The sequence below is a fragment of the Bifidobacterium tibiigranuli genome (assembly GCF_022655035.1).
GTDB lineage: Bacteria > Actinomycetota > Actinomycetes > Actinomycetales > Bifidobacteriaceae > Bifidobacterium > Bifidobacterium tibiigranuli_A.
Window position 1 is genome coordinate 57,672 of record NZ_JALCUA010000007.1, and the last position, 57,671, is coordinate 115,342.

Consider the following 57,671-nt stretch of genomic DNA (forward strand, 5'->3'; position numbering starts at 1 on the left):
CAGCTTCTACCCCTCCGTCACCATCGACGGGTCGGATGACGTCGAGATCTGCCGCGATGCCGATATGGTTGTGATTACGGCCGGTGCGCGCCAGAAGCCGGGGCAGAGCAGGCTCGACCTGGCCGAGGCCACGGTGAACATCATGAAGTCGATTATCCCGAATGTGGTCAAGGTCGCGCCGAACGCCGTCTACATGCTCATCAGCAACCCGGTGGACATCGTCACCCGCGTGTCGATGCAGATTTCGGGCATGCCTGCCAACCAGATGTTCGGCTCGGGCACCAACCTCGATTCCGCTCGTCTTCGCTATCTCGTCGCTCAGCAGACCGGTGTGAACGTCAAAAACGTGCACGCCTACATCGCCGGCGAACATGGCGATTCCGAGGTTCCGCTGTGGGCCTCCGCGACCATTGGCGGCGTGCCGATGTGCGACTGGAAGGCACTGCCGGGCCGTGAGCAGCTTGATGCCGTGAAGCGTGAGGAAATTCATCAGGAGGTCAAGAACGCGGCCTACCGGATCATCAACGGCAAGGGCTCCACGAATTACGCGATCGCCATGTCCGGCGTCGATATCGTCGAGGCCATTCTGAACGACACCAATCGCGTGTTGCCGGTGTCGTCGTATCTTGACGACTTCCACGGCATTTCGGGCGTGTGCATGTCGGTGCCGACGCTGCTTAACCGCTTCGGCGTCAATTCCCGCCTCAACACTCCGGTTTCGGACAAGGAGCTGGCGGCGCTGAAGCGCTCCGCCGAAACGCTGCGCGAAACTGCCTCGAAGTTCGGTTTCTGAGGTTTCTGATTTTCTTTTTTGCCTATGCGTCATGCGCCGTGGCGGCTCCTTGTGCGGGGCCGCCACGGCGCATGATTGTTTTTCTGACGTCTATGCTTTTTGATTTTGGTGATTGGTTATGAGTCCTGACGACTCTCATAGTGCTGCGAATGCTGTGGATCCCACGGATGACAACGATGCGGCTGAGGCAGGCAGAAGCCATCAGCGCCGATTGACGATGACCTTGGCGCTGACGGGGACGGTGTTCATAGCCGAAATCATCGGCGCCATCGTCACTTCCTCGCTGGTGCTGCTTGTCGATGCTGGCCATATGCTGACCGACGTGCTGGTGCTGGTCGCCTCAAGCGTCACAGCCGCGCTGATGCGGCGCAAGCCTAATGCCCGCAGGACCTGGGGATGGGCCAGGCTCGAAGTGCTCACGGCTGCGGTGGGAGCGTTCGCCCTGCTCGGCGTGGGGCTGTATGCGTTGCTGGAAGCCGGCGTGCGGCTGTTCGGTGCGTCGCAGGCACAGGTGCATGACACTGGTCTGCTCCTTGGATTCGGGCTGCTTGGCCTTGCCGCCAATGCGGGTTCCATTCTCATCCTTGCTGCGCAATCCCATGACAATATGAATATGCGGGCGGCGTTCCTTGAGGTCATGAACGATGCGCTCGGTTCGGTGGTCGTCGTGATCTCCGCAATCGTCATGATGACCGTCGGCTGGCAGTGGTTCGACGCCGTGGCGGGTGCAATCGTCGCCGTACTGATGATTCCCCGGGCTGCCAAGCTGCTGCACAAGGCAGCCGTCGTATTGCTTGAGGAGACCCCGCGAGGCTTGGATCTGGAACTGGTTCGCGAGCATATGCAGCGTGTGCCGCATGTGCTCGCAGTGCATGACGTGCATGCGAGCACGGTTGCCACGGGCATGCCTATTCTTACCGCGCATGTGGTCGTGGAACGGGGCTTAAGCATGGAGCAGGCTGCAGCGGTGCTCGATCAGCTGCGCCATTGCCTCATCGAGCATTTCGAGGTTTCGATCCCTCATACGACCTTCCAGTTGGAGCCGGAGGGCTACGCGTCCCAGGAGGAGACCGCTTTGCACGAGTAGGCGGTGCGTGGTGACCGCTGTTCCCTGACATGTCCGATCTGTGTCATATCTGATTTATGTCATGTCGGATATACGCGACGCTGGGTATACCGCTAGCCGGTTTTTGGCTCTGTGCTAAGGCTTGTCCGCGTCTGTGTCAGAGCTTGCGCAGCACGGTGACGACTTTGCCCATGATGCTGGCGTGCGTGCCATCGATGGGGGAGTACGCGGGATTATGCGGAATGAGCCACAGGTGCCCGTGGTCGTTTCGGTAGGTTTTGACCGTGGCCTCATCGTCAAGCAGCGCTGCGACGATGTCGCCGTTCACTGCGGTGCGCTGCTCGCGGACTACGACGAAATCACCATCGCAGATCGCGGCGTCGATCATCGAATCGCCGTGGACTTCAAGCATGAACAGATTGCCGGTGCCGGTGAGCCGCTCGGGCAGTCGCATTACATCGTCGACATGCTGCTCGGCGGTGATCGGGGCTCCGGCGGCGATGCGGCCTACCAGCGGCACGTCGCGCGACTCGATGACCGCTGCGCTTTCCTCCGGATTCGGCCCGGTGAACGGCAGAATCGTCGCAGTGCCGCCCTCCTCCTCATTCGAGTCTTCGACCAGCTCGATGGCGCGGCCCTTGTTGGCATTCATGCGGATAAGACCCTTCTCTTCAAGCACCTGCAGCTGATGCTTGACGGAGGAAGAACTTTTCAGACCGGCGGATTGCCCGATCTCCCGGAATGATGGCGCGAATCCGCGCTGCGAGACATGAGTGCGTATGGCATCAAGAACCTTGCGCTGGCGGTCCGTCAGCGTGGCCGAGGTATCAGCGCCCTGCGCTCGCCTGGGGGCAAAGGGAATCGTGCTCATATCCGCTCCTTCATAGGTCATTTTCTCCATCATAACGTGTATATCGTGTGAAATCAAACAGATGTTCGAAAATGAGCTTGCATTAGTCGAACGTCTGTGCGAAAATCAAACATACGTTCGATAGAACAGATGTTCGCTTTTATGTACCGGAAGGTCTCAGACATGTGAAGAGCCGAAGGTGAATGCGAGCAGCAAGAGATTTGAGAAGCAGAGCTGTGAAAAGCGAAGTTGTTGGATACAGAGTTGAAGGAGAGTGGTGGAGATGACTGCAGCAACGTCGTATGGGCAGATGATTCGTATTCGTGGCCGCGTTCACGGTGATATTCGCGGCGATATACGGAAAGCACCCCGGAAGGCTTCAAGCGCTTCTGCAGTGGCAGCGCATAGAACCAAGCCGGTATTCACACGCATTGCCGCGGCGATGCTCATAGCTGCCATATCGTGGCTGGGGTGGAGCATCGTTATGCCGGCTACACAGGCGCAATCGGCGACGGGACCGGTGGCGGTCGTGAATTACACGGTGCGCCCGGGGGACACGCTTTGGTCGTTTGCCGATCGGGTCACGCCGAAGAACGGCAACGTCGCCGAAACCGTGCAGGAGCTCAAGGAGCTGAACAATCTCGACTCCGTGTCGCTTACTCCCGGGCAGAATCTGCTCGTTCCTGAACGCTGATCGGCTGCGTCGGGTTCGGGCGGCAATGATGGTCGGGGCAACGGTGCCGGGGGCGATGCGATGACATGGCGATGCGATGACGTAATGATCTCCGTAGTCGGCGGCGAACGACCCGCCTGGCAATGCGATGACATGGCGTAATGATGGTGAAACGATACAGATGAGTGCGGTGTCGAAGGGGACTACGCAAGGTAGTGATCTGATGCCCGGGCGTGTCGAATATGGGCAGATTGCGTTTCGGGAACCACCGGGGCCTTCCCATTATTCGCGTTATATGGCTATCCTTGTGTGCATGCACTGTCCGTTTTGCCAGAATCCCGATACCAAGGTCGTCGACACTCGACTCAACGAGGACGGCCATTCCATACGCCGCCGCAGGGAATGCCCCAAATGCGGCAAACGCTTCACGACTGTGGAGACTTCCATGCTTCTGGTGATGAAGCGCTCCGGCAACGTCGAGCCTTTCGACCGGGGCAAAGTCATCTCCGGCGTACGAAAAGCATGCCAAGGCAGGCCCATCAACGAAGATGACCTCAAGCTGCTTGGGCAGAAGGTCGAAGAGGATCTTCGCTCACGCGGTTTCGCCCAAGTCAAGTCCGACGAAGTAGGCAGGGCGATACTGCGGCCTTTGCGCGACTTGGACGAGGTGGCGTATCTGCGCTTCGCCAGCGTCTACCAGAACTTCGAAGGGCTTGCCGACTTCGAAAGCGCCATCAACGAGCTCAAGCAGGATAACCACACCGCCTGATAGGGAACCCGATCAGGCCTAGCTGTGTCGGCGGTGCCGCTGCATATATGTATGTAGCGCTGTCGTTCAGCGCTACAAGGAACAGTAGCAGGAGCATCGCTAACGGTGTGCGGCCGGAATGCAGGTCAGCTGATGACGCGCATGCGTATCGTGCCGTTGATGGTGCGCAGGGACTCAAGCGATGCGGCGTCGGGCTTGGTCGACACGTCGGTGACCACATAACCCAGCTGGCCTTCCGTGCCGAGCGACTGCGCGGTGACATTGATGTCTGCCTTGCGCAGCACCTGATTGACATCCGCCAGCACGCCGGGCAGATTGGCATGCAGATGCGTGATCCTCGCGCCGGATGCGCAGGCTTTCAGCGTTATCTGCGGCAGATTCACCGAAAGCATCGTCGATCCGTGGAACCAGTAGTCCTGGAGCCTCTGGGTGACGAAATGCCCGATATCCTCCTGGGCTTCGAGGGTCGAGCCGCCGATATGCGGGGTGAGAATCATATTGTCCTCGTCGGCAAGCGCAGTGACGAAAGGATCGCCGCTTTTCTTCGGCTCGATCGGGAAGACGTCGACGGCAGCCCCGGAGAGATGCCCGGAGTCCAAATGCTGCTTCAACGCGCCGAGGTCGGCCACGAATCCGCGTGAGATGTTGATGAAGATGGCATCCTGCTTCATCTGCGAGAACTGGTCTTCGCCGAAGAAACCAGTGTTGGACTTGCGTCCGTCGACGTGCAGCGTCACTGCATCGGATACTTCGAGCAGCGATTTGAGGTTGGGCATGCGTTGCGCGTTGCCCATCGCAAGCTTCTCCTCGATGTCGTAGAACACCACGCGCATGCCAAGCGCCTCGGCCAGCACGGAAAGCTGCGAGCCGATATGCCCGTAGCCGACGATGCCGAGCGTTTTGCCGCGCACCTCATGCGAGCCGGTGGCGGACTTGTCCCACAGACCGTGCCGCATATGATGCGTATGTGCGGGGATGCGACGCAGCAGGCAGATGATGTCGCAGATCACCAGTTCGACCACGGATCGCGTGTTGGAGTACGGGGCGTTGAACACGCCGATGCCGCGCGAGCCGGCATGCTCCAGATCGACCTGATTAGTGCCGATGCAGAAGCAGCCGACGGCGGTCAGCTGCGGTCGCGCGTCAATCACCTTGGCGCTGACCGTCGTCTTCGAGCGGATGCCGAGCAGATCCACGCCGTCAAGCGCCTCGATCAGCTCGTCCTCGCCAAGCGCCCCCGGCTTGGTCTCGACTTCGAAGCCGTGCTCGCGAAGGGATTGCGCGGCGAAGGGATGAATGTTTTCCAGTAGCAATGCTTTAGGCATGCGCCCCATCTTAGAGCGGGAGCTGGTCAGCGTCATCATGCGTCCGCACGATGACCAGCCGCTGCGTTGGGCGTGTCATCGCGACGTAGAGATCAGAGGCCGCCACGATGCGCGCGGGAGCCTCCTCCTCGATCTGCGCGGGCTGGACGACGACCACCGCATCGTATTCGAGTCCTTTCACCGTTTCCGTGTCGCATACGCTCACCTGCTCATCCCACGATTGCTGCGCCTGAAGTCGCGCGAACTCATCAAGATCGAGTCCTTCGCGCAGCCGTTCGCGTATCGACTCGCGCAGCGCAGGGATGCGACCTTGCGGGGCGATGACGGCGACACGGCCGGTTCCGTCCGCGGAGACGAATTGCGAGACGAGATCGAAGACGTGGTGCGCCACCGCCGTGGCCAGCAGCTCGGCATCGTCGATCTCGATGCGGGCGAGCGAATCGGGCAGCGTGCGCACCGCATTGATTGTCGAGATGTACAGTCCTTCCCGGGCGGCGAATTCACTGGCGGTGTTCGAGACCTCCTGGGGATTGCGGTAATTGATGGTCAGCTCGTCCAAGTCCCACCGGCCGGCGCCGAAGAGCGGATCCATGGTATCGCGCCAGCGGCGCGTGCCGCCCATCGCGGCGGTCTGCGCCACATCTCCCACGATGGTGAAGGAGCGCGAGGGGCAGCGGCGTATCAGCATGCGCCAATCCATAGCGGTAAGCTCCTGCGCCTCATCGACGACGATATGCCCATAGGTCCATTCCCGGTCGCTTCCGGCGCGCTGCGCGACGACCTCGCCATCCATGCCGTTCATCTCATCGAGCAGCATGCGTGACGAAACGATGCCGCTGCCCACGCCGGACTGGGCGAGGGCATCCTTGGCGAACTGCTCCTCCTGCCCGCGCCGGGCAGCCGCAGCCGCCTGACGGGCCATGGCCTTCGGGTCGGGACCAAGCAGCTCCATCGCCTCATCGAGCAGAGGGACGTCGGAGCGAGTCAGCACAGAGCCCTTCGGGCGCATCAGCGCGTCGACGTCCTCGTCGCTCAGCCACGGTGCAAAGCGGCGAAGCTGAGCCGGTTTACTGAACAGCTGGTCGATCAGCCACGGCCCGGTCATCGGCAGCCAGGCGATGTTCAGGGCATGGCGCACGTCGTCGTTCATCCGCAGCTGCAGCATCACATCGGAGAGCTCCGGCTGCTCGGGGGTGTAATCGAGCTGCTCGACGTAGCGGTTGCGCATGGCTATGAGCGCATTGTGCACGAAGGTCTCGCGCGCCTTGTTGTGCGGCTGGCGCGTGCGATGTGCATCGGTCTGCGCCTGCTCGATGTCGCCGCGCAGCATCCGCACATTGATGCCGTTGATGCGCGCAGTGGGCAGCTTCGCCGGCACGCGCTCGCGGAAGGCCACGGCATTCTCGATGACCGCACGCATGCGCCGGTCGCCCTTGAGCATCGCGCCGCGTGGAGTGTCCAGTGCCTCGCCGCGCACGCCGGGGATGAGATCGGCTATCGTGCGGCTGACTACGCCGGTTTCGCCCAGCGAGGGCAGCACCTGATCGATGTAGTGCAGGAACGCCGTGCTCGGCCCCACGACCAGCACTCCGGAGTTTCCAAGCCTGCGTCGGTGCGTGTACAGCAAGTATGCGGCGCGGTGCAGCGCGACGGCTGTCTTGCCGGTTCCCGGCCCGCCCTGAACTACGACCGGGCGTTCGAGCGGCGCTCTGATGATGCGGTCTTGCTCGGCCTGAATCGTGGCGACGATATCGGTCATCTTGCCGGTGCGCCGCGAACTGAGCGAGGCCAGCAGCGCGCCCTCGCCAGTGAGCGTGCCTGCGGAGGAAGCGCGGTCCACTTGCTCGGCATGCACATCGAGCACTTCGTCCTCGATACCTACCACGTCGCGGAAGTTAAGCGTGATATGCCGGCGCATCACGATGTCGCCGTGATTCGAGGGCGTGGCCTCATAGAAGGGCCGTGCCGCCTCGGCACGCCAGTCCGTCAGAATCGGCTCATGGCGCTCGCTGGACAGCCCGATACGCCCGATGTAGCGCCGTTCGCCCTGCACGTCGTCGAGGCGCCCAAAGACCAGCCGATCCTCGACGGCGCGCAGCTGTGTGAGCCGATCCTCGTACATCGTGGCGAAGGAGTCGCGCTCGGTGCGCTGGGTGGGGGAGCCGTGCGACCCGGCGGCACGCACCGTATCAAGCCTGTCGCGAGCCTGGCTGCGCAGGGCGTCCAGACGATGATATGCGCGGCTTACCGCCTCTTGTTCCTCGTGCAGCTGTGAGGAGTAACTCGACATGCTTGGCATCCTTTTCCTTCAAAACTTAGGCAATCAAATGTAGCGCACGCTCCCTACGAATCTGCATGTTCGCGAGGAATCGCGCAGCGGATGCTGCCGGGATGAGGCGAAGGAGGACGGAGCGGGGGCGGCGCGCGAAGTGAGGCACCGGGGTCGTTTCGATGAAACGCGGAAATCGGGTTGTGGGAATTATGAGGTCATATGGCGATTGTTTTGTCATGTTGTGGAGGAAAGTGGGGGAAAGTGGGGTAGAGTGGTGAATCAACTGAGCGAATCAGCCGAAATTGTCGCACCCGCAATCGCGAAGGAGGTGGAGGAATGCCCGAAGACCCAATGCTGCAGGGCCAGACCCTTCCCTCCGCCGACTCGGCCGATTCCGCTGCGCAAGGCGGTTCGCAGGACGGCGAGATTGGCGGCATGCCGATGCTGCCTTTGCTGCTGGGCACCTACACGCCGAAGATCGACGTCAAAGGGCGCATGGCGCTGCCGGCGAAGCTGCGCGCTCAGCTCGGACCGGGCATGGTCATGGCGCGTGGCCAGGAACGATGCGTGTATCTGCTGCCGCAGAGCGAATTCCGTCGCATCGCGATGCGCATCCAGCGCACCTCGATGGGTAACAAGGCTGCGCGAGACTATCTGCGCGTGTTCCTCTCCGGCGCGATCGACCAGGATCCGGATAAGCAGGGGCGCGTGCTGGTGCCGCCGATGCTGCGCGACTACGCGAAGCTCGGCTCCGACATCGTGGTGATCGGCGTGGGCACACGCGCCGAGATATGGAACCGCGAGGCCTGGGAACGCTACTTGGGCGAGCAGGAGCAAGGATATTCCGACATCTCCGATGATGTGCTGCCGGCGGTGGAGTTCTGATGACTGATTACTCGATGATTCATAAGCCCGTGCTTCTTGAGGAGTGCGTGGAACTGGTGACCCCGGCTATAAGCGGAGCCGGTGGCGTCGTCGTCGACTGCACGCTGGGATTGGCGGGCCACGCGACCGCGTTCCTTGCCGCAGCTCCCGCGGCGCACCTCATCGGCATCGACCGCGATGCCGAGGCGCTGGCGATGGCCACGCAGCGCATGCGCGACGCCGGCTTCGCCGACCGTTTCACGCCGGTGCACGCCGCCTTCGATGAGCTTTCCGACGTGCTGGACGGACTGCATATCCGTCGTGTGCACGCCGTGTTCATGGATCTGGGCCTGTCGAGCCTGCAGATCGATGAAAGCGAGCGCGGCTTCTCCTACGCGCATGACGCCCCGCTGGACATGCGCATGGACGCCTCGCAGGAGCTGACCGCCGAGCGCGTGCTGGCTGAGTACGGCGAACACGATCTTGAACGCATATTCCGCGCGTATGGCGAAGAACGGTTCTCGTGGCAGATAGCCCGCGAGGTTGTCCGGCGGCGCGAGCGCGAACCACTTGTGACTTCGCGCCAGCTCAATGCGCTGGTGGATGAAGTCGTGCCGCAGGCGCACCGTCCTGCGGGCAATCCGGCGAAGCGCGTGTTCCAGGCGTTGCGCATCGAAGTGAACGGCGAGCTGGACAAGCTTGCGCGCACGCTGCCGCAGGCCGCGCTGCATCTGGCTCCCCACGGGCGCATCGTGGTCGAGTCCTACCACTCGCTGGAGGACCGGACGGTGAAAACCTTCATGAACCAGGGATTGCATGCCGACGTGCCAGCGGGTCTGCCGGTCATCCCCGACGATGCTCAGCCCTTCTTCCGGGCGCTCACCCGAGGAGCGCGCAAGGCGAGCGCCGAGCAGATAGCCGCCAATCCGCGCTCCGCCTCCGTGCGGCTGCGCGGCGTGGAGCTCGTCCGCCCGATTCCTGCGCGGTTCAGACGGCGCTTTGACGATATGGCAGACGGCATGGCAAACGATACAGCACGAGGCAAGGCGCATGGGGCGCAGCAAGGCACGAGCGCGAACGGAAGGAATCGATGATGGCGACATCGGCACGAATGGTGCGATCGAACGCGGCGCCAGCAGGGCGTGAGAACGATTCGAGGGAGACGCCAAGGCGCCCCGAACTCACCGTGATCAAAGGACGCCGCGCGACCGGCAGTGCAGTAAGTGAAGGCTTCGAGCGGCTGCTGACGTGGACGAGGGCCCGCAGCATGCCGCTGCTGCAGGTCATCGTCGCCGTGGCATTCCTCGCCGTATGCCTGCTCGGCTCGCTCGCACTGCGCACGCAGATGGCGCAGAACTCCTTCGAACAGACGCGGGTGCAGGACAATATCTCCACGCTGACCCAGGACGTGCAGGACGATCAGGCGAAGCTCGACGCGCTTCAGGCGTCGCTGCCCCAGAAGGCGCAGGATATGGGCATGGTGCCGCAGCAGGGCTCCATATCGATCGATCTGAGCGGATACCAACCCAGCCAGCAAGCCAACCAACCCAGTAAGGGGGCCGGGCAATGAGCAACAGGCGCACATCGACGAAGGGATTCGTCTCGCGCTCGACGACGATATGCCTCATCATGACGCTGGTGGCGCTGCTGTGCATCGGCCAGCTGGCTTCCATTCAGCTGCTGCATGGCAGGTCCACGGCGCAGGCGGCGACCGCGAGCCGCACCCTGCCGGTCACGATAAGTGCGCAGCGCGGCAAGATCCTCGACACCAACGGCTCGGTGCTGGCGCAGAGCGTGGAGCGCTATACGATCGTCGCCGATCCGCAGGCCGCGCAAAGCTTCAAGCCGACTGCCTGCACGCCTGATACGAAGGACTACTGCCAGCAGGTCGATGGCAAGCCGATCGACACGATCGGGGCGGCTGCCGTGGCGCGGATTCTGGCGCCCACGCTCGGCATGGACCCTATGGAGCTGGGAGCCAAACTCAGCGTGCCCGGGCGCTACGCCGTGCTGAAGAAGGATGTCGACCCGGAAGTCAAGCGCGCCATCGACAAGCTCGGGCTTGGCGGCATCATCTACGGCGAGCTGAGCAATGAGCGGCTGTACTCCAACGGGACGATGATCGGCGCGCTGCTCGGCGGTGTGGACGCGCAAGGCAAGGGCGTCGCGGGCATCGAGCAGATGGAGAACGCAGCGCTGACCGGCAAGAACGGATACAAGGTGTACCAGCAGGGCAACGGCGGCGAAGAGATTCCCGGCACGTTGGCCGAATCGAAGGATGCGGTCAACGGCAGCGATGTGGCGTTGACCGTTGATTCCGACGTGGACTGGTATGTCAAGAAGGTGCTTGCGGAAGGCAAGCAGAAGTACCAGGCCGACTGGGCTCTCGCCGTCGTCCAGGATGTGCGCACCGGGCAGATTGTCGCGCTCGACGACACCGATCAGATCGAGGCCGGAGGCGACGATGCCAAGCTCAATGTCGCCAAAGTGGTCAACCAGACCTTCGAGCCCGGGTCCATCGGCAAGGTCGTCTCGATGGCGGGCATGCTGCAAAGCGGCGGCAGCCAGCTCACCGACAGGTTCACGGTCCCCGACCAGATCAACAAGAACGGACAGGTGTTCCACGACGCCGAAAACCACGCGGCTGATCATTGGACGCTGGCAGGCATCCTGCAGCAGTCCTCCAACGTCGGCATGGTGATGGCGTCGGGCAACTACAGCAACGAGCAGCGCTACGACTTCATGACCAAATTCGGCTTCGGGCAGAACAGCGGCATGGGGCTTCCCGGTGAATCCTCGGGCACGCTGGCAAGCCCGCAGCTGTGGGACGGGCGCACCAAGGACACCGTGCTGTTCGGGCAGGGCTACACGGTGAACGCGCTGCAGCTGACCAATGCCGTCGCCACCATTGCGAACAAGGGCGTGCGCCAGCAGCAGTCGATCATCAAATCGGTGACCGACGCGAACGGCCATGTCTCGACGCCGAGCGAACCGCAGCCCACGCGCGTGGTGGACGAGCAGGTGGCCTCCCAGATGAGCGATGCGATGGAGTCGGCGGCCGCGCAATATCAGGCTTTCTCCGGAGTGGATGGATATCGGATCGCGGCCAAGAGCGGCACCGCCGAGGTGGTGGGCGCCGACGGCAGGCTCTCCTCGATCGTCAGCGACTGGTCGGGCATCATCCCGGCCGACAACCCGCGCTTCGTCGTCACGGTCGTGATGAAGAACCCGCACGGCAGCTTCGGCGGCCTGACCTCCGGCCCGGTGTTCAAGCAGATCGGTGAATTCCTTATGCAGAAGTACGAAGTGCCGACCTCGGCGCCACGCAAGAATGCTATTCCGGTGACGTGGTGAAGTCGCAGCAGAACATCCAGGAAAGGTGCGTCCTATGAGCGCAGTGAGCGAATCCGTGGGCAGGCGGATGACTCTGGGCTACCTTGTGGACCATTACGGCTTCGATCTCGAACCTTCATTCGCCATGGACGTGACGATCACCTCCCTGGCCGATGATGTGGATTCGGTAGGCCCGGGAAGCCTGTACATCCCTTCGCACAGCGTCGATGCGGAGCGCCTCGAACGGGTCAGGGCGCGTGGCGCCTATGCCGCGCTGGTGCCGCATGCGATGCGGGAGATGGCCGATAATGCGCAGTTTCCGCTGCTGTTCGCCGAGCCTGACGCCAGGCAGATCGGCAAGCTCGCGAGCGACATTGCAGGCAAGCCCTCGGGAATGCTCGCCATGTTCGCCATTTGCGGCGAAGACGGTGACGAGGTGGAGGCCAATGTGGTGCGGCTGGCCGATTTCCTGCATATGCTCGGCAATCCGGTCGGCGTGATCAGCGCGTCCGGATCCAGTTCGCTCGAACGCAGACTCGACCTGCGCCACCCTGTCGGCATCCTTGACGTGCAGCACACGCTGGCGGTATGCGGCGAGGACGGAGCGGCGGCGGCCGTCATCGCGCTTAACGAGCGCACGCTGCGCCCCGATGCCTTGCAGTCGGTCGGCATTGATGTGCTGGGCAGTGTGGATGACGTCAGGCAGCAGTCGATCTCGTCGCTTCGAGCGGCCCAGGCCTATGGCTTCATTGCGGACAAGCAGCTCACCATGACCATGCGCACGGAGGAATCCGATGCGCTCGCCAGTCAGAGCGCGCTGGGCCAAGGGGACGATTCGGAGCGGCGGTTGTCGCTCGCCATTGCCATGACGCTGGCCGCAGGCGTGCGCCGAGGCAACATCAAAAGCGCCCTGCGTGTCTCGCGAGAATTGCGCTAGACATGCAGACGAACGGTTTTTCGAGAGGACGATCATGATACCAATGCCTGTAGTTGAGGTCGCGCACGCCGTGTCCGGCCGGATTGCAGCTGCACCGGACGCTACGGCTGGCACGGTTGTTTCAGCTGGCACAGTTATTACAGCTGGCACAGCTGCCACGGCTGGGCAAGATACAACGGTTGCCTCGCAGCCTGGCGACAGCATCGTTGCCGTCGTCACCGATTCGCGTCAGGCCACGCCAGGATCGCTGTTCGTGGCTATCCCCGGCGAGCGCGTTGACGGGCATGATTTCCTTGATGCGGCCGCGCGCAACGGTGCCCTTGCCGCAATCGTCGATCACGAAGTGCCCGGCGCGCCGCTTGCCCAGATCATCGTAGCCGACTGCGTCACGGCGCTGGGAGAACTGGCCCGATACAACCTCGAACGGCGGCGCGCGCTGCCCGGCGATTTCTCCATCGTGGCGATCACCGGTTCGGTGGGCAAGACCACGACCAAGGATCTGCTGCATGCCCTGCTGGGCTCGCTGGCTCCTACTATCGCTCCGATCGGTTCGTTCAACAACAATATAGGACTGCCGATCACCGCGCTCCAAGTGGGTGCGGACACGCGCTTTCTGATAGCGGAGATGGGTGCTAATCACGTCGGTGAGATCGCCAGGCTGACAACCATCGCTCCGCCGGACGTTTCGGTGGTGCTTAAGGTCGGCACGGCCCATCTGGGCGAGTTCGGCTCGGTCGAGCGCATCGCCCAGGCGAAAAGCGAAATCGTGCGCGGTCTGCTGCCTGGCGGCGTCACCGTGCTCAATGCCGATGATTCGCGCGTGTCGGCCATGTCCCGACTCGCCCCGGCTGATGTGCTGTGGTTCGGGCTCGGCGAGGAGCCGCACAATGTGCACCCCGGCATGCTCAGCGCCGTGGATATTGACGTCGACGAGTTCGACCATCCGCAGTTCACGCTGGTTCGCGTCGGCGGTGATGCCGAGCAGCCGCAATCGCAACAGCGGGCAGCAGTGCAGCTGGGGCTCGCTGGCAGCCATAACGTGATGAACGCCCTGGCCGCAGCCAGCGTCGCATCGTATTTCGGCATGTCGCTTGCGGATATCGCGCGCGGACTGCAGGACGTCAGTCGCATCAGCCCGCATCGCATGGCGCTGTCGCAGGTTGATGACGACGACGCTGCATTCACGCTGATCGACGACTCCTTCAACGCCAATCCCGACTCGATGAAGGCCGGCATCGAGGGCCTGCGCTCATGGAAGCGCGACGAGCCGGAAATCTATCGCGTCGCGGTGCTTGGCGCAATGCTGGAACTGGGCGACAACGAAACGGCGCTGCACGAATCAATCGGCGCCTATGCTGCGACGCATGGCGTCGATGCGGTCGTGGCAGTGGGTGGCGACACGCACCTCGACGCGCTGGCCGCAGCGCTTGCGCGCGGCGCTTCGCAGCCAGCCGCGCAGCCGACTGGTGCGCGCATCTCGGTAGACTTGGTGCATGACGCCGAACACGCCAGATCCGTGGTCAAGGATCTGGCTCGTGCCCATCCCGGCATGGTCGTGCTGCTCAAAGGCTCTCACGTCTCTGGGCTGAGCATCCTGGCGGAGCAGTGGGCCCCGCGCGCCGACGCCTGACAGAACTCAAGAAGCCTGACAGGACCCAAAAGAGAAGTAGGAACGCAGAAGAAGAAGTGGGGTTGCAACATTGATTTCGCTCATCCTGGGAATCGTGGTGTCGCTGATCGTCGTGATCGTCGGCACGCCGCTCCTGATACGCCTGGTGCACCGGCTGCACTATGGGCAGTACATCCGCCAGGACGGCCCGCAGTCCCATCTCGTCAAGCGCGGAACCCCCACTATGGGCGGCGTGGCGATTATCGCCGCCATCGTGCTGGGCTGGGGCAGCTCGGCGCTCTACCGCTACCTCAATAGCGGGCAGACGCCTTCGGGCTCGGCCCTGATTGTCATCTACGCCATGATCTCGATGGGTGCGCTGGGTTTCATCGATGATTTCGCCAAGGTGCGCAAAAAGCAGAACCTTGGGTTGTCTGTGGGCGCGAAATTCGTCGGGCAGTTCATCCTTGCCACGATCTACGCCGTGCTGGCGCTGGTTGTGCCTACCAAATCGGGCTTCCCCAGTGCGCAGGCGGGCATGAGCTTCATCGAGCGGCCGTTCTTCAGCTTCGCCTTCGCCGGCAACTTCCTTGCCATTGTGCTGTTCGTCATCTGGGCGAACTTCCTCATGACCGCATGGACCAACGCGGTCAATCTCACCGACGGCTTGGACGGCTTGGCTTCAGGATCTTCGATGATCGCCTTTGCCGGCTACTCGTTCATCGCCTTCTGGGAGAGCTACCATCTCAAAGGCGCCGGGCATGAGGGCTACGCCTACGCGGTCTCCGACCCGCTGGACCTGTCGATCATCGCGGCCTGTGCTGCGGTGGCCTGCTTCGGATTCCTGTGGTTCAATTCCAACCCGGCCACGATCTTCATGGGCGATACCGGCTCCCTGGCGCTCGGCGGACTGTTCGCGGCGATGTCCATCGCCACGCACACCGAGTTCCTCGCGGTGATCATCGGCGGCCTGTTCGTCATCGAGACCTGCTCCGACATCATTCAGGTCGGCTGCTTCAAGCTCACCCACAGGCGCGTGTTCAAGATGGCGCCGATTCACCATCATTTCGAAATGCTCGGGTGGAGCGAGACGAAGGTCGTCGTGCGCTTCTGGATGATCGAATTCATGTTCGTGCTCGTCGCGCTGATGTCGTTCTATGCAGACTGGGCCGGGCGCTCCGGCTTGCTGCTGTAGAGGCTGTACATCATTACAGGGTCGCAGACGCTGCTGTACATGCGCCGATTGTAAGGTGTTGGCTAGGCCAAGAGCAATCGTATGGAGAGGATGAATGATACGTATGGAAGATCTCAGCGAGAAAACCGTTCTGATAGCAGGTCTGGGTGTGTCCGGGCGCAGCGCTTTGGAGGTGCTGCAGGGCCGGGCCGGGCGCATCGTGACGGTGGATGAGCGCAAGCCGGAGGCCGACCTGCATTCCTTCGACGATGTGGACTGGACGCAGATTGATATCGTGGTCACCTCGCCCGGCTTCAACCCGCGCACGCCGTTCATCTTGGAAGCCCAGCGGTACGGCGTGGCCATCTACAGCGAAGTGGAGCTGTCCTGGCGGCTGCGGGCCGCGAACCAATGCTCGGGCGTGGAAGCGCCGTGGATCGGTATTACCGGCACCAACGGCAAGACGACCACCACACAGATGGTTTCGACGATACTCGAGGCGTGTGGGCAGGAAGCCCCGGCGGTCGGCAACATCGGCAAGGCGCTTTCCCATGCTGCCGTTGACCCGGGCAACGACATCCTGTGTGTCGAGCTGAGCTCCTTCCAGCTGCATTTCACCGAGTCCTTGGCGCTGGATTGCGCCGTCATCACGAATATCGCCGACGATCATCTCGACTGGCATGGCGGCATCGAGAACTATGCGGCCGACAAGGCGAAGGTGTTCCGAGGCGTCAAGCGCACGCTGGTCTTCAACGCGGACGATGAGCGGGTTTCCAAGCTCGCCGATGAGGCCGTCACTGCTCCCGGCTGTCGTAAGGTGGGCTTCACCCTGCATGAGCCGGCAGCGGGCCAGCTGGGCATCCGCGAGGGCTGGATTGTCGATAGGAGCGGGCTGAGCGGTGTTGGTGGGAACGGCGCTGATGCGGCCAGCGCCAGCGAGACCAACGCTGATGAGACAAACTCTGACGAGATCAAGATCGCGCCGGTTGCGCAGTTCACTCATCTGTGTGAACCGGATGGCTCCCCGTATCCGCATCTGCTTGCCGACGCGCTCGCCGCGCTGGCGCTGGCGCTCGGCATCGACGCCGACTTGGCGACTGCCGTGGAGGCGCTGCAGGCGTTCTCGCCGGGAGGGCATCGAATCGAGACGGTTGCTGTGGCGAAATCCCCGGCCGGCACGATTCGCTTCGTCGACGATTCGAAGGCGACCAACGCCCATGCCGCCGAAGCCTCGCTCGCCGCATTCGCCCCGGGAAGCGTCATATGGATCGCAGGCGGCCTAGCCAAGGGCTCGCGCTTCGAAGGGCTGATCCGCGACCGGCGCGAGAAGATCAAGGCGGCGGTCGTCATCGGCGTCGATCAGCAGCCCATGCTCGACGCGCTGCGCTCGCAGGCGCCGGACATCCCGGTGAGCGTGATTGACCCGCAGGACAAGGCCACGGTTATGGACCGGGCGGTGGGCGCGGCCGGTGCCTTCGCACAGCCGGGCGACGTGGTGCTTATGGCTCCGGCCTGCGCCTCGATGGACCAGTTCGTATCGTATGCCGATCGTGGCGAGCGTTTTGCGGCTCAGGCGCGTCGTTGGGTGGGGGCTCATGGCGAACAGTAAGCGCCCCGCCCGCAGAGCCGCATCTTCGCGTAAGTCCAATCAGGCCAATCAGGTCGGCAGCAAGGCGCCTGCGCGCGGCAACGGCGCAGCGCAGCGGAACAGTGCGGCGTCGCGGCGGTCTGAGAACGGCAAACGCCCGGCTGCTGGCTCCCGCGCTGGCCGTGGTTCAGGCCATGCCGGCTACGACGTGCATGGCGGCCATGATTTTAACCATGACGGCCATGACGACCGTGGCAGCCGCGGCATTCGCGCGCTGAGCAACCCGCTGTGGTGCTATCACGGCTTCCGCATCGCCGTCGTCGCCCTGACCTGCTTCGGCGTGATCATGGTCTTTTCGAGCTCCTCGGTCACGATGATCTCGCTTGGCGTTTCCCCGTGGAAACAGGCGATATCGCAGGGCATCTACTGTGTGATGGGCTTCGTGCTCGGCATCATCGCCGCGCATGTACCGCTCAAGACGTATCGCCGATTCAGTTTCCCGCTTATCTGCTGCGCGATTGTCCTGCAGCTGGTCACCTTGACGCCGCTGGGCGTATCGGTCAATGGCAATGCGGGGTGGATTGGCATACCCGGCGTGTTCACCATGCAGCCGGCCGAAGTGGTGAAGCTGTCGCTGTGCATCTGGATGCCTGCCGCCGTGGAGCGTTCGACGAGCCGCTACGAGGCGGACGGCATCAAAGTCTATGCGAAGCCTGCCGGTGTGTTCGCGCTGTGCCTACTCTCGGTCATGGCCGGGCAGGATCTCGGCACGGCCATGATTCTCGTGTTTATCGGAGCGGTCGCGATGCTTATTGGCGGGTTCCCGCTGCGCTGGTTCTTCGGCATCGTTGTGCTCCTCGTGGTGTTCATCGTCGCCTTCGTCGTCACCAGCCCCAACCGCATGAAGCGTATCCTGGCGGCCTACCAGCCGTGCACGAGCGACGATGTGGCAGGCGTGTGCTACCAGGCCATCCATGCGAAATACGCGATGGGCTCCGGCGGGCTGCTCGGCGTGGGCATCGGCAATTCGCGCGAGAAATGGAACTACCTGCCTGAGGCCCACAACGACTTCATCTTCGCGATTATCGGCGAGGAGACCGGATTCATCGGCGCGGTCATGGTGATCGTGCTGTTCGCCATCCTGGGATGGTGCCTGGTCTGCGTGGCGCTGCAGATGAAGAACCGCTACGTTGCGATGGTGCTTGTGTGTATCGCGATGTGGCTGGTGGGGCAGGCGCTCGTCAACATCATGGTGGTGATCGGCTTCCTGCCGGTGATGGGCGTCCCCTTGCCCTTCGTCTCCGCCGGCGGCTCGTCGCTTATCATGTGCCTCATCGCCGCAGGAGTAGGTGTGAGCATGATGCGAGTCCATCCCCAGATCAACGCGGGCACCTCCACGCTGAACTCGTGACCAGACTCGTGAATGACTAGACTCAGAAACTATGAATAGCGCACAACGACATATCGTTCTGGCCGGCGGCGGCACCGCAGGCCATGTCAATCCTTTGCTGGCCGTGGCCGACGCCATCAGGGCCATCGACCCGCAGGCCGCAATCAGCGTGGTCGGCACCGCCGTCGGCTTGGAGCACGATCTCGTGCCGCAGGCCGGCTACGAGCTTGACACCATCGAAAAAGTGCCGTTCCCGCGCCGACCGAACCGCGCCGCTGTGCAATTCCCCGGCCGCTGGCGCAATGAACGTCGCCGGGTGCGCGAGATTCTCGAACATCGCCAAGCTCAGGTGGTCGCAGGCTTCGGCGGCTACGCTTCGGCGCCGGTCTATGCTGCGGCGCATCGCATGGGCATCACGATTGCCATTCACGAGCAGAACGCCCGGGCCGGCATGGCCAACAAGCTCGGCGCGCGCTGGGCCGATTTCATCGGCACGGCGTATGACGGCACTGGTCTTAAGGCGCGGCGTGGCTCGGCGCTGCAGCGCGTTGGACTGCCGCTGCGCCCTGCCATTGCAGACCTGTGTCAGCGCATCGAAGCCGATCCGCAAGCCACCCGAATCGAGTCGGCGCAGCAGCTCGGCGTCGATCCAAGCCGGCCGCTGATCGTCGTGACCGGCGGCTCGCTGGGCGCAGCCAGTCTCAACCGTGCCGTGGCTGCCTCAGCCGATGTGCTGCTCGCCCATGCGCAGATCATCCACCTGACGGGCAAGGACAAAATGGATTCGACGCGCCAGTTGGCCGTCTCTTGCGTGGGCGAAGGCCCGATTAATGACCTCGACCCGGCTCATGCCGGGCAGGGCGACTATCATATGGCCGCATACCTGGAACGTATCGATTTGGCCTTCGCCTGCGCCGACTTGGTGCTCTGCCGTTCCGGTGCCGGCTCCGTTTCCGAGCTTGCCGCCATCGGATTGCCTGCGGTGTATGTGCCCCTGCCGATTGGCAACGGCGAGCAGCGCTTCAACGCGCAGCCGGTGGTCGAAGCGGGCGGTGGCCTTATGGTCGCCGACAACGAATTCACCCCCGAATGGGTGGGCTCGCAGCTGCCATCGCTGCTGGCTGACGCAACGCGCCTGCATGAGATGGGTCGGGCGGCCTGGTCATACGGCATCCGGGACGCCGCCGAGGTCATGGCGCATCGGGTGCTCGAACTGGTTGACCGGCAGCGGTGAGCTATGCAATGAGCGTGCGATGGGTGCGAGGCGAACGTGCAGTGAATATGCGGTGATGCGCGATATTACATAGCATTCAGCCGCTGGCACCTTGGCCCTTGGCATATGGGCACTGCTGCGGGCATAATAGGGTAGGTTTTTCAACAGGCAAGGCGAGGAGCATATGATGCCGGAAAGCATGACGAACGGCGGAGCCATCGATTTGGATCCGACCCTTCCAGCCTTCGGGCCTGACGATGATGTGCAGCAGCTGGGCCGCACGCATTTCATCGGCATCGGCGGGGCGGGCATGAGCGTGCTCGCTGAGATGCTGCACGAGCGCGGCGTGGAGGTAGACGGTTCGGACCGCGAGGCTAATGCGAAAACGCAGCGGCTCGAATCGCTGGGCATACCGGTGACCATCGGGCAGGCTGCGGCTAATGTCGAAGGCGCGCGCACTGTGGTGTATTCCAGCGCGATTCGCGGCGATAATCCGGAGATTGTCGCGGCGCGCGAACAAAACTCACGTATTGTGCATCGCAGCGATATTCTCGCGCTGCTCATGCATGGCACGCGCGCGGTGACGGTGGCCGGGGCGCACGGCAAGACCACGACTAGCTCGCTGCTGGCGCATATTCTCGTCACTGCCGGATCTGGCGCGCTGGCTGACCCGAGCTACGCGATTGGCGGCTCGATTCAGCGGCCGGATGGCACTTCTTCGGATGGCGGCCACGCAGGATCCGGCGATGTGCTAGTGGCGGAGGCTGACGAATCCGACGGCAGCTTCCTCAAGTACCATCCCGATATCGCGATCGTCACGCATGCCGAAGCCGACCATCTCGATCATTACCATGACGAAGAGCATTATCAGGCCGCGTTCGTCGAGTATGCGGGCCACGCGCACGACCGCGTGATCATCAGCATCGACGACGACGGCGCACTGGGCATTTTGCAGGCGCTGGACCCGTCAGTGGCTGCGCGCGCCATCGCCTACGGCACGCGCGAGCTGGCTGCAGCGGAACTCAACGGGGCCGCCTTCGCTCGCATCGAAGAGGAGCGCGAAGAGGCTGGCAGCGGCGAGGAGCGTTTCACGCTGCAGATTCCAAGCGGTGCATTCGAAGGCGTCGAGGACGACGTGCGCGTGCCGGTGGCGCTGCGCATTCCCGGTGCGCATAACGCCCGCAATGCGGCAGCGGCCATCTTGGCTGCGATGCAGTTGGGTATGGAGCCGCATGCGGCTGCGGCTGCGGTGCATGACTTCGCCGGAGCAGCACGACGCTTCCAGCTTCGCGGCTGTGAAAAGGGCGTCAGCGTCATTGACGATTACGCGCATCACCCCACTGAGATCAGGGCGCTGCTTGAGGCGGCGCGTCGGCGCTACCCGCAGGCCGGCATCCATGTGCTCTTCCAGCCGCACCTGTTCTCGCGCACCAAATACTTTGCACACGAGTTCGCTGAGGCGCTCAGCTTGGCCGACGACGTGATTGTGAGCGGCGTCTACCCGGCCCGCGAACGGCAGGAGGATTTCCCCGGTATCGGGGCATCCAGCATTGTCAGCGCGGCGGCCGAGCTGCCGCACGAGCCGCCAACCGGTTGGATCCGCGCGGTCGAAGATATGCATACGGCGGCGCAGATGATCGTGATGCGCGCGCATCACGACGATGTGATTTTCACCGTTGGCGCTGGCGACATCACCGATACGGACCCGGTGCTGCTGCATGCGCTGCAGGCGCATCGCGAGGCGTGTGAGGCCTGATGAGCAGGCGGGTCACCAGTTCCTCGCATGGGCGCGACGGCAATACGTCTGAGCGCATCAGCGATGCCGCGGCGCACGGGCAGGGGAGAGGCCGTGTCGTATCCGGTTCGGCTGCAGGGCATGGTGCCTCTGGGGACCGTGATTCCGCCCAATCTGGAAGGTCGACCCATGCCGATCGTGGGCATAGGCGCGAAACGGCGAAAGGTCATGCCGCAGCCCGCAGCGTCGTTTCTGAGGCTGGCGCGAGCATAGGCGTCGGCGAGCCTGACGGCTTCGTGGATGCGCGGGCATTGCCTAGCGAGGATCTGGTGGCCAAGACCTTGGAGGAGACGACCGGCACGCTCGGCATCGCTTCGCGGCCCAAAGTCGTCGATTTCAGCGCGCGGCTCCGGGAGCGGCGGCGCGCCAGCATGCGCACCATCGCCGTGCGCGTGAGTGCCATCGTCGGCAGCGTTGTCGTAGTCTGCGGCCTGGTGTGGCTGCTCCTGTTTTCCAGCGTCTTCCGCTTGGATGCCGCGCAGATTACGGTGTCCGGTGGAAACGAGTGGGTCAGCGAGCAGCGCATCCGCGACATCGCCGACCGTCAGATCGGCAAATCGCTGTTCCTAGTCTCGGCGAACGAAGTGACCTCGCAGCTCAAGGACATTCCCGGCGTCACCGACGCCACGGCGGGCAAGCGCTTCCCAAGGGGCATGGCGGTTGCGGTGAAGGCGCAGAAGCCCGCGGCCATGCTCAAAACCAGCGCAGGCATGACTGCAGTCGATGGCCAAGGCCGCGTACTCAACTCGGTCAACGGCGCTTCCGCCGATGGCATCCCGGTTATCGAAGTCAGTGACGTCGACAAGGGGCTGAGCAGCCGCGCGGTGCGAGAGTCACTGAAAATCCTCAGTTCCCTGCCCGAGAACATGCGCAAAAGCATCACCAAGGTCAGCGCCCAGACCCAGGACTCGATCACCACGGAATTGAACGGCGGCGACCGCGTCATCATCTGGGGCGACGCCTCGCAGCTGGATTTGAAGAAAGCCGTCGTCGACAAGATCATCAACGATCCCACCAAGATCGGCGACAAGCACCAGGTCGACGTCTCCGCCCCCCTGCGCCCGATCATTAAGTAGGGACGGGAAGCTGACTTTCTGCGTTTTCGACGCGATTATCAGGGTCGGCTACCAAGTGAGCAGCACGTAGCTCGGCAGTAAGATACCAAGCTAACGTTCGTAATCCCAATCTTATTAGTGCTTAGCTTCGTATTGATGTACGCATGCGGCGACGCAGTCAACGCTTTGCCAGTACCCAGCCGCCGAGGCCTACGAGCACGCTTCCGGTAACCAATCCGAGCGTTTGGTTGAATGCTGGCTTGCGAAGGAGCTGCTCGATGCGGCTGAGAATGGTGAGGACTATCACGTACCATGCTGCGGCCAAGAGGCAGAAACATCCGGCCAACACGACGTGCTGAATGAGCGGGCTTAAGGGATTCAGGTTGAATTGCGGGAAAAGGGATAGGTAGAATATCGCGACTTTGGGATTGAGCAGGTTCGAAAGCAGCCCTTCGCGAAAACCGTGATGCGTTGCCGTGACTTTTCGGACTTCCTGGCGTCCTTGGGGCGGGTCGTTTTCGGCAGCCGCGCTATGCCGTTGCATCCACACGGAACGAATCGACTGCACTCCCAGCCGTGCCAGATACAGGCCGCCCGCGATACGCACGACGTGGTAGAGCGTCGTGGAGGCCATCAGAAGAATCGTCAGACCAAAAGCCGCCGCCGTGCCTAATATGACGTTCCCCGTCATAATGCCAGCGACCGTATGGCGCGCCACTCGTCGCCCTCCGCGGGCAGCGTTCCTCAGCAGCAGTGCCATATCCGGCCCCGGCACGATGATGATGAGCAGGGATGCCAGTGTGAAGGCAATGAGTTGCTGAAGCATTGCGGCCCTCTCTGTGCGCGTGTATTTCTGGGGGATGATGAGTCCCCGGGATGGCGAATATCCCCTGTGCTAGGGCCAGACTACACAGGGCTTGCGAACACAAGGCATTCGAGAAGCGGCTACTGGAACGAATGCGCCACTGATGTACGAGAGGTGCGGCCGATTCGTTCCAGTAGTCTCATGTAACTGGCAGGAATACGCCGCTGACCGCAACTCAGCGTCTCTTTCGTGTCATTAATCTTATGCTCACGTGCAACCCGCACGGTGGTCATGCAAAAAGTGCTTCGAAAATGAATCTCGAAGCACTTTTTATATGGATTGAGGGGTTCCCAGATCAATCCCAATGCCTACTGGCGCTCAGTCGTCCTCTTCATCCTCGAAGTCTTCCAAGACTGGGCGTCCGTGCCTGCGATGATGCCGCAGCAATCTGCCTGCCAGCTCCTTGTCATGCTCTTTGAGAGCCGCCTTCACGCCGGATTTGACGATGGCGCGGTAGAAGAGGAACACCGCGAACAGCAGCACCGAAGCAACGCCGAACGCGACCAGCGTGTCGCCAGTGGTCTTTTTCTCCTGCTCGGACAGCGGGAACGGGTTCTTGGCTTGCGCCGTCTGCGCGGCATCGCGCAGCATGGATTTGAGATTCTCCGTCTGGGCGCTGAACTGGTTGCCGAGTTGGTCTCTGAGTTGACTGCCGAGCTGATCGCTGATGACGCCGATGTCCAGATCGTTGAGCTTTTGCAATGTCATGACTGCCTCCTTGTATGTCGTATATGTCGGATGCCGGCATCGCGGCCGCCGCTGATGCCCCTGTGCCGAATCCTGTATGTATCATCCTATAATGCGATTGCCGTTGCTCGCGATACGCGAAACGAGCATGCGGCGGTTTGACCCAGGTATCGCGAGTTTCCGGTGTTTTGCGCCTCGGCGGAACGTGTGCGACCTATGCTCGCAGCGTAGGATACATGCGTGAGACAGCATAGGGTCAGTTTGCATACGAGTAATTGCGCAGTCTTATAGTCTTATAGTCTTATAGTCTTATAGTCTTATAGTCTTATAGTCTTACAGTCTCATAGTCTCATATGGAATTCGGCTCATCGTGATGGTGCCAAGAAGGCTATAGGGCTATAGGCTAGGGATTATGCCAGAGCTACCAGAAGTCGAAACCGTGCGTCGCGGTCTGACGTCCCACATCACGGGTGCGACCTGCACAGACGTTGACGTGATCGACGAACGCATCCTGAGGCGGCATGGGGCTCCTGCAGCGCCGCACCCTTCGGGCAATGCATTTGCGCGCAGTCTCGAAGGACGCCGGATTACTGCTGTGGAGCGACGCGGAAAGTTCCTGTGGATGCCGCTCGACGTGCTCGGCGATGGCGTGCAACCTGCGCGGTCATTGAACGTGCAGTCCGCGCGACCATCGCAGTCGCAGCATCCATTCGAAGCGTTGACGGCGCATCTGGGCATGGGCGGCCAACTGCTGCTGCGCGAACCTGAGGCAGCGCTGCAAATTCCGGTGTTTTCTGCGCCTTCTTCGGCCCCTGCTTCTTCTGCATCATCTTCTGTATCGCATGACAAACAGCAAGCATCCGCAGCATCCCATGACGATAAGCGCTCGCGCGTGGCGCTGGCCCTTGCCGGCCCTCATGTACGCGCTCGGCTGCAGCTTGTACGAGTGGATGGGCGGCCTGTCGAGCTGTCGTTCGTTGACCAGCGCATCTTCGGCCGGCTCGCAGTCGAACCGCTCGCGGACGATGGCCGTGGCCGGTCGGTGCCCAGCAGCGTCGCCGACATCGCGCCGGACCCGTTGGAGCCCGCATTCGACGAGGAAACGGTCATCGCCCGTATGCGAGCATCGCGGGCGAGCGTCAAAGCGTTGCTGCTCGACCAGCGGCTGATTTCCGGAGTGGGAAACATCTATGCCGATGAGGCCCTGTGGCGCTCGCGCATATACTGGGCGCGAGCCGGACGCGGCATTGCGGCGCGCACGCTACGTCGGCTGCTGGCATCCGTGCGCGAGGTGTTCGCCGAGTCGCTCGCCCAAGGTGGCACCTCGTTCGATTCGCTGTACGTCAATGTCAATGGCGAGTCCGGCTACTTCTCGCGCAGCCTCAACGTGTACGGCCGCGCAGGCAAGCCATGCCCGCGATGCGGCACTCCAATCCGGCGCGAACGCTTCGGGTCGCGGTCGTCGTACTATTGCCCACGCTGCCAGCGGCGGCGCTGAGTGCCGGTGGGTGGCAAGGAGCTATAGCACCAGCTTGGCAGGGCGGGAGATACTATAATTTCCTTAGCTACTTCGCATTCCTTTTGCCGCATCCAGCGCCACCCTCGGAAGCTGCGAACGCATCCTTCATCGACGGCTACGAGGTGCCAGAATGACCCAAGTGGAATGAAGCGTAGGCGGCACCTACGGTCGGGCAGAGCTACTTGCGCGACCTATAATGTATATACTAAGATATACATACTATCGATTGTAGGAGGTGGTGGATATGGCTACGCTGACACTCAGCAAATGGGGCAACGCCCAGGCCGTGCGTTTGCCGAAGGACATGCGCGAACAAGTGGGCATGGCCGATGGCTCCCGTGTCGAGGCGACCGTCAAGGACGGTGTTATCGTGCTACGCCCAATTCGCACTAACGTCAGGATCGTCCGGGTTCCGCGCCTTGCCGACGTGTTTCGCAATCGCACCGAGGAGTACAAGGCCGCTGAGGAACTCGCAGGACCGGCCGTAGACAGGGAAGCCCTATGACCTCATGGGAATACGGAGATGTCCTCCTGGTCGATCTCGACCCGTCAAAGGGGCACGAGCAGAAGAAGCACCGCCCTGTAGTCGTCGTAAGCAACGACGACTACAACCGCAATTGCAGCATGACAGTTGTCATTGCGATCTCGCACGGACGCAGCGACTTCGAACTGCATCTGCCCATCGCGGCCGTCCAACGAGAGGACGGCAATGGCTGGATCGATGGCTACGCGCAGGTCGAGCAGATTCGGGCCTTGGACCTCGAAGAGCGTAACCCCGTCAGAATCGGCCGTCTCAAAGACGATGACATGGACCAGATTACCGGAGCCCTTATCAGCTGCTACATCCAGCCCGAGATGATGATCATCCCGAATTACGCGTAGTGAGTTAAGGGAGTCAGCAATTACTTGGCCGCGTTGGGTCGTAGACGTGGTCAATCCGCTGCTTGCCGTTGCCGATTGAATCGTTGCGCCGGATAGGTGATCTCTGTGCTGGCTGGTTTTTATAACGATTCTTCGTGTTGGCGGCGATGAAAACGTGAAGCAGCGATCGTGAGCGCAAAGGTGAGCAGCAGCGCTGCGATTGCTGTGACAAGGAAAACTACCGTGTAGCGGTTCGCCGCGATGGCGGGTGCGGCGAGGCTGGTGAGGACGCCGGCGCCGAGGAACACCGAGCAGGCGAAGAAGGCGACGGTGGTGGAGCGCGCTGCCGGAGCAACCTCGGTCGCCCACGATTGCAGGCCGGAATGGAGCAGGGCGTTGGACAGCCCGACCAGAACCGATGCGATGATCACGGTGGGAACCGACAGGCGCAGACCGGCGATGAAGTAGGCGACTGCCAGAATGAGCGCCCCCGCAATCATGATGGGCAGGCGTGGCAGCTGGCGCATGAGCGTCTTGTTGAGCTGGGACCCGGCGATCACCGCGATACCATAACCTGCGGTAAGGCTGCCGGCGAGCTGCGGGGCGACGCCAAGCGTCTCGATGGCGGGTGCCAGATAGGTCAACGTGCCCAGCAGCAGTCCGCCCTCGACGAATCCGAGGGCGTAGAGAGCGAGGGGGCGCGGCGCGAGTGCGATGCGGAAGGAGGCAAGGAAGGGGAGGGGCTGGACGTTTTGATTTGTGATATGAGACGATTCGGCAGGTCTCTGGCGATGCAGTACAAGGAAGAAGCCTGCCGCTGCTAGGCAGGTGAATGCGACGACGACGCGCCAGTTGGTGGCTGTGGCGATTGCACCGGCAACCAGCGTGGCGACGGTCGTTCCCAGTGCGGATGAGGCCTGCAGATCGGAGATCGCCTGACCGCGTTGGGCTGTGGGCGTGGTGTCGGCGATGAGCGTGAGGAGCAGCGGGTACAGGCCTCCGACGCACAGCCCCATCGCGGTTCGCGCCGCGACCATCATGGGCAGAGTCGGGGCAAGGATGGTCGCTAGACCGGTCAGCGTGGTTCCGGACAAGGCGACGAGCAGCGCGCGTCGGCGGCCCTGGCGCTCGCCCAATATTCCCCAGATTGGCTGGCCTAAGCCGTAGGCGATGCCGTAAGCGGCGATCATGGTCGCGATCGCGGAGAGGGATGTGCCTTCCTGAACGCTCATGAGGACCAGCATGGGGGAGGCTGCGAACCGGTCGAAGAAGGACAGAAAAGCGATTCCATAGAGCAAGCTGCGGCGGGCGGGACGTGCAGTATCGGGCTGCTGCTGGCTGGAATGCGATTGCTGGGCATGTGAGTGTTGCTCAGGGTGTGAAGATTGCAAAGGCCCCGATTTTCGAGGCATGGGTTTCAATGTCATAGTGCCATCGTTGCCGCTCAGGTTCTATGTGTCAAAGACCTAGAAGTATCCTCTGCTATGCTTATAAGGTATGGATATACGTGTGCTTGGCTATTTTCTTGCGGTAGACGAGGAACAATCGTTCAGCGCGGCTGCCGTGCGATGCCGGGTGGCGCAGCCCTCATTGAGCAGGCAGATCGCCGGATTGGAACGCGAGCTGGGCGAACGCCTGTTCGTCCGAGGTCGAGATGGTGCCGCGTTGACGGAGGCGGGGGAGACGCTCGTCCCCTATGCGCGCGCGGCGCTTTCCGCGATTGCCCAAGCCCATGACGCATTCGCCGAACGAACCGGATTGCTGACGGGAACCTTGCGCATCGGCGTCGTCAATGGCACCGCTAATACTCGGATTCCGGCCTGCGCGGCGGCGCTGCATCGTGCCCATCCCGGAGTGCGCATCACGATGGTCGATGGAACCAGCCGCACGCTGATCGAGGCCGTGCATGCTCGGGAGCTCGATCTGGCAGTCGCCGTGAGCGAAGTGGTGCCATTGCCCGAAGAACTTGACAGCACCACCGTGATGATGGATGAGGTGGTGGCAGTGGCTATTTCAAGCGGTTTTCCCCATGCGTCCGGAGTATCATGGCCGGACCTCGCAGGGCGTCCCATCATCAGCTACACGCACGAATCAGCATTGGCCGAACTCATCGACGCGGCGCGCGCAGACCATCAGATTGACCTGATGTGCGCGACCAACGACCCGCTCCTGCACGTGGCCATGGCCCGGCAGGGTGCGGGAATCGCGCTGACGGCGGCCTCCATGCTCCCTGCTACTGCTCCCGCCGCTTCCGACAAAGACGACCGACCTGACGGGTGCAGGGACCCTGACGAACTTGACGTCAGACACTTCAACCCGCCCCTGACCCTGCGCAAACGCCTGATATGGAGACGCGATGCCGCCTCTAGCCCAGCGGTACGTGCCTTCCTCAATCAGGTGTCCAAGTCTGACGCCTGAGACACGTGCATAGAAACATCCAACTGCTCACATAACTGGCAGAATTCGGCCGCTTACCGCGAGTCAGTGGCGTATTTCTGCCAGTAAGCCTTGTGGACGGGGATAGACCAAAGCGTAATGACAACGAAAAACGCCACCCAAGCTGCCTTGGATGGCGTTGTGTTGGTGGAGCTGCGGGGAATTGAACCCCGGTCCGATGACCGTACCCTCAGTCTTCTACGTGCGTAGTCTGCCGGCCGTGTGGCAATTTTTCTGCTCCCATCGTGTCGCAGACGACCGATGGCGGGCATAGCTGCAGAAAAAGTCCCTGAAACGCCCTGCGGCGCAGCGCTTCAAGCAAGTCCTCTTATAACGCCCAACATCCCCCCGAAGACACGAGGGAGTGGACGGAGCAGCTGCTCACTGGTTAATCCTGACTAAAAATCAGGCAGCGAGAGCGAACTCAGTGCGATTAGATTTAGCACTTAATTGTTTGCAGGGGTCATCCACGAGCGGACCCTGCGTTCTCGGCACGCTTCCCTGCGACGAACAGGTCACCGTCGAAACCGATCAGCCCCATATTGAATTATCAAACCCGGCTTTCGACCGGACATTTCACTATATACCGAATTGAACGAATATGCCAAATGATTGCTGCGACTATGCTGTGAGAGTATGAAAGTCATCTTGCAGCGCGTCAGCCAAGCCAGCGTCGATATCGAAGGTGCCGAGATGGCCGATATGGCAGGCACCAACGTCAACGCCGAAGACCTGCCTGACGTGCAGCCCTACCATGCCGCCATCGGTGCCGGATATGTGCTGCTAGTAGGGGTCGCCGATAGCGACGGCGAGCGCGAGGTGGCGTGGCTCGCGCATAAGATCTCGCATCTGCGCGTGTTCGAGGACGAGCAAGGCAAAATGAACCGCTCCATCCATGACGTAAACGGGCAGGTGCTCTCAATCTCGCAATTCACGCTTTTCGCCGACGTCAAGCGCGGTAATCGCCCTAGTTTTGTGACAGCGGGAAAGCCTGAGCATGCGAAAACAGTATGGTTGGCGTTCAACGAAGCACTGCGCGCCGAAGGGCTCACGGTGCAGGAGGGCCGTTTCGGCGCACATATGCAGATTGCCCTCGTCAACGACGGCCCCGTGACCATCGTCTTCGACACCGAGGAGATAGGGCTGTAAGACTGTTTCCTAAAACAGCCATATCATCGTTCTGGCGCGCTGTTAATTTGCCTGCCATATCGGCATCATCGTATGACGCTGACAGACAGTCATCGGCAGCCGTGTCCGCCAGCCGCACATGCCACAGCCCTATTGCAAATCGCGCGACAGCTCTTCGCCGGCGAGTTTCAGCCGGTTGCGCAGTGCGTCGAGTCGCTCGGCGCTCAGCGCATTGCTGACGAAGGTCAAGGCCAGGCCGGCGATGGGGTAGCCGTTGTAGTCGCGGATGGCCACTGCATAGGAATCGAATCCGGGAGTCACATCGCCATGCTCTTCGGCGAAGCCTGTCAGCTGTATCGCGTTGAGCAGTGCACGCAGCTCTTTTGGAGATTTGGGGCCGATGCCGGTACGGTCGACGAATGCGGCGCGATTGGGGTAGAGCGCATCGACTTGGGCGCGGGGCAATCCTGCGAGCATGGCTCTGCCGCTGGCGGTCAGGTGACTCGGCAGGCGCACGCCGACGCCGGAGACCAGCGGCGGGCGACCTGCGGCTCGCTCCTCAAGCACGTAGACGATCTGCGAGCCGTGCAACACTGCAAGATGGCCGTTCTCGCCCGTGTCGTCCACGAGTCGGGCCAACACCGGATGGGCGATGCGCGAGACGCGATGCTGGCGTGAATAGGCCGATCCCATTTCAAAAGTCTTCAATCCGATGCCATAGGTGTGCCGGTCCTTGAGACAGGTCACGAAGCCGTGCCGTTCCAGCACATCAAGCAACTGGTAGACGCTCGAACGCGGGATGCCAAGCTCCCGCGCGAGCATCGCCGCACGCGTCTCGCCGTGGGTGGCGATGAATTCCAGAATATCGAGCGTGCGCTCGGCCGCCGGCGTGACGCCATGCGCATGCGGGCTTTCGCTCGGGCGCTGCTCTGCTCGCTGCTCAAGCGCGGCGTGAGATAGCTCGTCGCTGGGCATAGCGGTCACATCATTCGTAAGAGTCATAGTCTGTACAGATTAACTGTCTGATATTTCGGACACAAAATCATGTCGCACCGGAATTCCTCGATGCATGAACGACGACAATAGCGCACAGAGACAATAGCGCACAGCAAGCATGGCGCGGCGGGCTGGCATACAGCCGTCCGCCGGCCCATACAGCGAAACGAGGAACTATGAGTATTGGACAGTCGCAGCAGCAGGCTTCGGTCAGCGTCGGCATCGGCGCCTTGAGCGTGGATGAGGTTATCGCGGTGGCGCGGCGCAACGCCAAGGTCGTCATAGACAAGCAGTCCCAACGCGAAATGGCCCTCAGCCGCGCGATCATCGAGGACCTGGCCGGCGACACGGTGCCGCATTACGGCATCTCCACCGGTTTTGGCGCGCTCGCCTCCACATCGATACCGCGCGAGCAGCGCTCGCAACTGCAGAAAAGCCTGATTCGCTCGCATGCCGCCGGCGCTGGTCCTGAGGTCGAACGCGAAGTGGTGCGTGCGCTGCTTGCGCTGCGCCTGTCCACGCTGTGCACTGGACGCACCGGCGTGCGCCCCGAAACCGCACAGGTCTACGCCGATATGCTCAACGCCGGCATCACGCCCGTGGTCTACGAATACGGTTCGCTGGGCTGCTCCGGAGATCTCGCGCCGCTTGCTGCCTGCGCGCTCGTAGCCATGGGCGAAGGCGAGGCCTATGACGCTTCCGGGCGCAAGGTGTCTGGCGGCAAGGCCTTGGCCGACGCGGGTATTACGCCCGTGGACTTCAAGGAGAAGGAAGGGCTGGCGCTGGTCAACGGCACCGACGGCATGCTTGGCATGCTGTGCATGGCCATCACCGATCTGCGGCTGCTGCTCAAGACCGCCGACATCGCCGCTGCGATGAGCGTGGAGGGCATGCTGGGCAACGACCGCGTGTTCGCCGCCGACTTGCAGGCGCTGCGCCCGCATCAGGGACAGGCCGATTCCGCTGCGAATATCGCCGCCATGCTGCGCGGCTCCGGGCTGATCGAAGCGGGCCGTCCCGGCGCGACTGTGCGCGTGCAGGATGCGTATTCGCTGCGCTGCACCCCGCAGGTGCATGGCGCGGCCCGCGACACGGTGGAATACGCCGCATCAGTCGCCAATATCGAGCTCGGCTCGGCCATCGACAACCCTTGCGTAACCCTTGACGGTCGCGTGGAGTCGAATGGCAACTTCCACGGCGCGCCGCTGGCCTATGTGCTCGACTTCCTGGCGATTCCCACGGCCGATGCTGCGTCGATCAGCGAGCGGCGCACCGACCGCTTCCTCGATACCTCGCGCAACCGCGGCCTGCCGGCGTTCCTGGCAGGCGATCCGGGCGTGGATTCCGGGCTGATGATCGCCCAGTACACCGCTGCCGGCATGGTTTCCGAGATGAAGCGCAATGCAGTGCCGGCCTCCGTGGACTCGATTCCCAGCTCGGCCATGCAGGAGGATCATGTTTCGATGGGTTGGGCCGCTGCGCGCAAGCTGCGCCGGTCGATTCCGGCTTTCGCCCGCGTGCTGGCCATCGAGCTCATCTGTTCCGCGCGGTCCTACGACTTCCGCAAGCCATACCAGCCGGGTGCCGCCGGCGCTGCCGTGTATCAGGTGGTGCGCAAATCCGCAGGCGCGGTCGGCCCGGAAATGCGCGATATCTGGACTACTCCGCAGATCGAAGGCGTCGCGGCCTCGATTATGAACGGTGATGTGCTTGCCGCCGCGCAATCGGCTGTCGGGGCGCTGCTCTGAGTAAGCACTGCGCTGAGTAAGCACTGCGCTGAGTAGGAAACTGCGCTGACCGAGGCTTGCGGCGAACAGGTGCATTCGGTTGCGTGCAGCCGAATGCCGCGTGTCCCGTCGTGTCCGTGCTCGGTCTACTATGGTCGGGAACTGTTGTTAGCACCCGCGCGTGGGCGTGAGTGGCGAGGAAGGCGTGGCATGACCGAAGCGAATGACGATAATGATGCAGCGATGCGCAGCGATAATCGTGCAGCGAGCTGTTTCGCATCATGTTCTGCCGAGCCCACATCCATCGCCGATGCGGCGGACAACATCGAGCTGAGCTTCGCTGACACACGCGATCTGGACGCGGCGCAGCTGGTGGAGCTCATGCGCGAGCGGGTGCGCGTCTTCGTGGTCGAGCAGACCTGCCCATACCAAGAGATCGATGACAAGGATTTCGCTGCGCGGCACGTCATGCTCAGGCGCGACGGACGGCTTGTCGCCTACGCGCGAATCGTCCCGCACGACGACGGCGTGCATATGAGCCTTGGCCGAGTAATCGTCGTCAAGGAGTTTCGAGGGCAGGGTCTTGCACGCCGGCTACTGCGTGCAGGTATCGATGAGATATGGCGGCTCTACCCGGGCACAGGCATTAAAATCGCGGCGCAGCACCGGCTCAAGGACTTCTATGGCTCCTTCGGCTTCGTCGCCGTTTCGCCGGTCTATCTGGAAGACGACATTCCTCATATCGATATGGTGCTTGAATCCGAAGCCGTCCAGTAGCGAACAGCGAGTAGCAAATAGTGCGTAGCGAGTAACGGACAGCGTAGGGGAGCCCCGAGCGTCAAGTCACCAAGCCAGCCGTAAGACGCAGAAAATCCTAGGATGCGATGCAATCAATGCACCATATCCTAGGATTTCCCTAGCTCGTATGTCAGCTAAGCGGGAATGTTCCCATGCCCAGCAGCCAAATTCAAGCAGTCAGACGCTAACTAGTCAACACTAGGCAGCCAGACGCTCAGCAGTCACACTCGTGCCGCCTTGCGCGTTTCCAGCAGACCGTACATCAGTCCGACGATCATGACATAGACCACAGCAACGGCCACGATGATGATCGAGCCGATCTCGCCCATCGCATCGGCTGCGACACCCATGATGGGCGGGAACACAGCGCCGCCGATCAGGCCCATGATCATCAGGCCCGAGACCTCGTTCTGACGCTTGGGCTGGTTGAGCAGCGCCTGCGAGAGGAAGAGCGAGAACACGTTGGAATTGCCGAAGCCGACGAGCGCCACCGCGACGTAGAACAGCCATTGCGGCGGGTTGCTCGTAACCGTGGAGAAGATGCCGAAGCAGATCACCGAAAGCACCAGAATGCCGCCGCAGATGCGCAGCGCCAGCTTGGTGCTCATGCGCTGCAGCACGATGCTGCCAGTGAGGCAGCCCAGCGTGCGGAAGGCGAAGTACACGGAGGTTGCACCGCCTGCGATGGCCAGCGGGACGCTGGTGTGCTCCATCAGGATGCGCGGTGCCTGCGCGTTAATGCCGACGTCGATGCCGACATGGCACACAATGCCGATGAAGCACAGCAGCACGACGCGGTTGCCGAGCAGCTTGAGGCAGCCGATGATCGTGGGGTTCGTGACTTCTTCGGCCGGTTCTTCGATCTGGTCGAACCACAGCGCGACGCACACGACGACGCCGATGACCAGGTAGATGACGTAGAGAATCCACCATGCGTGATTGAGCTGCGAGAAGCCCCAGCCGGCGATGATCGGGGCGAAGAAGGAAGCGAAGCCCTTGACGAACTGCCCGGTGGTCAGCGTGGAAGCGAGCTTGTCTCCCTTGACAAACAGCGTCATCAGCGGGTTGAGCGCGACCTGCATGATCGTGTTGCCCACGCCTAGAAGGATGAAGGAAACGATCATCGTCCACAGGCGTGCGGTTCCCGACATCGCCAGATACGCGAGAATCGGCAGCAGCATGGCGAATAGCGTGACGACAATCGAGAGGACTGCGGTCTTGCGCTTGCCGATCCGGTGCATCATTACGCCGGTGGGCACGGAGAAGATGAAGAACCAGAAGAACACCATCGTGGTGAACAGGTTCGTTTGGGAATTGGAGAGATTGAATTCGGGCTTGATGTAGTTGGTGGCTGTGCCGACGAGGTCGACGAAGCCCATGACGAAGAATGCCGACATAACAGGTACCAGGGCTTTGAAGCCCTTGGACTTGCCAGCTGGTTGGGCGGTGGTGGTGCTCATGGCTTTCTCTTTCTTTTCTCTGGGTATATGCGGTCGGTAGAGTTGGGCGAGTTCGCTGCCGAGCTGCCGGGGCTACCGGGGCTGCCGGGCAGCTATCGGTTGCAAGTCACTGCGGCGGTCCCAAGGCCGTCACGAACGTCAATGCTCATTCGCGACGGCCTCAAGAAGAAAGGGCGCGCCCGCTCAGGCCTTCTGCTCGGCCAGGTAATCGGGCATCTGCTCGGGGTACTTGGGCCACGCGCCGTCCTTGGTGCACACGAAGGCCGAGGTGTTCACGGCCGTGCGATGCGCCTCTTCCAGCGTGGAGCCGGTCAGGATCTTCGCGGTGAAGGTGCCGGAGAACGAGTCGCCAGCGCCGACGGTGTCGACCACTTCGACGTGCGGCGTCGCCAGCGTGGAGCTCTCGTTGGTCTTCGAGATGATCGTGCTGAAGGTCGAGCCACCGGTCAGCACCACGTAGTCGAGGTTATACTGGGAGAGGAACCAGCGGCAGGCCTCGTCGTCCGAAGCGCCGCGGATGTCGAACATGTCGCGCAGCAGCAGCAGTTCGGCGTCATTGAGCTTGAAGACGGTGGCGCTCTCGAGCAGCTCTTCGATGAGCTGCTTCGAGTAGTGGTCGCCGCGCAGGTTGATGTCGAAGAACTTCAGCGCGTTCGGCTTGGTGTGCTTGAGCAGCTCGATGATGGTGTCATGCGATTCCTGCGAACGCAGGGCGAGGGTGCCGAAGCATACGGCGTCCGCCTTCTTCACCAGGTCGATGAGCTCGCGCGTCAGCAGAATGTGATCCCAAGCGACGTTCTTGACGATCGTGTACTCGGGGATGCCGTTCTTGAGCGCGACCTGCACGGTGCCGGTCGGCCAGGCGTTGCGCTGGATGATGGACTTCACGCCCGACTTCTCGGTTTCGAGCAGCAGCTCGTCGCCGAGATCGTCCTGGCCGAGGGCGCTGATCGCGTAGCCCTCGACGCCGTTCATCGCTGCATGATAGGCGAAGTTGACGGGGGCGCCGCCAGCGCGCTTGCCGCTGGGGAGCATATCCCACAGCAATTCTCCTAAGGAGAGAACGATTGGCTTGGTCATTGGTTTCCCTTTCCTATGGTTGTGTTACCGTTTCGGAGCATTCGACGACATGGATGCCGTAGCGACATCGAAAAACATCGAGGGATGATCCAAAAAATAGATGATCGCCACTGCTGCAGCGCCGCATATCACGGCATCGCTGGGCAGGGCGGATAATGTGATCGTCGTGGAGTCGCGCAGCTCGGGAATCACGTGCTCGTCGACGACCTCGCGGATGGCGCTCAGCAGCCGCTGGCCGCCCTGTGCCACGATATCGCCGATGACGATGCGCTCGGGATTGTAGCCGTTGATGATGGTCACGCAGCCGAATCCGGCATACTGCCCCACCTCTTCGACCAGCAGCCGTGCGCGTGCGTCGCCGGCGTCGGCCAGCTGGAATAGGGCGTTGCACGCCTCGGCATGCCCAAGTTCCTTAGCGTGCGGCACCAGATCGCGGCTGATGATGGTCTCGTGGATCACCACGGCCGAGCAGTAGCGTTCGAGGCATCCGACGTTGCCACATTCGCAAGGCCGGCCGTGCATATCGATGCTGATATGGCCCAGCTCAGTGGCGGCGCCGAGCGTGCCGTTGATGAGTGTGCCGCTGTCGATGATGCCCAGTCCCACGCCCTCGCCGATCAGATAATACGCGAGATTCGAGCAGGAGCTGCTGCGGTCGAACAGATAGTTGGCGAGCGCGCCGGCCCTGGCATCCTGCTCGATGAAGACGGGAACGCGGAAAGCGCCTTTGAATTCACGCAAGAAATTGACCGCGCGCCAGGCACGCATCGAGGAAACGAGCACGGTGCGCCCGACAGTGCGCAGATAAGGCCCGGGAACCGCCATCCCCACGGCGATGATGCGCGGGTCGGTGCCGAGCAGCGCATCCACGCTGGTATGCACGAGCTGTATGGTCTGCGGAATCGTATCGTTGGTGACGGTGGGCAGATCGCGCAGCGAAAGACATAATCCGGCGAGATTGAAGACCCCGATCTGCACGATGCTGCGCGCGAACTTGACGCCGATGAAATGGAAGAGGTTCTCGTCGAGCCGCAAGCCGATGGAGCGCCGGTTCTTATCGCCTTCGATGTCGCCGGTCTCTTCGATGATGCCGGCGTCAAGCAGGCGGGCGGTGATCTTGGTGATGGCGGCAGGGGTGAGCCCCAAGGCCTTGGATATCTGCGCACGTGAGCATATGCCATTGCGGAACAGGTGGTGCAGGATGCGCGACCTATTGGATTCGGAAACCTTCGCTTGGGATGTGACGGTCTGTACCGTGCGCATGACACCCCCTTAGAGCTTTGGCATCGAATTCGTTCCTCGTTGAATCAGAACTCACAGTATAGGTTAATCGAGTTAATTCTCTGACGCAAGTCGCGTGTGTCACTTGCAAGTCGCGTGTCGTCGCGCCACGCCTGTGGCGAAACTTGCGGGTAATAACACGTCATTTATACTCAGTGGGATGCCGGCCCCGACACGTGGCCATGTGATCCGGCCGTGATTTGGCTCGATCCGATACACACAGCAGATAGCTCACCGATAGAGAGGAAAGCAGTGAAATACAAGAAGACTCTGGCAGCGCTCGCAGCGATCGCGACGCTTGCCTCGCTTGCCGCATGCGGCGGCGTGAAGGACAGCGGTTCCGCAGGCAGCGGCTCCGCCATCACCATCGGCACCACCGACAAGGTCGTTAGCCTCGACCCGGCCGGCTCCTATGACAACGGCTCCTACGCCGTGCAGATTCAGGTGTTCCCGTTCCTGTACGCGCAGAACTACAACACGGCGAAGCTCAGCCCTGACATCGCCGCGGACAACGGCACGTGGAGCGCCGACGGCACCAAGTTCACCGTCAAGCTCAAGAAGGACCTGAAATTCGCCAACGGCCATGACCTGACCTCCTCCGATGTGAAGTTCTCCATCGACCGCATCAAGAAGATCAACGACGAGAACGGCCCCAGCTCGCTGCTGGCCAACATCTCCTCGGTCGAGGCGCCCGATCCCACGACCGTGGTCTTCAATGATGCAGTGCCTCATGATGTGACGCTGACGCAGGTGCTGTCCAGCCCGGCAGGCCCTATTGTCGACGAGCAGGTCTTCTCCGCCGACAAGCTCACGCCTGCAGACGCCATCGTCAAGGCCGATGCCTTCGCCGGGCCGTACAAGCTCAATTCGTTCAAGCTCAACGAGACGGCATCCTACGCCAAGAACGACTCCTACCAGGGCCTGACCCCGGCCAAGAACAGCGCCGTGCAGGTGCAGTACTTCGCCGACGCTTCGAACCTGAAGATGGCGGTGCAGCAGGGCCAGGTCGACATCGCCTATCGCTCGCTCACGCCTACGGATATCAGCGACCTGTCCAAGGACAAGAAGATCGACATCGTCAAAGGCCCAGGCGGCGAGGCGCGCATGCTGACCTTCAACTTCAAGATCCAGCCCTTCGGCGCGTCCCAGCCTGACGCCGACCCGGCCAAGGCATCCGCCGTGCGCCAGGCTGTCGCCGACCTCATCGATCGCCAGGAGCTGGCCACCAAGGTCTACAAGAACACCTATACGCCGATGTTCTCCTACATTCCTGACGGGCTGGCCGGCCACGAGGACACACTCAAGGCCGCCTACGGCGATGGCAGTGGCAAGCCGAGCCTGGACAAGGCGAAGCAGACGCTCGCCGCCGCGGGCATCACCTCGCCGGTGGACCTCAAGCTGCAGTACAACAGCGACCACTACGGCTCCTCCTCATCCGACGAGTACGCGGCAGTCAAGTCGCAGCTTGAAACCGGCGGTCTGTTCAAGGTCGACCTGCAGCAGACCGAGTGGACGCAGTACAGCAAGGAGCGCGTCGTCACTAAGGATTCCGACGGCAGCTATCCGGTCTATCAGCTCGGCTGGTTCCCGGACTACTCGGACCCTGACAACTACCTCTCCCCGTTCTTCCGCGACGGCAACTTCGTCAACAACGGCTACGCGAACAAGGAGGTCAACGACCTGATTGCGAAGCAGGCCGGCCAGACCGACGCCACCGCCCGCGAGCAGACGCTCAAGCAGATTCAGGCCCTCGTGACCAAGGATCTGCCGACGCTGCCGCTGCTGCAGGGCAACCAGGTCGCCGCCACCAGCACGAAGATCAAAGGCGTAGTGCTTGATGCGTCCTTCCGCTTCCGCTATGCCTCGGTGACCAAGTCCTGAACTCATGCTGCCTGAGGGCGTTCGCGGTCCCCATGACCGTGCCGCCCCTAGGCGTCGCAGGGGCGAAGTCCTGACCAGCAGGGCAACCAGCAATGATGCCGGGGTCTGTCGCTTGTAGCGCGCAGGCCCCGGCATTGCTGCATTGGCTGCGCTTGTGGTTGTGGTTGCGGTTGTGATTGTGATTACGCCTGTGCCTATATCGTGTTTATGCCATGGTATGAACTGACTGGGTGATTACCTGACGAAGTCATTACCTGACTAGTCAACTGATTGTTTGATTATTGATTTTGATTATTCCTTGATTGAAGGAGCTGCTCCAAGTGTCGCAGAGCGCCATGCAGTCCGCAGCCGTGCCCGAGCCGTCGGCCAGACACGAGGCGGAGAAGAAACCGCCCGAGAATCCGGTCGCAGGGCCACCGGAACAACCATCCGGAGTGCCGGACAACGCTGCCGAAAAACCTAAGAAGAACAGGATCTCAGGCGGATTCTTCCGCTTCGTCGTCACCAGATTCCTGCTGATCATCCCGACCGTGTTCATACTCGTTACCGTCGTGTTCTTCGTCATGCGCGCTACGGGCGACCCGATCTCCGCGGCCCAGGGCGGCCGTCTGAGCCCGCAGGAGCTGCAGCGGCGCATCCATGACGCAGGGTACGACCGTCCGCTTATCGTGCAATATTTTCAATATCTGGGCAATCTGCTGCACGGCGACCTGGGCACCACGCTCACGGACAATCAGCCGGTCAGCTCGATTCTGGTGCACTACGGCGCGGCCACGCTCGAACTGGCGATGCTGTCATTGATTGTGGCGCTTGTCGTAGGCATCGGCCTGGGGCGCATCGCAGCCAAGCACCGAGACCACGGCGCGGATGCGGGCATCAGGGTCTTCGCGATCCTGTGCTACGCCACGCCGGTGTTCTTCCTGGGGCTGGTGCTCAAGCTGGTGTTCTCCACCTGGCTCACCGTGCTGCCGAGCTCCGGGCGCTCCTCGTTGTCTACGGATATGCAGTTCAACCGGCTGGTCTCGCCGACCGGGCTCTACATCATCGACGCATTGCAGCTGGGCGATATGCATGTCCTGCTGGATGTGCTCGCGCATGCCGTGCTGCCCTCGCTGGCGCTGGGGCTGCTGACCGCAGGCGTATTCATCCGACTGGTGCGCACGAATGTCATCTCCACATATAATTCCGACTACATCGAGGCCGCCCGCTCGCGTGGCGTCTCGGAGAAGCGGCTGCTGTCCAAGCATTCGTGGAAGCCGGCGCTCATCCCGATCATCACCGTCATGGGCATGCAAATAGCCATGCTGCTCGCCGGTGCGGTGCTGACCGAGACGACCTTCGAATGGAAGGGCCTGGGCTTCATGCTGTCCAACTATCTCAAGGCCCGTGACTTCGTCGCCGTGCAGGGCATCGTGATTCTCATCGCGATCATCGTGTCCGTGGTGAACTTCATCGTGGACGTGATCAGCGCCCTCATCGACCCGAGAGTGAGGTACTGACGATGAGCGACAATACAGCGAATACCGTCACGGTCCCCGGCGACGAACGGCTCGACAACCTCAAGGTGCGCAAGCCCGTGCCGTGGCTGTCCCGGCTGCCGCTTGCGAAGGACCTCTCCATCGCCGTCGGCTGGCAGAAGGGCATGCTGGTGGCCGGGCTGGTCATCACCGCGTTCTTCCTGCTGGTCGCCATCTTCGCTCCGGTGATCGCGCCATACGGCTTCTCGCAGATCAAGGATGCGAACGGCGTGGCCTTCCCGACGCAAAGCGCGCCAGGCGCTGGGCACATCTGGGGCACCACGGTCGGCGGCTTCGACGTGTTCAGCCGTACGGTCTGGGGCACGCGCACCGCAGTGATCGCCATCGTCATAGCCGTGCTGCTCTCCATATTCGCCGGCGTGCTGCTGGGTCTGGTCTCCGGCTACTTCGGCGGCTGGGTGGATCGCGTGCTCGTGGTGATCGCGGACGCCATCTACTCCTTCCCCTCGCTGCTGCTGGCGATTCTCATGGCCATCGTTATCTCTGGCGGCCAGTCGAGCCTGTGGGGGGGCATTCTCGCCTCCGGGTTGTCAATTACGGTCGTCTATATTCCGCAGTACTTCCGCACGATTCGCGCCGAGGTCATCCGCATCAAGGAATCGGCCTACGTGGAATCGGCCAAGGTGGTCGGAGCCTCGACTTGGCGCATCATGACCAAGCATTTGCTCAGGAACTCGACGCGCACCCTGCCGGTCATCCTGACGCTCAACTCCTCCGAGGCGATTCTGACGCTGGCGGGGCTGGGCTTCCTTGGCTTCGGTATCGAGCCGACCGCTGCAGCCGAATGGGGCTACGACCTCAATCGCTCGGTGGCCGATGTGACCGCCGGCATCTGGTGGACCGCCATCTTCCCGGGCCTGGCCATCGTGCTCATCGTGCTTGGCATCACGCTGGTCGGCGAATCGCTTAACGATCTGGCCGATCCGCGGCTGCGCACGCGCAAGTCCGCAGGCGAAGTCGTCGGATCCATCGAAGACACGTCGGTCGACCCGAACGAGAAGCCCGGCGAAGCCAACGAGGTGGCGGCGGAGCTGGAATCCCTGCGTATTGCGGCGACTGCGGGCGAGGAGCCTGACAGCGCTGACAGCGCAGACGCAACAACTGAAAAGGAGGCGCGCGATGAGTGAAACCGCAACAGCGGCAACAGCGGCCACGTCGACGCCGGTCACGGCGGCAACAGCGGCCACGGCGACGCCGCATCTAGGCAAGGATGAGCTGGCTCGCATCGACGATCTGAGCGTGTCATTCATGACTGACGCCGGCTCCATCAAGGCCATTGACGGCGTCGACTTCACGATTCCGAAGGGCAAGGTCGTCGGCGTGGTCGGCGAGTCCGGCTCCGGCAAATCCGTCACGGCGCGCTCGATCATCAAGCTGCTGCCGGTGACAGCCGCCACTTCGGGCGCGGTCTATCTCGCGCGTCGTGACGGCACCGGCGAGCTGGATGCCTTGGCGCTGTCCGGCGAGCAGCTGCGCCGTATGCGGGGCGACGAGGCTGCGATGGTGTTCCAGGAGCCGGGCTCCGTGCTCAATCCTGTGTTCACTATTGGCTGGCAGATCGAAGAAGGCCTGCGCGCGCATGGCCTGAAAGACAAGAAAGAGCTGCGCGCCAAAGCCGTCGATATTCTCAAGAAGGTCGGCATCCCTGACGCTGAGACCCGTGTGGACTACTATCCGCACCAGTTCTCCGGCGGGCAGAAGCAGCGCATCGTCATCGCGATGGCGCTTGTGCTCAATCCCGGGCTGATCCTCGCGGACGAGCCGACTACCGCGCTCGACGTGACCGTGCAGGCCGAGATACTCGACCTGCTGCGCCTGGCTCGTGACGAGTTCGGTGCCAGCGTGCTCATCATCACGCACAATATGGGCGTGGTCGCCGACATCGCCGATCAGGTCGTGGTCATGTACCGCGGGCATGTGGTCGAGCAGGGCGATGTGGAGCAGATCTTCTACCATCCGCAGGCCGAGTACACGCAGCGCTTGCTGGCGGCGGTGCCGCGCATCGGGCAGCAGCTCACGGTGCACGACGACGAAGGCAAGGCGCTTGAGCGCTCGTCCGACTGGCGTCAGGAGCCGGTCGCCGTCGAGGCCAAGGGCCTGACCATCACCTACCCCGGGCGTCTCATGCAGCCTGATTTCGTGGCGGTCGACGGCGTCGACTTCACGATTCACCGCTCCGAAGTGCTTGGCCTGGTGGGGGAGTCCGGCTCCGGCAAATCCACGACCGGGCGGGCGATCGCCGGCCTGCAGAAGGTTTCCGGCGGCTCGCTGAACGTGCTCGGCGTCGAGATGAACGGCGTCAAGGAACGCGACTTCAAGCCCAAGCGCGCCGATATCGGATTCGTGTTCCAGGATCCGGGCAGCTCCTTCGACCCGCTGATGACCATAGCCGAGAACGTTGCCGAGCCGCTGCTCGTGCATCATAAGTACTCGTCGGTGGCCGATGCGAAGGACTATGTGGGCGATCTGCTCGAAATGGTCCAGCTGCCGAGAGCGTATATGAACCGCTTCCCGCACGAGCTGTCCGGCGGCCAGCGCCAGCGCGCCTCGCTGGCCCGGGCGCTCGCGCTGAAGCCGTCATTGCTTATCGCTGACGAGCCGACTTCGGCGCTCGATGTGTCGGTGCAGGCCAAGGTGCTTGAGCTGTTCAAGAAGCTGCAGATTGAAATCGGCTTCGCCTGCCTGTTCATCACCCACGATCTCGCGGTTGTCGATATGCTCGCCGACCGCATCATGGTGATGCATCAGGGCCGCATCGTCGAGCACGGCGACGCCGACCAGGTCATCGAACGCCCGGAGAATCCCTACACGCGCAAGCTCCTCGCCTCGCTGCCGGTGCCTGATCCGCGCGAGCAGCGGGCGCATCGCGAGCATTTGCACGCGCTGGCCGCCGAGGCGGTGTAGGCGCAATCGGGTTGCGCGGGTTGCGGTAGGCATTGGGCATGGGCACTGGGTGGGTGTCTGTGCGCTGATTATCCGCCGCAGCCCGGTACGTCAGCGTACGTTTTCTGTCATGGGAACGATATGCGTATCGGAAAACGTACACTTAGTCGATGTCAGTGTACGTTTTCCGATACGGAGTCAGCAAACGTGCCGGAAAACGTACGCTGCCAACGCGAGGTAACGCGCAAAGACGGCCGATCAGACGGCCTGTCCGTTGAATGTGAACAAGGCGCGGGGGTTGCCCTGCGCGAGCCGGCGGCGATACTCCTCGACATACGCCATGCGCTCCACGGTGCTGGCGGCGAGCGGCTGGGGCAGCTCGCCGGGCGCGAACCAGCCCACTTGCAGGCTTTCCTCATCACCGACGAAGGGGTCCGTGTTGCCTTGCAGGTTGGGCTTGCACAGGAACAGATGATCCATATACATCGTCCGGTCGCCGTTGGCGTAGGTCACCACCTGCGTTGAGGATTTCACCGACACCAGGTCGGTGACGATCGCATCGACCCCGGTCTCCTCCTTGATCTCGCGCACCACCGTGTCGGCAGGCTCCTCGCCCGGCTCGTTGATGCCGTACACCAGTGCCCACTCGCCGGTGTCGGCGCGTCGGCCGAGCAGCACCCGGCCATCAGCGTCCTCGACATAGGCGGTCACGCCGATCATCCAGAGGAGCTGGTGACCGATCTTCTTGCGCAGATCGAGTACGAATTGCGGTGTTGGCATGGGGATTCCTTGCAGTCGTTAGCGTGTGCGTGCAGAAGACTGCTGATGGATCCACTGCTCGACATCCTCGATCTGCTTGGGGATTCCGGCGGAAAGCCATTCGGGGCCGTGCTCGGTCATGAGGACGTCATCTTCGATGCGAATGCCGATGCCGCGCAGCTCGGGCGGCAGCAGCAGATCGTTCTGCGCGAAATAGAGGCCCGGCTCGATGGTGAAAATCATGCCCGGCGTGATTTTCGCGCCCTGATACGACTCGTAGCGGGCCTGCGCGCAGTCGTGCACGTCGAGGCCGAGATGGTGAGCCACCCCGCAGGCGATCCAGCGGCGATGCTGCTGGCCTTCGGGGGAGAGCGACTCCTCCACATCGACCGGCAGAATGCCCCAGTCATGCAGTCGCTCAGCGATTACGCGCATGCAGGCATGGTGGATATCCGAATAGGTGGCACCGGGCTGCGCGGCCTCGAAGCCGGCCTGCTGGGAGTCCAGCACCGTCTGGTAGAGCTTGCGCTGCAGCGGCGTGAACGTGCCGTTCACCGGGAAGGTGCGGCTGATATCGGCCGTGTACAGGCTTTCCACCTCCACGCCGGCGTCGATGAGCAGCAGCTCGCCGTCGCCCACCACGCCCGTGTTGCGCATCCAATGCAGAATCGGCGCATCCTTGCCCGAGGCGATGATGGTGTCGTAGCCCACTGTGTTGCCCTCCTCGCGGGCCACGGAGTTGAACGCGCCTTCGAGCATGCGCTCCGAACGCGGCTTGCCGACAGCCTCGGGCAGACGGGATAGAATCCGGTCGAAGCCCTTCTTGGTGGCGGCGATGGCCCTGCGCATCTCGTTGATTTCGAAGGAATCCTTGACGAGCCGGGCCTCGGAGGCGTATTCGAGCAGCTTGTCGTCTTCGGCGGCGTTATCGCCAGGGTCGGCGAATCCGTTGGCCTGCCGCGCCGCTTCGACCATGCCGGTGACCTCCGGGTCGGCCTGGCGAATCGCGCGCACCCGCACGGCTCCGGCCTCAGCGCCGACATCCTTGCCGATCGCGTCAGCCAGCTGCGCGATGTCATGCGTCTCCAAGCCGGTCATCGCATGCAATTCCTTGAGCCCGGCGCGCGGGCCCACCCAGTACTCGCCGTAATGCGCGTTCGCGTAGTAGTCCTCGGTGCTGTTGTCGGCGCGAGGCGGCACGAAGAGCTCCACATGATGCGTCGCGCCGGACTTGGCCTCCGGATCGGCGGAATCGATAGGATTGAGCACCAGCACGGCTCCGGCCTCGTAATCCTGGCCGAGACCCGTGTAATACGAGAAGACGGAATCGGGGCGGAAAGCATAGTCGTCGTCATTGTTGCGCACCTTGGGCTGGCCGGCCGGAATGACCAGCCGCTCGCCGGGGAACTGCCTGCCGAGTGCTTCGAGCCGGGCGGGAATGTAGGTGCTGGATTCCAACGGCTTGATGTCGGGCTCCTGATTGTCCCAGCCGGTCGTCATGAAATCACGGAAGGCGTCGCTGCGAGGGCGCAGCGTGCGGTTATTCGTCCGATCGTGCATTGGCTGGTCGGCACCCGGTGCCTGCGAAGCCTCCTGCGCCTCGTATTCCTTGTCCTTGTCGGTCACGACGTCGCCCATTCATATCTCCATTCATTCGCATGCGTGATTGCATATGCAGTCCATCGTAGTTCGAGCAGCTTAACAGCGCGTGATGCCCGATTTGCGCCAGCTGAATTGTCCACGCGTCGTCTTTCGACCGCTAACAAGATGCTGACGTACGTTTCGTCACATTGTGTATCGAATTTGCATAGCATTTCGCACGGTAAGGTCGCGCTGGCGTACAAAGCGCAACGTTCTTACGTCTTGCTCGCCGTCGGATGAAACGAGCGCTGGTTCACCCGCTCGCCTAGAATGGGAAAGATTGTGAAGCGTGTGAGGCAAGTAGAGAGACGAGGGATAACGCACAGCATGTCATATGAGCATCCGAACCAGGGCAAGACTACGATCCGCGAGGTCGAACGCGATATCATGAGCCGCCCCACGGAGCATAACACCACGAACCTCGATCTCGACCGCATGACGATGATGCTTGACCTGCTGGGCCACCCGGAGGATTCCTTCCGCATCATCCACATCACCGGCACGAATGGCAAGGGCTCGACGGCCCGCATGGCCGAGGCCATCTGCCGGGCGTACGGCATGCGCACCGGGCTGTACACCTCGCCGCATCTCGAGCGCATCAACGAGCGCATCGCGATCGACGGTCAGCAGCTGAGTGACGATGATTTCATCGACGCCTGGGAGCAGATCAGGGATTTCGTGGCGCTTGTCGACGCGGCAATGGCGAAGCAGAGCAAGCCGAAGATGAGCTTCTTCGAAGTGCTCACTGCTATGGCTATATGGAAGTTCGCCGATGCGCCGGTCGATGTCGCCGTGGTCGAAGTGGGCATGGGCGGCAGTTGGGATGCGACGAATGTGCTCGACGGCGATGCGGCGATTATCGGGCCGGTCGATATGGACCATATGCAGTGGCTCGGCGACACCGTGGAGCAGATCGCGACCGAGAAATCAGGCATCATCAAGCCCGGATGCACCGCCATCATCGGCGCGCAGCCGCATGCGGACAAGGTCATGCCGATTCTCGAAGCCGCTGCGGCGAAGAACCACGCGACGCTGGTGCGCGACGGCATCGAGATGGAAGTCGTCGCCCGCACGCTGGCCGTGGGAGGCCAGGTGGTGACCATGCGTACGCCCAACGGCACCTATGAGGATGTGCCGGTCGCCAAATTCGGCGAGCATCAGGCTCATAACGCGCTCGCCGCGCTGGCTGCGGCCGAAACGGTCATTCCTGTCAACGGGGTGCTCGACGGCGATCTGGTGGCCGAAGGCCTGAGCGGCGTGAAGATTCCGGGGCGCATCGAGCAGATTCGTACCTCGCCGACCATCATCCTCGATGGCGGGCACAACCTGAATGCGGCCGAGGCCCTGCGTCGCGCCATCGAAGAGAACTACGACTTCAAGCAGCTCGTCGGCGTCATCGCCATGATGGAGGACAAGCAGGTCGAGGAATATCTCGGCGTGCTTGAGCCACTGCTCAGCCATGTGGTCGTGACCGAGAACTCCTGGCGCGAGCGCGTGATGCCCGCCGAGGAGCTTGAGAAGATCGCGGTGGACGTGTTCGGTCGTGACCGCGTCACGCGCGTCGATGAGCTGCCCGACGCCATTCAAGCTGCCGTTGATATGGTGGATGCCGAGGATGAGCTGGGTGTAGGGTACGGCCACGGCGTGCTCGTCGCCGGTAGCTTCGTCACCGCCGGCGACGCCCGCACGCTGCTCAAGGAGCAGGTCGATCCTGATTTGCAGCGCACGAAGGCCGAGCGGGTACACCAGCCGGCGGTGGAGCCGGAGCCGCGGGACGCTGCGGAGGATGGCTCAACTGCACCGGACGGGGATTCCGCAACGGATGATGATTCCGGTCCGGAATCGTCGGTGTCGTCGCCAGCGTCGCCATCGGTGTCGGCATCGTCATCGACTGAAAACTGAGCCTCGGGTCGCGCCATGTATCTCAAAGAACTGACCCTGCGGGGGTTCAAATCCTTCGCCTCCGCCACCACCCTGCGCTTCGAGCCGGGGATTACGGCGGTTGTGGGCCCGAACGGCTCCGGCAAGTCGAATATCGTCGACGCGCTGACCTGGGTCATGGGGGAGCAGGGCGCGAAGAATCTGCGCGGCACGTCGATGGAGGACGTGATTTTCGCAGGCACGTCAAGTCGGCCGCCGCTCGGGCGTGCGCAGGTGACGCTCACGATCGACAATGCGGATCATGCGCTCGACATCGACTATGCCGAGGTGACGATCAGCCGTACGATTTTCCGCAACGGTGGTTCGGAATACGCGATTAACGGCACGGCCTGCCGTCTGCTCGATATTCAGGAGCTGCTGTCTGACACGGGCCTTGGCCAGCAGATGCATGTGATTGTGGGGCAGGGGCGGCTTGACGCCATTCTGCGCGCGGATCCGAGCGGGCATCGGGCCTTCATCGAGGAGGCTGCGGGCATTCTCAAGCATCGCAAGCGCAAGGAGCGTTCGCTGCGCAAATTGGAGAATACCGAGGCTAATTTGTCGCGGCTTGACGATCTGCTGCATGAGATTCACCGGCAGCTTGGTCCTCTGGGGCGTCAGGCTCGCATCTCGCGTCGCGCCGAAAGCATTCAGGTCTCGCTGCGCGACGCGCAATCGCGCATCTATGCCGAAGATGCGATTGAATCGTTGCAACGTCGCGAATCGCTACGCACGGAACTGACTGGCATTCGCGGCGAGCTGACGCAGCAGCAGCGCGAACTCGCACAGATTCGGCTACGCATCGAGCAGGTCGAGGCGCTGGGCTCGCAGGCAAGCCCGGCCATCGCCAAGGCGAATCAGATATGGCACGAGCTTGCGAGCATCGAGGAGCGGCTGCGGTCGCTGGCGCAGCTCGCGCAGGAGCGCGCGAGGTCGTTGACGACGCAGATCGTGACGAATTTCGGCGAGGATCCGGAGTTGCTGGAACGCCGCGCCGCCGAGCTTGACGGGCAGGCGCAGGCTTCGCAGCATGCCGTCGAGGAGGCGCGGCTTGCCTATGACAAGGCGGTCGAGGAGCGTGCCGGCGACGAGAAGCAGCTCGCCTCGCTGCGTCAGACGCTGGCCGAGCTGCGTGTCAACGCCCGGCAGCGCGAGACACGCGTGGCGAATCTGCGTGAAATGGTGGCGCGTGAAGAGTCGGCTGTGCAGTTGGCTCATACCCGTGCCGCCGATTTCACGGCGCAGCGCACGGATATCACCGCGCATCGCGATGCGGCGCAGACGCAATACGATGAGCTGAACCAGTCAACCGCCGAGATTGGCGATGACGACGGCAAGGCACTGGACGCGGCCCGTGAGCAACTGCGTCAATGCCAGGAATCGTTGGCGGCGCAGGAAGACAAACTGCGCAAGGTCAATGGCGAGATCATATCGCAGCAGGCCAAGGCCGATGCGCTGAATGACACTTTGGACAGCCGCAATGCCTCGGGGGCGCTGGAACGTGATGGTGATATCGCCGCCTTGGGCCGGCTCACTGACTTCATCCATGTTGCCGATGGCTGGGAGGAGGCCGTCGCGCACGCCTTGGATGAATTCGCCAGCGCCATTGTCGTTCCCGATGCCGATGTGATGCTGCAAGCCTTGGAGCGCGCCAAGAATAGCCAGCTCGGCAAGGCAGTGCTGCTGCGGCCAATGGACAACGCGGCAATGGTCAAGAGCAATGGTGCTGGGATTGATGCGGACCGCGCGGCACTTGAAAACGTTGATGCTGTGGATATTGACGCGGAGAACGAACAGCCGCAAGACGCGCCAACACGCGGTGCCGCACGCTCGGCTGCCGCATTGGTGTCGGTTAATCCATCGCGCGATGACAGTGAGCAGCAGGTTCGTGCCGTGGTCGCTGCAGTGCGTGCGTTGCTGGCCGACGTATGCGTTGTGGAAAGCCGCGAGGATGCGGCTCGGGCGGTGCTCAGCGGTTTGTGGTGGCAGGCGGTTACGCGCGAAGGCGAGGTCATTAACCGCGTTGGCGCGATTGGCGGGTCGTCGCTGTCGCAAAGCGATCTGTCGCTGGCGGCGCGTCGCGACAAGGCGCTAAGCCAAGTAAAGGTCTTGCAAAAACAGCTCGCGCAGTTGCAGAACGAAGTCGAGCGGGCACGTCAGGCCCGGGAGCAGGCGCGTCTTGCCGTTGATGCTGCGGCACAGCAGCGCACCGAGGCCAGACTTAGGGCGCAGCAGGCCCAAGAGGCGCTGCATTCCGCGCAGCAGCGGGTGGAGGCGCTCACGCATCAACTGAGTGCCCTTGACGCCAAACTGGTTTCAGCCAAGGAAGACGGGGAGGCCCATGGGCTGAAAGTCGCTGAGTTGGGCCGCGCGCTGGAGCAATCGCAGACGTCATCGGGCGAACAGGATGACTTCGACGAACTCGCCGAACGCGAACACGATCTCGAAACGCGGCTGACCGCCTCACACGAGCATGAGATCACGGCGAAACTCGCATGGAACGAGGCGACGCACAAGGGCGAATCGCTGCAGCGACAGGCCGGACTGCTGCACGACAACGCCAAGGAGGCCACTGCACGGCGCGCCCGGCTGGAATCCCTCAACGAAACGCGCCGTCAGCAGGCGGCAAAGGTCGAGCAGGTGGCGGCCGATGCGCTCGCTGTGGCGCAGCTTGTGCATCGTGATTTGGATGCCGTCGCCGCCAAACGCGAGGAGCTGCAGCGTGCGGCATCCAGTCATGACGACGAACTTAAATCGCTGCGATCCCAACGCAATGCGCTCGAACCGCAGGTGGCGCAATTGCAAAAGCGCGAGCATGCGTTGGATGTTGACCGTGAGCGGCTGGCGGCGAACCACGGGCAGCTCACGCAGAAGATTTCCGACGAGCTAGGCATGAGCGTGGATGAACTCGTATCCGGGTATGGGCCCGAGCAGCCGGTTCCCGTGCTTGACGACGAAGGGCAGCCTGTTGCGCTTGACGGCGAGGCTGTTGAAGCTGATGAGGTTGAGGATAAGGCCGCTGCGGAAGAAGCGCCGCGCTACAAAACCGTGCCCTACGTGCGCGAGGAGCAGGTCAAGCGGTTGGACAAGGCGCGTCGCGACCTCAAGGCGCTCGGCAAGGTGAATCCGCTGGCTACCGAGGAATACGATTCGCTGCAGGAGCGCAACCAATATCTCAACGATCAGCGCAACGACGTGGCTAAAAGCCGCGACGACCTCATGCAGCTCATCAAGGACCTCGACGCTACCATGACGCAGGTCTTCGCCAACGCCTTCAACGATACGGCCCAAGCCTTCGCCAAGGTCTTCGCCACGCTCTTTCCCGGTGGCACTGGTCGCCTGCGCCTAGAAAACCCAGACGATATGCTCACCACCGGCGTGATTGTGGAGGCCAGCCCGGCCGGCAAACGGGTCAAGCAGCTCAGTCTACTCTCGGGCGGCGAACGCTCGTTGACCGCGCTGGCGCTGCTCTTCGCCATCTTCACGGCCCGCCCCAGCCCCTTCTATGTCATGGACGAAGTCGAAGCCGCGCTGGACGACATCAACCTCACCCGCTTGCTCCACGCCTTCGAAGACCTGCGCGAGCACGCTCAGCTGATTGTTATTACCCATCAGCAGCGCACCATGTCGATTGCGGATGCGCTTTACGGAATCACCATGCGCGCTGATGGAGTGACGGCCGTGATGAGTCAGCGTCTAGAACATATGGGTGATAGCGCTGTGCAGTAATGGCGCTTTTGCATGAACTATGTCTTGTTTGTGACATTTACTGGCTATAGAAGACAGAAACAAGACATAGTTCGTTGAATAATGCGTTATTTCTGACATTTAGACCGTATACGAGGCACTATGAATACATAGTGGTTGGAATGGCTTTGTCAGGTAGTGGCACGACGGAAGGGGGTAAGCGTGAAAATCGTTATTGCTCCCGACTCGTTCAAGGGGTCGCTCACTGCGCGGCAGGCGGCTGAGGCCATCAGACGCGGCGTGCTTCGTGCGCAGCCTGATGCCGAATGTGTCATGATACCTATGGCTGATGGCGGCGAAGGCACCGTGCAGTCCCTAGTTGACGCGACTGGCGGGCGAATCGTCAGCGCGCGGGTGACCGGGCCTCTCGGCAAGCCTGTAGATGCCGCCTATGGGCTGCTCGGCGACGGGCATACGGGCGTGATTGAGATGGCCGCCGCCAGCGGCATCCAGTTTGTCGATGCGCAGACTAGAAACCCGCTGACTGCTACGACCTACGGCACCGGAGAGTTGATGCTCGACGCGCTTGACCACGGTGTCGATACGCTCATCATCGGGCTCGGTGGCAGCACTACCAACGACGGCGGGGCGGGCATGGCTCAGGCGTTGGGCGTCAAGCTGCTGGACGGCGTAGGCAATCCGTTGCCTTATGGTGGCGCAGCGCTTGCTAATCTCAAGACCATCGATTGCTCGCATATTGACCCAAGACTCAGCGGAATCACCATCAATCTGGCATCCGACGTGACGAATCCGTTAACCGGCGAGCACGGGGCCTCGCATGTTTTCGGTCCGCAAAAAGGTGCCACGCCAGAGATGATCGAGCTACTGGACGCGAGTCTGGCGCATTATGCGCGCATCATCCGCGAGCAGACCGGCCGCGACATCGAGCAGGTGCCGGGTGCAGGAGCCGCCGGGGGACTGGGAGCCGGATTCCTGGCCTTCACGAACGCCACCATGCGCTCCGGCGTCGATCTTGTTGTGGACGCCACCAGATTGAAATCCAAAGCCGCCGGAGCGCAGTACTGTATCACCGGCGAAGGCGGCATTGACTTCCAGACCCGCTACGGCAAAACGCCAGTGGGCGTGGCGCAAGCAGTGAAAGAAGTTGCGCCAAACTGCACGGTAGTCGCGCTGGCAGGCAATGTCGGCGAAGGAATCGAACAACTCTACAATTCAGGCATCGACGCCATCTTCGGCATCTTACCCAGCGTATGCACGCTCGAAGAAGCCATCGCCCCAGAGCAGGCCCAAATCAACCTGTCGAGAACCGCCGAAAACGTCGCGCGGCTGTTTATCTAATCGTTGCAGACTTTCATTTTTTCAGCGTTCATCGTCGGCGGGCTTCTTGCCGAGAGAGCCGGGAAGTACGTACCTCGTGTTCGGACCAGCTCCGACTCTTTGAATTAAACCGAGTTCGAAAAGTTCTCTGAGCACGTCTTGTGCACGGCGGCGGCGTGTGCCCAGACTACGAATCACATCAGAGGTGCTGATATGTGATTGCCGATGCAGCAGATCAATGACGGCGCGTTGCTGATCAGTCAAAAGTTGCGGTTTGATGGCATCATTTTCAGAATCGCGCACTAATCGCGCACTTATCGCGCACTTATCGCGCACTAATCGCGCACTTTGCGTGCGCTCTTCATCGTTATCGCGCACTTCTCGCGCACTCGTCGCGCACTTTTCATCAGCATCCCGCACTAATCCCGCACCGTCCTCAGCGCCACCCTGCTCTGGCTGCCGATAAATATTGATGCGCAGCTCGGTGTCGCCGCCGAGGAATTCGGGTGCTGCAAGCCCTGCTTCCTGGACTTGCGTGAGGATGCGGGGGATGCCACTGCCCCAATGCTCGATGAAGCCCATGTACTCGAATGCCGTGGCCAGAGCCTCGTTGCGAATCTTAGAGTACCCCTGTTTCATCTTTTCGATGGTCTGGCCGAGCGGCAGACGGCCCGGAGAAGTGATTTCCAAACGGTTGTCGTAGATGGCGACCTGCACACTGGAATGGTCGATGTAGCTGCGGTGAACGAGCGCGTTGACGATCAGCTCGCGAATCGCGTCCGGCGGGATTTCATAGACATCCTTGCGATACACGCCTTGGAATCGCGCCCCCAAATGGATGTTTCTGAGCACGTATTGATAGGCTTCCTCGATCAGCTCCTGAGGAGAGCCGGTGAAGGTGCGTCGATCCACGAAAATCGCCTTCGTGTCGCCTTTGAACACGCCGCATTGCACGGCAAAATTCAAAGGCTCGCTGCCGGAAAGAATCGCATAGGCGTTTGTTGCGACAAGGGCTTCATGACGCTCTGCGAGTACGCCCCACGACCTGAGCTGTTGCGATGTTACCGGCCTTACCTTCTCAGGATCATCGGCATTGCCTCGGGCGGCATCCGTCAGTGATGCGCACAGCGCCGCGATGTCATCCTCGGTAATGGACAGATCGAGGCAGGGCTCCTTGTCGAAGCTGCGGTTGCTGCCTTCGAACATCAGTTCCTTGATAGTAGGGGCGTCGGCCAGCCTCGTGGTGCCGGACACGCGCACGAAGGTGCCTTGGTCGCGGCCCAACGACTTGATGTAATACGGTCGCTGCGGGCCGGGTGCGATTGTGGCGACGATGACGGTCTTGCCATCCAAGGTCTGCATGGCGATGTCCGGGATGATGAGCGGCTCGCAGCTGTCTGCAATCGCGTTGGAGATGGAGTCCATGACCGAGAACACTGTACTGTCAGGAATTCCAGCCACGCGAAGCGTCTTGTCTTCGATGCCGAACAAGATGCGCCCGCCTTGGCCGTTGGCGAAAGCGACAGCCGTTTTGGTGTAATTGATGCTGCGGGATGGCACGGCAACCTTGAACTCAAGGTTCTTGGATTCACCGGATTGCAAGTCTTCAATACGCATAGCCATATCGCCTCCCTGCCGGTCCAGTGTTTGCCATTGTCCGCCAGTGTAGCAGCTACAGCAGCGCTTTGGCCCTTGCCACGGTCTCCTCGGCCAGCACTTCCTGCGCGTCGATGATGGGCAGCTCTGGCAGCGGGAACGCCTCGTTGAACACCGAGAGCTCGGTGCATCCCAGGATGACCGCGTTGCAGCGATACGGTCCGCTTGCGTCGAGGAACTCATCGATGACGCCTCGATACAGTGGTTTGCTCAGCGGCAGTCCGCCTTTGACCTCGTCGTAGATCAGCGTGTCGATGCGCTGCTGCAGGTCTTCGTCCGGCTCGACATAGGCGTACCCGGCCGACTCCACTTCGCCTCGGTAGATACCTGCGGAGCAGGAGCCGCGTGTGCCCATGAAGCCTACGCGCGGATGATCGAGCACGGGGTAGCGCTGCAGCATGTGCGCCACGGCGAGCTTGGGCATATGCAGAATCGGCACGTCGGCGCGCGATTGCAGCTCATCGAAGAAATAGTGCTCGGTGTTGCACGGCAGCGTGATGAAGCTGGCGCCGATCGCGTTGGCCTTGTCGATGTCATCGAACAGCGCGGGCACAGGGCTTTCGTCGCTCTCTCCCAGGATGAAGGCGGTGCGGTCGGGCACGGCGGCGTCGTTGAACACCACATAGTCCAGATACTCCTGATCGGTATGCGCGTGCGTGAGCTGATCGACCAGGCGGATGTAGCTTTCCGTGGCGAGCGTGCCCATGCCGCCAAGCACGGCGAAGAAGGGACGTCTCATGCCAGGTCCTCCTTGTGGCTGAAGTACTGCGCGTAGCGCTTCTTGTAGATCGAGAACATGTGGCGGATCATCAGCCAGCGCGTCGGGTTCATGTCCTTGCGGTATTCCAAGGTCGTGCCCCAGTCGCCACGCTTGATCATTGCAAGCCCGCGCTTCTTGTCCTCGCCGTCGCGCACGTAATCGCGGAAGATCGAGCGGGGTATCTCCATCCACAGCTTCGAGCCGTGCGCGAGCAGTGGCTGCCCATCGAAGGCGGTGTCTTCGACCAGGTCCTCAACGAAGTAGCGCGCCAGATTGCAGCCGTTGAGCGTCACGAAATAGCTGCTGCGGCCTTGGCGCAGATTGATCTCGAAAAGCTTGTATTCGCCGTCGCGCTCGTCGTATTTCATATCGAAGTTCGCGACGCCCTGATAGCCGATGTCCTCAAGGAAATCCTTGATGCGCAGCATAATTGGCTCGTTGTAGTCGGGGATGATGGCCGCGTAGTTGCCCACGGCCTCGGGCGTGGGATCCTCAAGCAACGGATGGCCGAGGAACATCATGCGCACGCGGTGATGCTGATCGACGTATGCGTTGAGCACGCGCATGCGGCTGTCGTCGCCGGGAATGAAGTCCTGGATGATCATGTCGCCGGCGTATCCCGCCTCGTAGGACCGCCGAATCAGCGTGTCGAGTTCGGCCGGATCGTTGATGACGAAGGCCTTCTTGCGGCCGGGGAAGTCGATATCGAGCCACAGCGCGCTATCCGCAGGCTTCATGGCGACCGGGTAATCGAAGGGCAGCTCGCGGTAGTCGCCGCGCGACACTCCCTGGGCAGACACGACCTTCGTGGCCGGATGCGGCAGCTCGTACTGCTCGCATGTCTCGTAGAAGCTCGATTTGAGGCTCAGCCGCCGGTTGAGCGCCTGGTCGAGCGTGTTGAAGACGAAGTATTCGTGCAGTTCGCTGCCGCATTGGCTCAGCAGATTCGCATAGAGATCGCCGCACGGTATCACCAGCAGCGTCGTGTCCGGGTGCTGCTCCTTCATGCGCTTGCCGTAATCCAGCAGGGTGGCGCGGAAGGTTTCCGGCTCGCCGAAACCGGGGACGATATGCATATCGAGAATATGGCTGAACTTGGTCGGCGAGAGCTGGAAATGCGCGAACGCCGTGGACACGAGCCCATATTCCTCATGGAAGGCTCGCGCCATGCCGTAGGCATTGATGTCGCTGCCCAGCAGGATCGGTTGGAATTGCTTCATGCCGTTACCTTACCTCGGGGGCCGCGCATGCCGTCCGTGTGCCTGCTGACTGCGCGAACAGCCGGGTGATCACCGCAGCGTCGCCGGGGTAGGAGACCGGCTTGCCGTTGATGGTATTGGCGGTCTCATTGCCCTTGCCGATAAGCATAAGGATATTGAGCCGGTCCGGATGCTCGCGGGCGTCCTGCAGCGCAGCGCTGACCGCCTGTTCGCGATCGACGACGATGCGCGTCGTGGCTTGCGGATCGGTCACATAGGAGCGCATCTGCCTGGCGATTTCCTCGGGGTCCTCACGATCTGGGTCATCGGTGGTGAACACGAAGGACTCCGCCCGGCCCAGCGCGCCTTTGACGATGCCCTCGCGCCGGTCCAGCGCCTTGCCGCCAGTGGAGCCGGCGACCACGACGATGCGCGGATTGCGACCGGCATACTGCCGCTCGACCTCGTCAATCAGCGTTTTGGTGCTCAGATAGTTATGCGCGAAATCGACATACGCGATGATGCCGTCGCTACTGACGAAGCGCTCCATGCGCCCCGGCACCTGCACGTCATTGACTGCTTGCAATGCTGTGTCGTCAGGACTCACACCAGCTTCGAGCGCGATGGCGATGGCCGCCAGCGCATTGGCGATGTTGAACTCGCCGCGCATGGACAGCTGGAAGTCCTGCACCTGTTCGCCGTGGACGAGCACGCTGAACGCCCCAGGATTCGCGTCGTCATCCACGGCGACGACATCGGCTGGTGTCGACAGGCCAGCGGCCTGATCGTGCAGCGCGAACGAGGTGACGGTGACGCCTTGCGCGGTCGCATCCTCGCGCAGCAGATCGGCATGGTCGCAGTCGGC

The 57,671-nt window shown here is 62.0% G+C and carries 46 protein-coding genes and 1 other RNA gene (2 of these 47 cut by a window edge); 30 read left to right on the forward strand and 17 right to left on the reverse strand.

Annotated elements, in window-relative coordinates; translation table 11 throughout:
- Both LKK40_RS07870 and LKK40_RS07875 read left to right on the forward strand, forming a co-directional pair.
- Positions 1-793: the 3' portion of an L-lactate dehydrogenase gene (locus tag LKK40_RS07870; protein WP_304310158.1), read on the forward strand. Its footprint begins 170 nt before the window's first position; only the last 793 of its 963 coding nucleotides appear in the window; its start codon lies beyond the left edge, outside the window; it ends in the stop codon at positions 791-793.
- 118 nt (positions 794-911) lie between these two features.
- Entirely contained in the window at positions 912-1,880 is a 969-nt protein-coding gene (locus LKK40_RS07875; protein ID WP_304310159.1) for a cation diffusion facilitator family transporter, read from the forward strand.
- Between the two features lie 136 nt (positions 1,881-2,016).
- On the opposite strand, the gene lexA is transcribed toward LKK40_RS07875, so the two are convergent.
- Positions 2,017-2,730 (reverse strand): transcriptional repressor LexA, encoded by a 714-nt coding sequence (gene lexA / locus LKK40_RS07880; RefSeq protein ID WP_304310160.1) that lies wholly within the window; start codon positions 2,728-2,730, stop codon positions 2,017-2,019.
- Positions 2,731-3,103: 373 nt separating this feature from the next.
- Here lexA and LKK40_RS07885 point away from each other — a divergent pair, with 373 nt between their 5' ends.
- Both LKK40_RS07885 and nrdR read left to right on the forward strand, forming a co-directional pair.
- Positions 3,104-3,403, forward strand: a complete 300-nt coding sequence (locus LKK40_RS07885; protein WP_304310161.1) for a LysM peptidoglycan-binding domain-containing protein — start codon at positions 3,104-3,106, stop codon at positions 3,401-3,403.
- Positions 3,404-3,695: 292 nt separating this feature from the next.
- The gene (nrdR, locus tag LKK40_RS07890; RefSeq protein ID WP_304310162.1) at positions 3,696-4,151 is read left to right on the forward strand and encodes a transcriptional regulator NrdR; all 456 of its coding nucleotides are present in this window, start codon (positions 3,696-3,698) and stop codon (positions 4,149-4,151) included.
- Positions 4,152-4,276: 125 nt separating this feature from the next.
- On the opposite strand, the gene serA is transcribed toward nrdR, so the two are convergent.
- Together serA and LKK40_RS07900 are read right to left on the reverse strand one after the other, a co-directional pair.
- On the reverse strand, positions 4,277-5,476 hold the full coding sequence (gene serA, locus LKK40_RS07895) for a phosphoglycerate dehydrogenase (RefSeq protein ID WP_152580690.1): 1,200 nt from the start codon (positions 5,474-5,476) through the stop codon (positions 4,277-4,279).
- A 10-nt stretch (positions 5,477-5,486) separates the two neighbouring features.
- Positions 5,487-7,766, reverse strand: a complete 2,280-nt coding sequence (locus tag LKK40_RS07900; protein ID WP_304310163.1) for a HelD family protein — start codon at positions 7,764-7,766, stop codon at positions 5,487-5,489.
- A gap of 333 nt (positions 7,767-8,099) precedes the next feature.
- On the opposite strand from LKK40_RS07900, the gene mraZ reads away from it, so the two are divergent.
- From mraZ to LKK40_RS07960, 12 genes are all read left to right on the forward strand, one after another.
- Positions 8,100-8,633 (forward strand): division/cell wall cluster transcriptional repressor MraZ, encoded by a 534-nt coding sequence (gene mraZ, locus LKK40_RS07905; protein ID WP_304310211.1) that lies wholly within the window; start codon positions 8,100-8,102, stop codon positions 8,631-8,633.
- The gene (gene rsmH / locus LKK40_RS07910) at positions 8,633-9,706 is read left to right on the forward strand and encodes a 16S rRNA (cytosine(1402)-N(4))-methyltransferase RsmH (protein ID WP_304310164.1); all 1,074 of its coding nucleotides are present in this window, start codon (positions 8,633-8,635) and stop codon (positions 9,704-9,706) included. Before mraZ ends, rsmH begins: the two co-directional genes overlap by 1 nt.
- A complete protein-coding gene (locus LKK40_RS07915; protein WP_304310212.1) occupies positions 9,706-10,182 on the forward strand; it encodes a hypothetical protein in 477 nt (158 codons plus the stop codon). The genes rsmH and LKK40_RS07915 overlap by 1 nt, the downstream gene beginning before the upstream one ends.
- On the forward strand, positions 10,179-11,966 hold the full coding sequence (locus tag LKK40_RS07920) for a peptidoglycan D,D-transpeptidase FtsI family protein (protein ID WP_434735131.1): 1,788 nt from the start codon (positions 10,179-10,181) through the stop codon (positions 11,964-11,966). Before LKK40_RS07915 ends, LKK40_RS07920 begins: the two co-directional genes overlap by 4 nt.
- Positions 11,967-12,000: 34 nt before the next feature.
- On the forward strand, positions 12,001-12,882 hold the full coding sequence (locus LKK40_RS07925; protein WP_304310165.1) for a UDP-N-acetylmuramyl peptide synthase: 882 nt from the start codon (positions 12,001-12,003) through the stop codon (positions 12,880-12,882).
- 34 nt (positions 12,883-12,916) lie between these two features.
- A complete protein-coding gene (locus LKK40_RS07930; protein ID WP_304310166.1) occupies positions 12,917-14,512 on the forward strand; it encodes a UDP-N-acetylmuramoyl-tripeptide--D-alanyl-D-alanine ligase in 1,596 nt (531 codons plus the stop codon).
- Positions 14,513-14,582: 70 nt separating this feature from the next.
- A complete protein-coding gene (gene mraY / locus LKK40_RS07935) occupies positions 14,583-15,686 on the forward strand; it encodes a phospho-N-acetylmuramoyl-pentapeptide-transferase (protein ID WP_152580682.1) in 1,104 nt (367 codons plus the stop codon).
- A 94-nt stretch (positions 15,687-15,780) separates the two neighbouring features.
- Positions 15,781-17,274, forward strand: a complete 1,494-nt coding sequence (murD, locus tag LKK40_RS07940) for a UDP-N-acetylmuramoyl-L-alanine--D-glutamate ligase (RefSeq protein WP_434735132.1) — start codon at positions 15,781-15,783, stop codon at positions 17,272-17,274.
- Positions 17,261-18,664, forward strand: coding sequence for a putative lipid II flippase FtsW (gene ftsW, locus LKK40_RS07945; RefSeq protein WP_304310167.1), 1,404 nt, complete (start codon positions 17,261-17,263; stop codon positions 18,662-18,664). Before murD ends, ftsW begins: the two co-directional genes overlap by 14 nt.
- A gap of 31 nt (positions 18,665-18,695) precedes the next feature.
- Complete coding sequence (locus LKK40_RS07950; protein WP_304310168.1) at positions 18,696-19,877, forward strand: UDP-N-acetylglucosamine--N-acetylmuramyl-(pentapeptide) pyrophosphoryl-undecaprenol N-acetylglucosamine transferase; 1,182 nt, start codon at positions 18,696-18,698, stop codon at positions 19,875-19,877.
- 178 nt (positions 19,878-20,055) lie between these two features.
- Positions 20,056-21,612, forward strand: a complete 1,557-nt coding sequence (gene murC, locus LKK40_RS07955) for a UDP-N-acetylmuramate--L-alanine ligase (RefSeq protein ID WP_304310215.1) — start codon at positions 20,056-20,058, stop codon at positions 21,610-21,612.
- The gene (locus LKK40_RS07960) at positions 21,612-22,727 is read left to right on the forward strand and encodes a cell division protein FtsQ/DivIB (protein ID WP_304310169.1); all 1,116 of its coding nucleotides are present in this window, start codon (positions 21,612-21,614) and stop codon (positions 22,725-22,727) included. The genes murC and LKK40_RS07960 overlap by 1 nt, the downstream gene beginning before the upstream one ends.
- Before the next feature lie 157 nt (positions 22,728-22,884).
- Here LKK40_RS07960 and LKK40_RS07965 read toward each other — a convergent pair whose 3' ends face one another.
- Positions 22,885-23,532, reverse strand: a complete 648-nt coding sequence (locus LKK40_RS07965) for a LysE family translocator (protein ID WP_304310170.1) — start codon at positions 23,530-23,532, stop codon at positions 22,885-22,887.
- A 357-nt stretch (positions 23,533-23,889) separates the two neighbouring features.
- Entirely contained in the window at positions 23,890-24,279 is a 390-nt protein-coding gene (locus LKK40_RS07970; RefSeq protein WP_304310171.1) for a hypothetical protein, read from the reverse strand.
- A 391-nt stretch (positions 24,280-24,670) separates the two neighbouring features.
- On the opposite strand from LKK40_RS07970, the gene mutM reads away from it, so the two are divergent.
- The 3 genes from mutM to LKK40_RS07985 all read left to right on the forward strand — a co-directional run bounded on the left by mutM (position 24,671) and on the right by LKK40_RS07985 (position 26,659).
- Positions 24,671-25,756: a bifunctional DNA-formamidopyrimidine glycosylase/DNA-(apurinic or apyrimidinic site) lyase gene (gene mutM, locus LKK40_RS07975; RefSeq protein WP_304310172.1), complete on the forward strand. Its 1,086-nt coding sequence runs from the start codon at positions 24,671-24,673 to the stop codon at positions 25,754-25,756.
- Positions 25,757-26,021: 265 nt separating this feature from the next.
- Positions 26,022-26,282: an AbrB/MazE/SpoVT family DNA-binding domain-containing protein gene (locus LKK40_RS07980; RefSeq protein ID WP_304310173.1), complete on the forward strand. Its 261-nt coding sequence runs from the start codon at positions 26,022-26,024 to the stop codon at positions 26,280-26,282.
- Positions 26,279-26,659 carry a type II toxin-antitoxin system PemK/MazF family toxin gene (locus tag LKK40_RS07985; protein ID WP_304310174.1) on the forward strand — a complete coding sequence of 127 codons (381 nt, stop codon included), beginning with the start codon at positions 26,279-26,281 and terminating at the stop codon, positions 26,657-26,659. Before LKK40_RS07980 ends, LKK40_RS07985 begins: the two co-directional genes overlap by 4 nt.
- Before the next feature lie 119 nt (positions 26,660-26,778).
- Here LKK40_RS07985 and LKK40_RS07990 read toward each other — a convergent pair whose 3' ends face one another.
- On the reverse strand, positions 26,779-28,065 hold the full coding sequence (locus tag LKK40_RS07990; protein ID WP_368491399.1) for an MFS transporter: 1,287 nt from the start codon (positions 28,063-28,065) through the stop codon (positions 26,779-26,781).
- Between the two features lie 70 nt (positions 28,066-28,135).
- Between LKK40_RS07990 and LKK40_RS07995 the strand changes: the two genes are divergently transcribed.
- Positions 28,136-29,056 (forward strand): LysR family transcriptional regulator, encoded by a 921-nt coding sequence (locus LKK40_RS07995; RefSeq protein WP_304310175.1) that lies wholly within the window; start codon positions 28,136-28,138, stop codon positions 29,054-29,056.
- Positions 29,057-29,219: 163 nt separating this feature from the next.
- On the opposite strand, the gene ssrA is transcribed toward LKK40_RS07995, so the two are convergent.
- Positions 29,220-29,613: a transfer-messenger RNA gene (gene ssrA, locus LKK40_RS08000) on the reverse strand.
- Between the two features lie 97 nt (positions 29,614-29,710).
- Here ssrA and dtd point away from each other — a divergent pair.
- On the forward strand, positions 29,711-30,223 hold the full coding sequence (gene dtd, locus LKK40_RS08005; RefSeq protein WP_304310176.1) for a D-aminoacyl-tRNA deacylase: 513 nt from the start codon (positions 29,711-29,713) through the stop codon (positions 30,221-30,223).
- A gap of 129 nt (positions 30,224-30,352) precedes the next feature.
- Here dtd and LKK40_RS08010 read toward each other — a convergent pair whose 3' ends face one another.
- Positions 30,353-31,204, reverse strand: coding sequence for an IclR family transcriptional regulator (locus tag LKK40_RS08010; protein ID WP_304310177.1), 852 nt, complete (start codon positions 31,202-31,204; stop codon positions 30,353-30,355).
- Between the two features lie 170 nt (positions 31,205-31,374).
- Between LKK40_RS08010 and hutH the strand changes: the two genes are divergently transcribed.
- Positions 31,375-32,946: a histidine ammonia-lyase gene (hutH, locus tag LKK40_RS08015; protein WP_304310178.1), complete on the forward strand. Its 1,572-nt coding sequence runs from the start codon at positions 31,375-31,377 to the stop codon at positions 32,944-32,946.
- Between the two features lie 189 nt (positions 32,947-33,135).
- Positions 33,136-33,702, forward strand: a complete 567-nt coding sequence (locus LKK40_RS08020; RefSeq protein ID WP_304310179.1) for a GNAT family N-acetyltransferase — start codon at positions 33,136-33,138, stop codon at positions 33,700-33,702.
- A 242-nt stretch (positions 33,703-33,944) separates the two neighbouring features.
- On the opposite strand, the gene LKK40_RS08025 is transcribed toward LKK40_RS08020, so the two are convergent.
- The 3 genes from LKK40_RS08025 to LKK40_RS08035 form a co-directional block, all read right to left on the reverse strand.
- Complete coding sequence (locus tag LKK40_RS08025) at positions 33,945-35,183, reverse strand: MFS transporter (RefSeq protein ID WP_304310180.1); 1,239 nt, start codon at positions 35,181-35,183, stop codon at positions 33,945-33,947.
- A 183-nt stretch (positions 35,184-35,366) separates the two neighbouring features.
- On the reverse strand, positions 35,367-36,263 hold the full coding sequence (locus LKK40_RS08030; RefSeq protein WP_304310181.1) for a carbohydrate kinase family protein: 897 nt from the start codon (positions 36,261-36,263) through the stop codon (positions 35,367-35,369).
- A gap of 24 nt (positions 36,264-36,287) precedes the next feature.
- Complete coding sequence (locus LKK40_RS08035; protein ID WP_304310182.1) at positions 36,288-37,526, reverse strand: ROK family transcriptional regulator; 1,239 nt, start codon at positions 37,524-37,526, stop codon at positions 36,288-36,290.
- A gap of 270 nt (positions 37,527-37,796) precedes the next feature.
- Between LKK40_RS08035 and LKK40_RS08040 the strand changes: the two genes are divergently transcribed.
- The 4 genes from LKK40_RS08040 to LKK40_RS08055 all read left to right on the forward strand — a co-directional run bounded on the left by LKK40_RS08040 (position 37,797) and on the right by LKK40_RS08055 (position 43,867).
- Positions 37,797-39,425, forward strand: a complete 1,629-nt coding sequence (locus tag LKK40_RS08040) for an ABC transporter substrate-binding protein (protein ID WP_304310183.1) — start codon at positions 37,797-37,799, stop codon at positions 39,423-39,425.
- Between the two features lie 320 nt (positions 39,426-39,745).
- On the forward strand, positions 39,746-40,924 hold the full coding sequence (locus tag LKK40_RS08045) for an ABC transporter permease (RefSeq protein WP_304310184.1): 1,179 nt from the start codon (positions 39,746-39,748) through the stop codon (positions 40,922-40,924).
- A gap of 2 nt (positions 40,925-40,926) precedes the next feature.
- Positions 40,927-42,090 (forward strand): ABC transporter permease, encoded by a 1,164-nt coding sequence (locus tag LKK40_RS08050; protein ID WP_368491400.1) that lies wholly within the window; start codon positions 40,927-40,929, stop codon positions 42,088-42,090.
- A complete protein-coding gene (locus LKK40_RS08055; RefSeq protein ID WP_304310185.1) occupies positions 42,083-43,867 on the forward strand; it encodes a dipeptide ABC transporter ATP-binding protein in 1,785 nt (594 codons plus the stop codon). The genes LKK40_RS08050 and LKK40_RS08055 overlap by 8 nt, the downstream gene beginning before the upstream one ends.
- Positions 43,868-44,104: 237 nt before the next feature.
- On the opposite strand, the gene LKK40_RS08060 is transcribed toward LKK40_RS08055, so the two are convergent.
- The gene (locus tag LKK40_RS08060) at positions 44,105-44,626 is read right to left on the reverse strand and encodes an NUDIX hydrolase (RefSeq protein ID WP_304310186.1); all 522 of its coding nucleotides are present in this window, start codon (positions 44,624-44,626) and stop codon (positions 44,105-44,107) included.
- 18 nt (positions 44,627-44,644) lie between these two features.
- A complete protein-coding gene (locus tag LKK40_RS08065; protein ID WP_304310187.1) occupies positions 44,645-46,243 on the reverse strand; it encodes an aminopeptidase P family protein in 1,599 nt (532 codons plus the stop codon).
- 330 nt (positions 46,244-46,573) lie between these two features.
- On the opposite strand from LKK40_RS08065, the gene LKK40_RS08070 reads away from it, so the two are divergent.
- The 3 genes from LKK40_RS08070 (at position 46,574) to LKK40_RS08080 (ending at position 53,212) form a co-directional block, all read left to right on the forward strand.
- Positions 46,574-48,148, forward strand: a complete 1,575-nt coding sequence (locus LKK40_RS08070; protein WP_304310188.1) for a bifunctional folylpolyglutamate synthase/dihydrofolate synthase — start codon at positions 46,574-46,576, stop codon at positions 48,146-48,148.
- A gap of 15 nt (positions 48,149-48,163) precedes the next feature.
- Positions 48,164-51,895: an AAA family ATPase gene (locus LKK40_RS08075; protein ID WP_304310189.1), complete on the forward strand. Its 3,732-nt coding sequence runs from the start codon at positions 48,164-48,166 to the stop codon at positions 51,893-51,895.
- Between the two features lie 180 nt (positions 51,896-52,075).
- Entirely contained in the window at positions 52,076-53,212 is a 1,137-nt protein-coding gene (locus LKK40_RS08080) for a glycerate kinase (protein WP_304310190.1), read from the forward strand.
- A 21-nt stretch (positions 53,213-53,233) separates the two neighbouring features.
- On the opposite strand, the gene LKK40_RS08085 is transcribed toward LKK40_RS08080, so the two are convergent.
- The 4 genes in view from LKK40_RS08085 to LKK40_RS08100 are tightly spaced (at most 49 nt apart) and all read right to left on the reverse strand, a layout consistent with a single transcriptional unit that may run on beyond the window.
- The gene (locus LKK40_RS08085; RefSeq protein WP_304310191.1) at positions 53,234-54,814 is read right to left on the reverse strand and encodes an ATP-binding protein; all 1,581 of its coding nucleotides are present in this window, start codon (positions 54,812-54,814) and stop codon (positions 53,234-53,236) included.
- A 49-nt stretch (positions 54,815-54,863) separates the two neighbouring features.
- A complete protein-coding gene (locus tag LKK40_RS08090; RefSeq protein ID WP_304310192.1) occupies positions 54,864-55,586 on the reverse strand; it encodes an aspartate/glutamate racemase family protein in 723 nt (240 codons plus the stop codon).
- Positions 55,583-56,827 carry a carboxylate--amine ligase gene (locus tag LKK40_RS08095; RefSeq protein WP_304310193.1) on the reverse strand — a complete coding sequence of 415 codons (1,245 nt, stop codon included), beginning with the start codon at positions 56,825-56,827 and terminating at the stop codon, positions 55,583-55,585. The genes LKK40_RS08090 and LKK40_RS08095 overlap by 4 nt, the downstream gene beginning before the upstream one ends.
- A 4-nt stretch (positions 56,828-56,831) precedes the next feature.
- Positions 56,832-57,671, reverse strand: the 3' portion of a protein-coding gene (locus tag LKK40_RS08100; protein WP_304310194.1) for a Mur ligase family protein. 876 nt of this gene lie beyond the right edge of the window; only the last 840 of its 1,716 coding nucleotides appear in the window; the start codon falls outside the window, past its right edge; its stop codon occupies positions 56,832-56,834.

What these genes read in the sequence shown, in the direction of transcription:
- LKK40_RS07875 (WP_304310159.1), top strand. Translation starts at nt 912, where the DNA reads ATGAGTCCTGACGACTCTCATAGTGCTGCGAATGCTGTGGATCCCACG.
- lexA (WP_304310160.1), bottom strand. Translation starts at nt 2,730, where the DNA reads ATGAGCACGATTCCCTTTGCCCCCAGGCGAGCGCAGGGCGCTGATACC.
- nrdR (WP_304310162.1), top strand. Translation starts at nt 3,696, where the DNA reads ATGCACTGTCCGTTTTGCCAGAATCCCGATACCAAGGTCGTCGACACT.
- serA (WP_152580690.1), bottom strand. Translation starts at nt 5,476, where the DNA reads ATGCCTAAAGCATTGCTACTGGAAAACATTCATCCCTTCGCCGCGCAA.
- LKK40_RS07900 (WP_304310163.1), bottom strand. Translation starts at nt 7,766, where the DNA reads ATGTCGAGTTACTCCTCACAGCTGCACGAGGAACAAGAGGCGGTAAGC.
- mraZ (WP_304310211.1), top strand. Translation starts at nt 8,100, where the DNA reads ATGCTGCAGGGCCAGACCCTTCCCTCCGCCGACTCGGCCGATTCCGCT.
- rsmH (WP_304310164.1), top strand. Translation starts at nt 8,633, where the DNA reads ATGACTGATTACTCGATGATTCATAAGCCCGTGCTTCTTGAGGAGTGC.
- LKK40_RS07915 (WP_304310212.1), top strand. Translation starts at nt 9,706, where the DNA reads ATGGCGACATCGGCACGAATGGTGCGATCGAACGCGGCGCCAGCAGGG.
- LKK40_RS07920 (WP_434735131.1), top strand. Translation starts at nt 10,179, where the DNA reads ATGAGCAACAGGCGCACATCGACGAAGGGATTCGTCTCGCGCTCGACG.
- LKK40_RS07925 (WP_304310165.1), top strand. Translation starts at nt 12,001, where the DNA reads ATGAGCGCAGTGAGCGAATCCGTGGGCAGGCGGATGACTCTGGGCTAC.
- LKK40_RS07930 (WP_304310166.1), top strand. Translation starts at nt 12,917, where the DNA reads ATGATACCAATGCCTGTAGTTGAGGTCGCGCACGCCGTGTCCGGCCGG.
- murD (WP_434735132.1), top strand. Translation starts at nt 15,781, where the DNA reads ATGATACGTATGGAAGATCTCAGCGAGAAAACCGTTCTGATAGCAGGT.
- ftsW (WP_304310167.1), top strand. Translation starts at nt 17,261, where the DNA reads ATGGCGAACAGTAAGCGCCCCGCCCGCAGAGCCGCATCTTCGCGTAAG.
- LKK40_RS07950 (WP_304310168.1), top strand. Translation starts at nt 18,696, where the DNA reads ATGAATAGCGCACAACGACATATCGTTCTGGCCGGCGGCGGCACCGCA.
- murC (WP_304310215.1), top strand. Translation starts at nt 20,056, where the DNA reads ATGACGAACGGCGGAGCCATCGATTTGGATCCGACCCTTCCAGCCTTC.
- LKK40_RS07960 (WP_304310169.1), top strand. Translation starts at nt 21,612, where the DNA reads ATGAGCAGGCGGGTCACCAGTTCCTCGCATGGGCGCGACGGCAATACG.
- LKK40_RS07965 (WP_304310170.1), bottom strand. Translation starts at nt 23,532, where the DNA reads ATGCTTCAGCAACTCATTGCCTTCACACTGGCATCCCTGCTCATCATC.
- LKK40_RS07970 (WP_304310171.1), bottom strand. Translation starts at nt 24,279, where the DNA reads ATGACATTGCAAAAGCTCAACGATCTGGACATCGGCGTCATCAGCGAT.
- mutM (WP_304310172.1), top strand. Translation starts at nt 24,671, where the DNA reads ATGCCAGAGCTACCAGAAGTCGAAACCGTGCGTCGCGGTCTGACGTCC.
- LKK40_RS07980 (WP_304310173.1), top strand. Translation starts at nt 26,022, where the DNA reads ATGGCTACGCTGACACTCAGCAAATGGGGCAACGCCCAGGCCGTGCGT.
- LKK40_RS07985 (WP_304310174.1), top strand. Translation starts at nt 26,279, where the DNA reads ATGACCTCATGGGAATACGGAGATGTCCTCCTGGTCGATCTCGACCCG.
- LKK40_RS07990 (WP_368491399.1), bottom strand. Translation starts at nt 28,065, where the DNA reads ATGACATTGAAACCCATGCCTCGAAAATCGGGGCCTTTGCAATCTTCA.
- LKK40_RS07995 (WP_304310175.1), top strand. Translation starts at nt 28,136, where the DNA reads ATGGATATACGTGTGCTTGGCTATTTTCTTGCGGTAGACGAGGAACAA.
- dtd (WP_304310176.1), top strand. Translation starts at nt 29,711, where the DNA reads ATGAAAGTCATCTTGCAGCGCGTCAGCCAAGCCAGCGTCGATATCGAA.
- LKK40_RS08010 (WP_304310177.1), bottom strand. Translation starts at nt 31,204, where the DNA reads ATGACTCTTACGAATGATGTGACCGCTATGCCCAGCGACGAGCTATCT.
- hutH (WP_304310178.1), top strand. Translation starts at nt 31,375, where the DNA reads ATGAGTATTGGACAGTCGCAGCAGCAGGCTTCGGTCAGCGTCGGCATC.
- LKK40_RS08020 (WP_304310179.1), top strand. Translation starts at nt 33,136, where the DNA reads ATGACCGAAGCGAATGACGATAATGATGCAGCGATGCGCAGCGATAAT.
- LKK40_RS08025 (WP_304310180.1), bottom strand. Translation starts at nt 35,183, where the DNA reads ATGAGCACCACCACCGCCCAACCAGCTGGCAAGTCCAAGGGCTTCAAA.
- LKK40_RS08030 (WP_304310181.1), bottom strand. Translation starts at nt 36,263, where the DNA reads ATGACCAAGCCAATCGTTCTCTCCTTAGGAGAATTGCTGTGGGATATG.
- LKK40_RS08035 (WP_304310182.1), bottom strand. Translation starts at nt 37,526, where the DNA reads ATGCGCACGGTACAGACCGTCACATCCCAAGCGAAGGTTTCCGAATCC.
- LKK40_RS08050 (WP_368491400.1), top strand. Translation starts at nt 40,927, where the DNA reads ATGAGCGACAATACAGCGAATACCGTCACGGTCCCCGGCGACGAACGG.
- LKK40_RS08055 (WP_304310185.1), top strand. Translation starts at nt 42,083, where the DNA reads ATGAGTGAAACCGCAACAGCGGCAACAGCGGCCACGTCGACGCCGGTC.
- LKK40_RS08060 (WP_304310186.1), bottom strand. Translation starts at nt 44,626, where the DNA reads ATGCCAACACCGCAATTCGTACTCGATCTGCGCAAGAAGATCGGTCAC.
- LKK40_RS08065 (WP_304310187.1), bottom strand. Translation starts at nt 46,243, where the DNA reads ATGGGCGACGTCGTGACCGACAAGGACAAGGAATACGAGGCGCAGGAG.
- LKK40_RS08070 (WP_304310188.1), top strand. Translation starts at nt 46,574, where the DNA reads ATGTCATATGAGCATCCGAACCAGGGCAAGACTACGATCCGCGAGGTC.
- LKK40_RS08075 (WP_304310189.1), top strand. Translation starts at nt 48,164, where the DNA reads ATGTATCTCAAAGAACTGACCCTGCGGGGGTTCAAATCCTTCGCCTCC.
- LKK40_RS08085 (WP_304310191.1), bottom strand. Translation starts at nt 54,814, where the DNA reads ATGGCTATGCGTATTGAAGACTTGCAATCCGGTGAATCCAAGAACCTT.
- LKK40_RS08090 (WP_304310192.1), bottom strand. Translation starts at nt 55,586, where the DNA reads ATGAGACGTCCCTTCTTCGCCGTGCTTGGCGGCATGGGCACGCTCGCC.
- LKK40_RS08095 (WP_304310193.1), bottom strand. Translation starts at nt 56,827, where the DNA reads ATGAAGCAATTCCAACCGATCCTGCTGGGCAGCGACATCAATGCCTAC.